Here is a 56,483-nt window from a genome sequence, read left to right as displayed (position 1 = left end):
AATCGCAGCTCCTTAGGCAGTATCCTTGCATTACCCCCATATCTATACCCTTTACATATATTCCAACATCATTATAGCTTTTTTACCTATGATGGGACAATAATTTAAGGGTTAAATTGCTTTTATCGGCTAACCAATAAAAGCGGGTAATTTACCATTTGGAAATGATGAGTTATAATTGCCTCAAATAGACTGATAAGGGGCTGGCAGAGAGCATGATGAAGGATATAAAGCAGACCATCGGCAATTTAATTGATAAACAAAGTGTTTCTTTCATAGGTTCGGTTGATGACGAAGGCTTTCCAAACTTAAAGGCCATGTTGCCGCCAAGAAAACGAGATGATATCAAAACTTTCTATTTCACAACCAACACTTCATCAAAGCGTGTGGCTCAATACCGTGAGAATCCCAAAGCATGTATATACTTTTGTGATAAAAGATTTTTTCGTGGTGTCATGCTTAAGGGTGTGATGGAAGTATTGGAAGATGCGGCCAGCAAGGAAATGATATGGCAAGAGGGTGACACTATGTACTATCCGCAAGGTGTTACCGACCCAGACTATTGCGTGTTAAAATTTACGGCAAATACAGGACGGTACTATACTAATTTTAGTTCGGAAGATTTTATTATTGAATGAACCACTCGGGATACACGGTTTACAGTTTATTTATTATTATGTTTTGGGGTAATATGTCATTTTAAAACAGCTATAATTGGAGCGTGAGACTATGGAAAATTTCGAGTACAAAACACTGTTTACTGATGCTAAAGGAATATTAGGGGGTAAAGTTGACAAAAATACATTCCAAAATGAACTGAACCAATTAGGTTCACAAGGATGGGAACTAGTAAGCACAGTGGCTGCCGCTCAAAGCTATGGCAGTACAAGGTGGATTATCTCGACATTTAAACGCAGGATAAAATAAGTAAACCTATTTTGTTTGGCAGCTATCCTGTGAATTATAAGGATAGCGTTTCTTTTTGAGGTGATAGCATGAATATTTCTCAAGCGGTAATTCGCCGTATAGAAGAGCTGTGCGGGGAGAGGAATTTGAGCATTAATGCTCTCAGCAACATTTCAGGCATTACGCAATCGACTGTCAATGATATTATGAGCGGTAAAACATATAACGCCGGCATAGGCACTATAAAAAAGTTGTGTGACGGGCTCGGAATCAGTGTTCGGTCTTTTTTTGACAGTGAGTTGTTTGTCAATTTGGAGCAGGAAATTAAGTAGTTTATCTAGGAGCCGCCAGGGGTTCTTCTTTGTTGTTGCCGTAAAACACTTTTTCCAACCTCTATATGTGTTGATCCGTTCAATCCAAACTTTTCTGGTCTGAGGATAACCTTTTAAATTAAACCGCTTGGAATGAACTATTCCAAGCGGTTTAGAGAAGCTTTGCTTAAAGACCCTGCCAGCAAAGAAAATGTTTCCGATATCGCCAGGCGCTTTTCCGGCGGAATACTAGCGAAGGCTTCTAATTCCATAGCTCTGAGTTCATCAAGTATGCTGCGTGCATAGTGAGCTCCTTGTTCTGTAAATTTGACAATCTTGTTTCTGCGGTCGCTGGGATTGGGTTCCCTCACAATATATCCCTTTTTCTCAAGTCCGGAAAGGACGATGGAAACCGTTTGTTTCGGCAAAAAAAGTTTACTTCCGATTTCATTCTGGGTACAAAAAGGTGCGCCGGCATCAATGACATGAAGTATAAACACCGTCGTTTCATTGGTATTATGTTTCTGTGCCCAAACACGATAGATATCGTTAATCTGGAACCAAAAATCATAATAAGTATCAATCTGTTCCAGAATATTATCATCCATATCCATAATCTCCTTCATGCATGATGCTAAGCCGATTAATGAGCCGTACCACTTAAGTTCAAACCCACCACTCCCGCGATAATAAGGACTATGGATACGACTTTCAGGGTATTGATGGTTTCTTTAAACACTACAATTCCTATCGCTGATATAATAACAATCCCAACTCCGGACCATATGGCATAGGCCACGCTAACGGGTATTTTCTTTAATGCCAAGGCCAAGGAACCAAAACATAAAGCATAGGCCAGGAACATTCCTGCGGTGGGCAGCATTTTAGTCAGTCCATCGGACATTTTCATCAGTGTTGTCCCAAAAATTTCAAGTAAAATAGCCAGGGCTAAATAAACCCATTGCATAGAAATCCTCCTCATACAAAAATAGTCCAACTATGGACTATATTATCATATGATTTGATTGAAGATTTGTCAATGCGCGCCCCCCTTTCTATCCCCTTTTTCAAAATCGTTTACGCCATGAAATGAAGTCGACTAAAAGCTCACTGAAGAAGGAATTAAAAAGCAAGAAGTAGAAACTTAAACTTAAAAATAAGACAGAGGGTGATCGCCAATGAATAAAGCACTTTTTGACCCCGTTGCAGCCCATTATGATTCCTGGTATGATACCGAGCTTGGCTCCGTCTCCGATCAAGTCGAACGTCACCTGGCCCAGTCCATGTTCAAAGCCCCGGGTCCCAAGGTTCTGGAGATCGGTTGCGGCACCGGACAATATACAAGCTGGCTCCTCCAAGAAGGCTACGAGGTCACTGCTATAGATATTTCCGGAGAAATGATGGATCTGGCCCAAAAGAAAATCGCCGCTCTTCAGGAAACCACTCCCCAAACCAAACCTGTGCACTGGTGGCACGCGGATATTACCGAAATTCTGGATCAGCTGGAGACCTATGATGGGATTTTTTCCATGACCGCCTTTGAATTCGTCCCGGAACCGGAAAAGGTCCTGCAAAAACTGTTCAATCATTTAAAGCCCGGGGGTTGTCTGCTGATCGGACTTATCGCCGGTGAGAGCGCCTGGAGCGACTACTATGAGGAGGCAGTCCGCAGGAAGCCGGATTCCGTCTTTGCCCGTGCCGCCCTTTATACCAAAGAAGAGATATCTTCCTGGCAGATCGGGGCACCTGCCGAAATCGGGGAATGTCTTTTCTTCCCGCCGAATATTCAAACAGCAGCCGAGGCTCTTCTTCTGGAGAAGAAAAGGGAGGGCAATCCCGGGTTTGTCGTAGCCAAATGGACCAAGGGCTAATCCAATAAAAAAACTCAAAAGGACCTATGGAAAACCTTTTCTCATCAAGGTTTTCCATAGGTCCTTTTCTTATCGGTAAGTCATCTTAAAGATAGTGGGAAACTTTCCTTAAAATCTAAAAGAGTTCTTCACTGGAGGTATACTCTAAGCCTTGAGCCTCCGCAACCGTCTTAATCGTCAACTTTCCTTTGTATAAATTAAGTCCTTTTCTTAGTGCTTCATCTTCAAGCATCGCTTTTTCAGCACCCAAATTAGCAATTCTCAATACATAGGGCAAGGTTGCATTCGTTAAAGCCATGGTCGATGTCCGAGGCACTGCTCCAGGCATATTGCCTACTGAATAGTGGATCACATCATGCTTAATGAAATAGGGATCATCAAGGGAGGTAACACGATCCATACTCTCAATGGCTCCACCTTGGTCAATGGCCACATCCACCAGTACCGCACCAGGTTTCATGGTTTTTACCATCTCTTCAGTAACCACCTTAGGGGTCTTGGCACCGGGAATTAGTACGGCACCAATAACTAAGTCGGCTCTCCTAACCGCTTTGGCAATATTATAATTATTGGACATCAAGGTAACGACCCGACCGCCAAAAATATCATCCAGATAGGCCAGTCTGGCGCCGCTGACATCCAGCACGATAACCTGAGCACCTAATCCGACTGCGATCTTCACAGCATTAATGCCCACATTACCACCGCCGATGATAACGACCTTAGCCGGCTCCACCCCTGAGACGCCACCCAAAAGCATCCCTCTTCCACCATTGGTTTTTTCCAGCAAATGGGCACCTACTTGAATGGCCATGCGACCGGCTACTTCACTCATAGGTGCCAGCAGCGGCAATGATCTATTAGGAAGCTCTACTGTTTCATAAGCTATACCGACTACCTTAGCCTCCAAAAGGGCTTGTGTCAACTCATGATTCGGAGCCAAATGAAGATAGGTGAAGAGGATTTGATTTTCCCTTAAAAAAGAATACTCCGATTTTAAGGGTTCTTTAACTTTAACGATCATCTCTGCCCGTTCATAGACTTCTTGGGCAGTATCAAGAATAAGTGCACCGGCCTCTCTATATTCCTCATCCGTAAAACCACTGCCTAAGCCGGCCGATTTTTCCAGATAACAAGTGTGACCGGCCTTAACAAGAGCGTCAATACCGGCAGGTGGCATGCCTACGCGATTCTCATAGATTTTAATTTCTTTTGGTATTCCAACAATCATTTTACTCACCTTTTATCCAATTTCTTTTCTATAAAATATTTCACAATAATCTAATCATATATAATAGAAAAGAAATTGTAAATAAAAATATATTCAGACAGGTACACTTTGCTATCTTCAGAGCTGCACCATCATATAGACCCTTATTTAATCCGGTAGTATAATCATACTATTGAGATCCCCTACAAAATAACCACAGAAGGAACGCACATGATGGAAAAAGCAAAACTTATGGAAATAATAAAGAGCAATCCCAACGCCATAGCCTACATCACCGATCCCCCCGATGAGATAAAGTTATTGGCTGTGCAAAAAAACGGCCTGACCTTAAAATATATCGAAAATCCCACCCGGGAGATGCAGGAATTGGCCCTGGCCAATAACAGCCGGGCCATCCAATTTATCGATGATCCAACGGAAGAGATGATGATCAAAGCCATCAAGGATAGCTGGGTTAATTTAGAGCACATTAAAAACCCCGGGGAAACGATCATTAAATTGGCCATCGATCAAGCCGGCTGGGCCATTAAATATGTTAAGAATCCCAGTGAAGAACTGCAGCTCTTAGCCGTGCGCAAACATGTCGACTCGATCAGATTCATCAAAGCCCCCTGCCCCAGCGCCCAGAAAGAAGCTGTCCGAATCAACCATGATGCCTTAAGGTATATCGATTCTCCCACCCCTCAGGCTGAGCTGCTGGCGATCAAAAATCACGAAAGCGCCATCACCTTTGTTAAAGATTTGACCAAAGAGAAGATTCTGGAATTCCTGAAAGTCAATATTCTTGTGATTAAATATGTGCTGAAAGATATCTCCAAAGCCGAACTGGAGCAAGTTCTAAAGGAGACCTTAGCCCAGGAAGACGTCGAGGAAAAGTACGTGCGGGATTTTCTCAATTCCCATACTATCCATAAAAGCAGCAGTCAGATGCCCCTGGACAAGATCATGTTTATTTATCAATATGGCAGTAAAAAAGCAAAAAAAGTAGCTGTAGATGAAAAACTGAAGGTATAGGAGATGGAGCCATTATGAATTATACAGACACTCTCAAAAGTGTTGACTTAGTCCTGGCCACGGGAGAGGTCCCCTTGATCATCGGGGAAAGCGGCATCGGCAAAACAGCCTTAGCTAAGGAACTGGCACAGAAAAACCAGTGGAGCCTGGTGGTTATCAACGGGAATCTTCTGAAAGAAGGTGAAATCGGCGGCCTGCCAACCATCGAAACTTACCGAGCAGGAAATGAGCAAGACAGTCCCCTGGAAAAGAAAAGTACGATCTATGCCGTTCATCATAAACTCCGGGAAATCGATGAAGAAATAGCTCAGGGCAAAACCGTTCTTTTGTTTATCGACGAGATCAACCGCTGTGAACATACGGTCCAGCAGGAACTGATGAATCTGATCCTCAACCGGGAGATCAACGGCTATAATTTACCTGAAGGAGTCAACATCCTGGCCGCTATGAATCCTTCCAGCAAATACGGCTCAGATTTTGATTACCAGGTGGTGGATATGGATGCCGCCCAGGAAAATCGCTTTGTCTGGCTGACTATGGAGCCTGAGCATAATCAGTGGATCGATTGGGCCATCGGGGCCGGAATTGAGCCCAAGGTAATTGAATTTATCTCCACCTTCCCTGAATATCTGCACAAGATCAACGAAGATGATCTCAGGGCCACCCCCCGCAGCTATGAACGGATTTCCAGCAGTTATAAGATTTATAAAGAGAATAAAGACTCCATTCCCCGCTCCGTCTTCCTCAATGTGGTCAAAGGGAATGTGGGACGGGTAATTGCCGAAGAATTTGTGAGCTTTGCCGAATCTGATTATTCCCCTCTGATCTCTTATGACGACGTTTTTTCGGGAACTTCCCTGCCAGAATCCCTCCGGGACAAGGTCAAAGGGGAAAGCCATACCCGGCTTTATCTCTCCGCCAGGAATATTCTCAAAACCCTGGAATCTCATCTTATCAAGGCTCCTGATGATGCTCAGTCCTCTATGGATAGGCTGGTTGCTTTTTTGAAACTCTACCCAGTGGATTTAAAGATCGGCATCATGAAGGATATTAAAAACAGCTACCCGGAAATCTATCTGCAGGCCATTGAGAATGAAGACTTTGTCGATTCCTATTTCGAATCCTATGGTTCAATCAGGTGATTTCTTATGACAAGTAATTTTGAGAACCAGGTTCAAACGCTTTATGAAAAGGCAACCCTCATTATGGAGGAGTTTTATCATTCCCAACGCCAGGGACAGCAGACCGGGGTCCCTATCCCCCAGGAGTTCAAGGAAGAATTCTTCGGCCTGGTGGATAAAGTCAATCTCAGCCTGCTGGAAGACAAGGATAATTTCTATGGCTATTTTTTAATGCAGATGTCCCGGGAAATCCGCTTTGATCTTGCCAGCCCAACCGGGGTGAATTTTAAAGGGGCTAAGTATGTTCTTCATTTTAACCCCATGCTTTTCCTGAATCTCAATCTCAGGCAGATGGAAAGCACCATCAAACATGAAATACTCCATATCCTGTCCGGGCATTTATGGCGGGCCAAAGAATTAAAAAGCCGCTACAACGCTTTAGCCATCAATATGGCCATGAATATCGTGGTCAACGCCTATCTGGAGGATCTTCCCCCCTATTCCGTGACCTTGGAATGGGTCAATCTGCATTATTCTTTAAAACTCCTGCCCTTTAAACCTTTCGAATATTATGTAGAAGAAATTCAAGCCCTCCTGGACTTATTTGAAGCCGATGAGCCTGATGAGAACAAAGATGCTGATGAAATAAAAACAGAGGTTGATCCAGAAAAGGCCCATGACCTTTGGGAAGAATCCAGCGATACGGATGATAAGACCCTCCAGGAGTTTACGGAGAAGTTTATTGCCCATGCTCAAAAAGGGAGCGTTCCCGGTTATTTGGAGAGCATGATCTCCTCCCTGAGCAACAGCCAAGGGGAACTCCCCTGGAATTTTTATCTTAAACGGCTGATGGGAACAGTTCCCAGCAATCATAAAAAGACCGTCACCCGCAGAAACAGGAGACAGCCTGAACGCTTGGATTTAAGAGGCCAACTAAGAAGTCATAAAGCTAAAATCCTCGTCGCCCTTGATATCAGCGGCAGCATCAGTGATCAGGAATTTAATCAAGCGATCAAAGAAGTTCTGGCCATCGTTAAAAATTATAATCATGACATCACCATTGTCGAATGCGACAATGACATCAGACGGGTGTATAAGGTCAAAACCTTAAAAGATGTTAAAGACCGGCTCAATATCCGCGGAGGCACCCGCTTCACCCCGGTTTTTGAATATGCTAATGAGCATAAGATCAACCTGCTGATCTATTTTACCGACGGCCAAGGAGAAGAAAAGCTCTACACCACCCCCCGGGGATATAAGACCCTCTGGGTCCTATCCGGGAGAGGAAAAGAGCTTTCCTTAGAAAAACCTTATGGGGCTGTGAAGAAGCTGAAGCAGGTGGAAGTAAAAGATAATACACTGAAGATGAGTGATGTAAAAACAGAAGGGTTTTCCATGCAGGATCAGGAGCGGTTGGATTGAACCGCTCTTATTTCTTGCTGATAAACTTCTTTATCTCCGCTCTAGTAACGCCACTTCACCCGGGGCAACAAGTACGAATTGGAAATGCAAAGGGCTTTGCAGGATTCCCTTTTGCCAATAATGTAAGCATTATCTTTACAATGTTGAGATGACGGAGAATTATAAGAGCAACAGAAAGCGAATTAATCTGTGATCGTAAATTTTAATGTGGCCAACGTTTGGCCCGTACTGTCCATAATGATTGTGAGGCTGCCTGGACCAGGATTACAGGATTGCGAGCACCCCACACTCTCTTGCTCACCTGCAACCAAATAGTACCGTTTTTCTTCAGATGTCGTGCCATCTGGCCAATTCCAGATAAGGGTTAAGTTTTCCTCACCCGTCCAGCCGTGGTAACGGCCCGCAAGATACAAGGTTTCCCCGGATTTAAAAGATGTTTTAGGATTAACAGGTTTCACTGTCGTACTATCAGACAGCACATCAATCTCTTCGCAAAGCCAGCCTTCAAAGCGTGGAGTGCCCTCCGCATAGGGATTCCCCGATTTTTTCACAGTTTCAGGCGGCTTGGCGGGACTATCAGCAGTCCCCAAATTATTTGCTTCTACCCGCGTTTCTATTTTTGATTGGGCCCCTTCTTCAATATTATTTGCCGGTTCTTTGTTCTTGCTCACCGAGACTATAGGAGAATTACGGGAAATATAAAAGCCCAGGCTCTCGTTTGTTACAGAATAAAAATAATTCATTCGCCCGCCAACTGCGGGACGGTTCTCTTCACGGCTGATATTATCGATTTTAATAGTATCAAGGATGTCGGATGCTCGCACATTATCCAATGAATTCACCGCTATGGTAAGTGTGTAACCAAACCGGCTCAGGCTGTCGGATGTGACACTATTCAAAAGAGCAATAAATTCAACCCGTTCCAGCCTGCCTGCATCAGAAGCAAAGAGGTACATCCTTACTCCCGGTCCCAGTGAATAATAGATTCCTTCACAGATGTCGGGCGACAACCCTTCCAAATCTTCAGCCCCGACAGAAACAGGGCGAGTATCCGACAAAAGCGGCATCGCTTTCTTCCTAGCATATTCATCAAGCTTCGCGACAAAGTCAGCTATCGTCCAATCGATCTTTTGTGATGTTATTTCACCGTTTGCAAAATCAAGGGCTTGTATATCTATGGGTTCTTCGCCAGTCGCACAAACGTTGAAAGAGGTAAAAGCGTCATTGTTTTCATGAAAATATTCAAAAGTTCCATTCGCAGCAAGAGATTGTCCTTTGCCGGACGAAACGCCAATAGCCAGCTGATTGCTAAGCTCCTCCCATCTATCCGGTTCAAAGAAAAAAGGCAAAGAAGATAAAATGTAGCTTTGTAATTCTTCAGCTGGAGCTGATATCTCATCGTGATTCGCATAAAAAGTAAACTGATGTAATCTGCCATCCTTTGGATCTGAAATGAAGTATAAATACATTCCACGACTTGGAATATATAAATCACATTGATAAGATGTACCGGTAAAAGCATGTGTCAATTCGCTGTGTACCCCCATCTCCAGCGTAGGATAGCCATTTTTATTCAGGCGCGTATCTAACCAGGAAATTACTTCGCGTCCGGTAATAACAGTGGGGCCGCTAACCGTTTCATCAGGATTTGCAGAAATGCCGTTACGGCTATCCAGAGAAGAAGATGAGGAGCATCCGCAAAAGAAAATGGCTACTGCAATAAGTAAAAAAAGAACTTTTTGCATCATATCACGCCTTTCCAAAATTACGTATTTCATGCTTTTTGGCCAGAGGAGATACGAATGTTTAGGAACTGTAGTTATTCAAACTCTCATATATCTCCACTAGCTGCATAGGTCATGTATAGTAATTATAAAGGAAATTTCTAGCAATAAAAATATATTTTTAAGATCAAAACCCTTCGAGATCTATTTTACCGATGGCCAAGGCGAAGAAAAGCTCCAGACCATCCCCCGGGAGTATAAGACCCTCTGGGTCCTATCAAGGAGAGGAAAAGAGCTTTCCTTAGCCAAACCTTATGGGATAGTGAAGAAGCTGAAGCAGGTGGAAGTAAAAGATGAGACGCTGAAGATGAGTGATGTAAAAACGGAAGGGTTTTCCATGCAGGATCAGGAAAGAATCTAAAATTGATTTATAGACAACACCCTAACCCCCATCTATCACCTCAATCTGACAAATCTTCATGGCATATAGGGCGTTTTGATGCCCTTCCGGAGTCGCACCTGCACAACAGGATGAATCAACCACAATCGGAATCTCCGGCATTTTTGCCTTCAAAATCATTGCATTGGAAATAATACAGATATCCGTACAAAGGCCGATCAGCTCGATAGACTGTATTTCCTTCATCCCTGTAATCAATTCAGCAAGCTCTATTGAACCGAAAGAAGGCTTTTCAATCACCTGACATCCGCTCACATACACCTTTTGGGAAATCTCCCAGCCGGGCGTCCCTTTTATACAATGCTCTACGGGCAGCTTTTGTCCTTCTTGTGTCTGAAGGTAGGCCTCAGTATGGGTATCTTGTGTATAAATGACCTTGTCACCAGCAGCGAGATAACTGTCAATCTTCCTTTTTACAGTATCAACAATTTTTACAGCTTCCTTCGTACCAAGTGCTCCGTCAATAAAATCATTCTGCATATCAATGACTATTAGAACCTTCATTCTTAACTCCTCCCTACTCATTACTTTTTCGCAAAAGGCAGTCTCTTGATACAGCCTCCCCCAATTATAACGTGTTTCAGGATGGCTTGTGTAATAATGATAAGATTTATCTATCCACTATTCTCTTAATAAGAAAAATAGCCAAAACAATGATTGCCGCCAGAGTTAAAGGAATCTCTAGAACAGCTGTTGTAAAATATACTTTGCATAAGATTAACAGACCAATGACAACAAAGGAAACTAACCAAAGCTTCAAAAATGAGATTACCCTCTTTCCCTTCATCGTCTTAAAGGCGGTCTTAGAAACATAATAGTAAATTGCAATTGCTGCCAAAACAATGATTGCTGCATTAATACTATCTCCTACCGTCAATATAAACCTAAAACTTTTAGGCTCCGCCAATAAATCAGTAATTAGATTTTCCACTAGAGCTATGACCCCTAAGACCCACAAGGCACTAAGAATAATGGCTACAAAGTCCATTATTCTTTCTTTTGGGGTTTTCCTCGGCATGGCAGCGATGATTTCATCACATACCTCCTTATAATTACCTCCCATTATCTTTTGAATAGTATCCCCCCGCTGCTGACCATCTAATATCATATTGATAATATCTTCTCTTACAACTTCCTGATTATATTCGGTCATATTAGAACTTCTAATGTAAACAATCATATTTGTATAAACTTCTTGGTTTTCCTTAAAAATCTCTTTTTCCCGTAGGTTATTTTTCTTCAATGATTCCTTCGTGGCCTTCTTCAACTTCCTCCACCTCCATAAATAGTTGATTTATAGCAGACTCAAGCTCTTGCCAATTTTCCTTAAACTGGGCCAGAGCAGCAACCCCTTTTTCCGTCAAATGATAGTATTTCCGTGGCGGCCCACTCTTGGAATCCCGTAGGGTTGCTTCGATCATCTCGCTTTTCTGTAAACGTAAAATAATCGGATAGATAGTTCCTTCTGATATGGTTCCAAATCCATATTTCTCTAATTGCTCCGAAATCTCATAAGCATAGGTTTCCTTTTTGCGTATGACTTCCAGGATACATCCTTCTAACATTCCCTTAAGCATTTGTGAAGGAATCATAATTAGTCCTCCTCAGGTATCTTGCAATACATATTACTGCTATATTGTATCGCAAGTTACTTGTTCTGTCAATCGGCTTGATACAAAAGGGTTCCAGTTTTTTAGCTGTCAAACTCAGCTCTATGATAAATTCGGCTGAAACAAAACCGACACCGCTGTTAAGGCGATGCCGGTTACAACTGGGCATGCTTATTCTCTTTGGAGAGGTCTAAGTCCTCCTTCAATGCATTGTAAATCTTCATGATCTGCACGGCTGCCTTCAACACCTTTTCTCCCGCCTCTCAGAGTTTTCCACAGCCACAGTATTTATCAAATTATACGCTCTTGCCTATAATTGAACATATGTGATTATAGTTGCAATATGTCCTTTTTCGACTCCATCTCTCCAGCCAGCTCAAAGCCCTTCTTGGCCATCAAAACAGCGATAATCTCATTGATTATGGCGGCAGCCGCTATCGTGCCCTGAATGATCTTTGCTTCTTGCGGAGCAGGCACGGTCAGCGTAGAAACGACGATACCCGTAAAGACAAGCGAAACTCCGGAATGGGGCAGTAAAGTAAGGCCCAAATATTTCTTGACGGTCTCCGGCGCCTTGGTCACTGTCGCACCCCAATAAGCCCCAAAGTATTTGCCCAGTGTCCTTGTTAAGATATAGACAGCCGTAAAAACTCCTGCTCCTGAAATCAGATGATAGTCAAGGGGGGTGCCGAGATTGAGCATAACAGCAATCATGGAAACACCCAAAATTGGATAAAATAATACCATAAGCTCTTTCAGCTTCTCTTCTGAAACACTGTTGGCAAATACAGTCGAAAAAGCTATGCCGATCAGCATAAAGTTAAGCATCATTCCCGGAAAAATCAAGTTGACAAAAATAAACCCCATGCCTGCTGCTGCCAAAATGAACCCAATAAGGGTTGCAAGGCTTAGCCTGGGGTTTTTCTGTTTTTTCAGCACCTGCCCTGCCGGTAATCCCACCGCGGCGCCGATGATGAGCGGCAGAAACGGGGTCAGAACAACAAAGTACAACGGCATTTTTTCGCTCGTTACATTGGCGGACACCACAGACACCGCCGAAAAAAAGATCACCACAGCCATAATGTTATCCAGTGCCGCCATCGGCATCAGGGTTTTGGTTACAGGCCCCTTGGTGTTAAATTCACGGATGATGGACAGGGCGGGAGCCGGTGCGGTAGCAAGCGCAATGCTGCCAAACAAAAAGGCTAGATAGAGTGGAATATCGGTCAAATAAAAAATAGCCCCAAAGGAAAGTGTGACCAGCACGAAAGTACCCATCGATTCGGTAAGGGTGGTAACAATAATCTGCTTACCGGATTTTTTAATGGTTTTCCACACAAGCTCGGTACCTATCATCAGACCTATCCCACATTCCAAAATACGCATAAGCGTTTTATACCAGCCAGCATCAAGCAACGGCTGATGGATGAGTCCTAAGGCATAGGGACCTAAAACCATTCCGGCTATCAGCCAGCCCAATATGGACGGTAATTTGATTTTTGCAACCAGCCTTCCCGCAAATACAGCCAGGACAACTGCTGCCCAAAGGCGCAGGATCATCAAAATAGTGGTCATCATTTCATACCCTCTCTATGATTCCGTAAAATAATATGTCCACAAATTTTCTGCAGTTTTCCTCGTGAAGTTTGGGCAGAGCTTTTATATCCGGACATTCCTCAAGCGCCCTTTGATATTCCAAATTAAAATAATTTTGGAACCGGCAAAGGTTTTCTACGGCTTCCTCCAGACTGATGCCATTTCTTAGCGTGGTCCGGCTTAAAATTCTGGTGAATATTCGCACATTCAATTCGTCAAAGTCCTTTTTGATCTCAGCAATCGCTGTTTTTAAATGACCTGGAGGATTGGTAATCACATCACAGAAGATCTTAAAATAGCAGGGGTTTTGGCTGAAAAATCTAAGCCTTGCATCAAAGTAGCTCTGTAGCCCCTTTTCAAGTTCTCCGCCGTCCTCACACCCTATTTTCCTCAGAAAAACGATCAAAGCCGCAAAGCACTCCTCCACACAGCCAAGATACAGCTCATCCTTGCTCTTAAAGTAGTGATAGATGATGCCTTTGGAAAGGTTATGTCTTTTGCAGATATCATTCAGCGCTGCCTGTTCGTAACCTTTCTCACCGAACTCAGCTAACGCGCCTTGCATAATTTTTTGTCTTGTCCTCAGGTTTTTTTCTTCTCTTTTCACGAAAAGCCTCCAAAAATATAGACCGCTCGGTCAATTATTATCATAACAAAATTTGACCGAGCAGTCTATATTTTTAAAACAATTAACTTCGTATGGCTGAAAAAGACTCGCTTTTTTCGCATTTGGCAAAATGTGTTATACAGACGGTACAGGCTGCTTGGGACGGTTAGCCTCTTCCTTTTCAGGAAAGGGGTGGTATGATGACGGTTTACGAAGCATTGACATTTGCAATTGCATTTGCCACGCTTATGGTATTAGTCACGACCAAAAAGAAATAACCGCCCCTGCTCAAAAGCGGCGGTTATTTCTTATATAACCAACAAATTGGGCTAACCGTTTTCCGGTTAGACAGCCTGTAGGGCTGGCGTGTCGCAAGCACGTCAGTCCTTTTCTTATATTATACCTATCGTCACAGGAATATGCAAACTAGGGAAGGCAATTTTTCATAACGCTTTTGCCCCTATTCGACGAAGGTGATCTTATCCTCCATAGATACTAAGCCGGTTTCACTATTCCTTTTCCTCACGAATGTCTTCCTTCATGATCCGATGGAGTTTATCCAAGAGGGCGATCAAGGTCTCCATATCCTGCTCCCCCATCTTCTCCAAATAAATCTCCAACTTCCCCTGCATCTCATGAAAGGCTTCGGCTAAGGCTTCTTCCCCAAGCTCAGTCAGACGAACATATACCATGCGGCGGTCACTCTTAGTAGTAATCCGCTCCACATAATTCTTGTCTTCCAGGGCGTTAATCATTTGCGAAACCGCCGGTTTGCTGATCTCAAAATGCTCACTTAAGGTTGAAATGGTTATTCCTCCCTTGCCTGAGTGATGCTTAATCAGCTTCAGCATCATAATTTCCCGGTGAGGAATTTCCCCACTTCCCCGGAAATTCAGGCTCAGCCTGCGGAATTTTTTGATAGTCTCAAACAGTCTCACTGTCTTACTTTCCTGCATGAACTTTCCCGCCCTTTCCTTTTGTTTTTCTTTTATTTCTATATTTAATTTAAATTACCCTTTTTTATCCCGGAATAGAACATCGGACCGTTGCCAAACGAACACTAATTCGCTGCAACGGTCCTTTTGCTTAAGATGAGCTCACCGCTCCGCAAAGACCCTACATTAGTTCCACATCACAGATCATTCCCGCCTTAAGCAGGCTATCCGGATTCTCAAGCAGAATTTCGATTTGGAACATGCCGGTTTTAGCATCTGAGGCAGGAGCGATATTGACCACTTTACCCTGGGCGGCGGCATTGATAGCCTGCACTTTAACCTCAGCTGCACTGCCGACTTTAATCTGAGAAATATTCGTTTCGGTCACATTGATAGACACTTTTACCTCTTGAGTATCGATCAAGGTCATGGCAGCTGCTTGGGGCGAAGCCATCATCCCCACCTCAATGGTTTTGGCCGCTACTTCTCCAGCCATAGGCGCTCTGACGATACAGTCGTCCAATTTCTTTTGGGCAATGTCCAATCCGGCCTGAGCGCTGGCCATTTGAGCGGCGGCTGCATCGACAGCTCCTTTAGCTGAGTTCTGAGCCGTTTGCAGTTGGGCATGGGTGATCTCCACTTTGTCCTGGGCATTGTTCAGTTCTACCTCTGATACCGCTCCGCCATCATAGAGTGCCTTGATGCGGGTATAGTTATCCATCGCTTCATTATAGGCAATCTGGGCTGGGGTAATTGCGGCTTGGCTGTCATAGGAAGCTTTATTATGATTATAGGAAGTAACTGCCGCGTTATAGCTGGCGGTGGCCTGCTTTACCTGCAACTCCAGATCCGTGCTGTCCAGTTGGAATAACACATCTCCCTTTTCGACACGCTGGCCGATGCTTACATTAATCTTGCTGACTTTACCGCTAACATTGGGGATGACCCCCATTTGATCTGCGGCTTCAATGACACTGCTGTAATGGATGGCTTGCTGAGAGTCAGAGGTTTCGCCCCCTTGATCTCCTACAGGAGTGTTCACAGGTTCTTCTTTAATGTGAATTTTCACCGTGGCATTCATCCCAAAGGTCAAAGGAAGATTGTCCTTGTTCTCAATAACCACTTTGACAGGGATCAACTGAGTTACCTTGGAATAGGTACCGCTGGTACTGAAGCTTGAGGTGCCGGAGAAATAAGTTTGGGTAGCCCTGTCTATCTCCTGAACCATCCCAGGAAAGGTTACACCCGGATAGGCGTCCAGCTTTACGTCCACCCGTTGACCCACCTTAATCTTGACGATATCTGTTTCTTCGATATTAACCCCAATGTAGAGATTATCTGTATCCGTAATGACCGCCAACTGTGAAGCAGGAGTTACGGCTTGCCCTTGAATGGTGTTGTTTTTAATAACCGTGCCCTGAATCGGTGAAGTGATATAGGGTAAAACCGCCTGGCGTCCGAGAACTTGATTCTTCTCTACCTGATCACCCTCTTTTACCTTCCACTCCAGCAACTCCCCTGAAGCGTTGGGGGTGATGGTGTACATTTTCGCTGTGACTTTGGCATTATCCGTGGTGAAATAACGGCTGTTCTCATTAAAATAGTAAAACCCTGCACAACCGGCAACCAGGACGATAACCGTTAAGATGGCCAGAACTATCCCTTTCCTGCTTTTTTTGCCCTTGACCTTCTCTTTAAGCTGTTGCTGTTCTTCGCTCTTTAATTGCACTCCCATGATATGCTCCTCCTTTTTTCAATCCAGGGGAATCTTAAACTGCTTCGGCCTCTTCAAACTGGCTCTGATAGAGATCGGCATAGAATCCATTCTGGGCTAACAATTCCTCGTGATTTCCTTGTTCCACGATATCGCCGTCTTTTAATACTAAAATCATGTCCGCATCCCGGATCGTGGAGAGCCTGTGGGCAATCACGAAGCTGGTCCGGTTGCGCATTAAGTTTTCCATAGCTTTTTGAATCAAGATTTCCGTTCGGGTGTCCACAGAGCTGGTGGCCTCGTCTAAGATCAAAATCTTCGGGTCGGCCAGGATGGCCCGGGCAATGGTGAACAACTGCTTCTGTCCCTGAGAGATATTGCTGGATTCTTCATTGAGAACCATATCATAGCCCCCCGGCAAAGCGCGGATAAACTCATCGCAATGGGCCGCCTTGGCTGCTTCCATGACTTCTTCATCCGTTGCTGCAAAGGTACCGTAACGAATATTTTCCTTAATCGAAGCATTATAGAGCCAGGTATCCTGGAGCACCATGCCAAACAAGGAGCGCAGATCATGGCGGCTGAAGTCATAAATGTCATGATCACTGATCAGGATTCTGCCACCGTCGATTTCATAGAAGCGCATTAAAAGTTTCATGATCGTGGTCTTGCCAGCCCCGGTGGGGCCGACAATGGCGACTCTCTGACCGGCTTTGATGTCCGCGGAGAAGTCATGAATAATTTGTTTATCCTTGCTGTAGCCAAAACTCACATGCTCAAAACGGACATGGCCGCTGAACTGATCCAAGGTGACCGGATGAGCTGTTTCCGGAGTTTCTTCCCCTTCCGCCAAAAATTCAAAAACCCGTTCCGCCGCTGCCGCTGTGGACTGCAGGGTATTGGAGATGGAAGAGAGCTGGGCTATGGGCTGGGTAAAGGAGCGCATATATTGAATGAAAGCTTGAATGTCCCCGATGTCCACGACCCGTTTCACCGCCAGGTAGCCACCGAGAATACTGACCACCACGTAACCCAGGTTGCCTACGAAACTCATCACCGGCATCATAATGCTGGTGACAAATTGGGATTTCCAGGCTGAATGATAGAGTTGATCGTTGACCCGTTCAAAAAAGGCCACGGACTCCGCTTCCCCATTGAAGGCCTGCACAATAGTGTGGCCGCCGTACATTTCCTCAATATGGCCGTTAAGCTCGCCCAGGGAGTGTTGCTGTTCCCTGAAGAAGCGCTGAGAGCGTTTAATCACCACGCCCACAATCCCCAGGGATAAGGGGATAACCAGCAATGCGGCCACGGTCATCATCCAGCTGATGGACAGCATCATGATCAAAATACCGACGATGCTGGCCGCTGAAGTGATGATTTGATTTAAACTCTGATTGAGAGTCTGGTTGATCAGATCCACATCATTGGTGATCCTGGACAGGACCTCCCCATGGTTTCTCGTATCATAATAATTCAAAGGAACTCGGCTCATTTTCTCCGAAATCTCTTTGCGCAGCCGGTAAGTGACATCCATGGCCACCCCGGACATCAGGTACCCTTGCACGTAGGAGCAGATGGAGGAGATTACATAAAGCACCACCAAGACCCCGATAATTTTACCGATATAATTGAAATCCGTCAGAAGCCCCGTCTGGTTATACCAGGCGAATAACCCTTCCGCCAGTTTCGTGGTGACTTTACCCAGTAATTTTGGTCCGACAATCGTGAATACAGTGGAGAAGAGGGCAAAGAAAACCACGATGGAAATCGTTGTCTTATGGGGAGTTAAATATCCCGTCAAGGTGCGGAGTGTTTTATTAAAATCCCTGGCTTTCTCACCCCCGCCAGGCCCGCCGGGCCCTCCGGGCGGACCGCCAAAAAATCCTCTGCCTCCCCCCGGACCCTGACGACCAGGCCCGGAACCTGTTTGTTTTTCTGCAGCACTCATCTCGCCAGTTCCTCCTCACTTAATTGCGAATAGGCGATTTCCTGATAGACTTCGCATGTTTGCAAGAGTTCATTGTGAGTCCCTTTACCCACAATACGGCCATTGTCCAAGACAATAATTTGTTCGGCATTCATAATCGTACTGACCCGCTGGGCTACCAAAAGGATCGTGCTGGTCCCGGTTTCCCGCTGCAAAGCCGCCCGCAGGTTCCGATCGGTCTTCAGATCAAGGGCGGAAAAGCTGTCATCAAAAAGGTAGATGGGTGCATTTTTTACCAAAGCTCTGGCAATGGACAGACGCTGCCTTTGGCCTCCGGAAACATTGGTGCCGCCCTGGGCGATGACCGAGTCATAACCTTCTTCCTTGGCCGCGATAAATTCAGTGGCCTGGGCAATCTCGGCTGCCTTGGCCAAGGTCTCCTGGGTGGCCTTTTTATCCCCATAGGATAGGTTGGAGCGGATGGAACCTGAGAAAAGCATACTCTTTTGGGGAATATAACCGATCTTTTCCCGCAGAGATCGCCGGGTGACAGTGCGGATATCCTGGCCGTCCACCAGGATTTCACCGGCAGTTACATCATAGAAGCGCATGAGCAGATTCAGCAGGGTGGATTTACCGCTGCCTGTAGAGCCGATAATGGCTGTGGTCTGACCTGCTGGGGCAAGAAAATTAATATTATGCAGAACCGCATCTTCCCCTCCGGGATAAGCAAAGTTCACATTCCGGAATTCAATCGTCGGCTGAAACTCTTCCCGGAAAGAGACCGGTTCCTCAGGGTCGGCAATGCTTTCCTCTTTCTCCAGAACCTCGGCAATCCGATCTGCTGCCACCGCTGCCCGGGGGAACATAATAAACATCATGGACATCATTAAAAAGGCCATAATGATCTGCATGGCATATTGCATATAGGCCATCATGTCGCCGATACCCATTTGAAAAGCTGAGACATGTTTGGCCCCTACCCAAACGATGATCACCGTGACCAGATTCATAATCAGCATCATGACCGGCATCATCAGGGCCATAGCCCGGTTGACGAAAAGGTTCGTCTCCAGCAGATCCCGGTTGGCTTTGTCAAAGCGGGCACCCTCGAACTTTTGGGTGTTGAAGGCCCGGATCACCAGCATGCCTTCGATGTTTTCCCGAGCCACCAAATTCAAGCGGTCGATCAGGGATTGAATGAGTTTAAACTTAGGGATGACCACGATAAATAGGATGACCACAATCCCGATGAGACAGAGAACGGCAATCCCGATAATCCAGGACATGGAGGGACTGCTGGAAATGGCTTTGATGACCCCGCCCACTCCCAGAATCGGAGCATAAAACACCAGACGGATCATCATGACTAACACGGTTTGCAATTGGGTGATATCATTGGTCGTCCGTGTAATTAAGGAAGCCGTGGAGAAGTGATCGAACTCAGCATGAGTGAACTGCTCGACTTTCTTAAAAACGCCCGAACGCAAATCCCGGGCGACCCCTGCCGCCGTCAGCGAGGCAAAATAGCCCACCGTCACGGAAGCGGCCGTTCCTAAAAGAGTGATCAGAAGCATGGTCGTCCCCGTTTTCAGGATATAATTCGTATTTCCTGTCATGACTCCGGTATTGACGATATCCGACATATAATCCGGTAAAGCCAAATCGCAGTTGGCTTGTAAAAACAGTAAGGCAATGGCACCAAGAATAAATCCGTAATAGGATTTTAAATACTTAACTAATTTAATCATGTAGCCTCCTCCACCCCATGGTTAGATCTTTTGTCTTAGTCCTTATCATTGACGATGTCATAGAGCTTCTCTAACAGTCGAAGCAATTCTTCCGTATCTTTTTCTCCCATGCGGTTAAAGATCTCGGTCATGGACTGCAGGAATTTCTGGTATCTTTGTGCCATATACTGCTCGCCCTCAACAGTCAGACGAACATAGACAAGTCTCCGGTCATTCTTCGTAAACAGCCGCTCAATATAGCCTTCATCCTCCAGATGATTAACCATCTGTGATACCGCCGATTTACTGATTTCTAAATGATCACTCAGAGATGACATGGTTGCCCCTTGATCTTCAATGCTGTTCATTTTGATCACCTTGAGTAGATTGAGCTCACTGCGCGGAATCTCACCGGTCTTTTTTTTATTGATCCTATTTCTACGAAATTTCTCCATAATTTCATTGATTTTCTCAGCATTGCTACTATGCATTTCTCTACCTCTCTTTTGTTATTCGGTAAGTATATTAAAGATTAACTAGCTTAACAATTGACATAGTAAAGTTTAATTCTCTTATATTCTTTTGTCAACAGATTAAGATATGTAAATTTTAGGTTACATGAATGATGCTTGAGTGACTTCTTCCTATATAAATATCTCCTGCTTACTCACCGAGAAGCAGGAGATATTTTTGTTCAGGCTTTATTGATTTCCCAAAAGCACCTTTTAGGTGAAACGATTTTCTCTTCTTTTTTGAGGGTATTCATAATCTTTTCAACCTCTTTTTTGTCGATTCCGGTGGCCTCCGCCACATCTCCGGTGCGGGCGGGCTGACCGGCTTTGGCGAAAAAGTTCAGAACGGCTTCATAATTATCCATTGTAAATCCTCCTGTTTTTTCAGTCTTTTGAGATTGTTGCGCTTGATCTGACTACTACTATATTGACCAATCCGCTCATTTCATAATCTTCTTCAACAAACTCAGGTGATTCTTAAAAGGCGGATACCGCAGCGGAACATCCAGGAGATTGCTTTTCTTCAGGATACTTTTGCTGTGGGAGAAGGTCCGGATACTGGCCTCCCCATGGTAGCCGCCCATCCCGCTCTCCCCCACGCCCCCGAAAGCCATATGGGAAGTCGCCAAATGAACCACCGTATCATTAATGCAACCGCCCCCGAAAGAGATACGGCTGAGAACCTCCTCCTCGTGAGCCGCCGAGGTGGTAAAGAGATAGAGGGCGAGAGGCTTCGGCCTGGCATTGACCAGCCCGATGACCTCGGATACCTCTTCAAATTCCAGCACCGGCAGAATAGGGCCGAAAATCTCCTCCTGCATCACGGGTGAGTCCCAGGCGACTGCGTCCAGGACAGTGGGTTCAATCTGGCGGGTTTCCCTGTTAAAGCGGCCGCCGGCTGCCACGATCCCGCTGTTCATAAGACCAAGGAGACGGTCGAAATGTTTCTCGTTGATGATTTTGGGATAATCTCTGTTGTGATGGGGCTCTTCTCCATAGAACTGCCGGATACTTTTGCGGATTTCTTCGATCAAAGCTTCCTTTTTGCTTTTATGGACCAGGACATAGTCCGGGGCCACGCAGGTTTGCCCGGCATTCAGATATTTTCCCCAGGCGATGCGTCGGCCCGCCAGGGCCAGATGAGCCGTTTCATCCACAATGCACGGGCTCTTGCCCCCCAGCTCCAGGGTAACCGGGGTCAGATGCCGGGCCGCCGCCCCCATCACGAGTTTACCGATGGCTACACTGCCGGTAAAAAAGATATAGTCGAATCTTTCCTCCAGCAGCGCCTGGTTCACCTCACGCCCCCCTTCCACTACCGCCACATAGCGTTCGTCAAAACACTCGCCAATGATCTTTTGGATCACAGCGGAAGTATGGGGGGAATAAGCCGACGGTTTCACCAGAGCGCAGTTCCCTGCCGCTATAGCCCCGATCAAGGGGGCCATGGTCAGTTGAAAGGGATAATTCCAGGGAGACATGATCAGGACAACGCCGTAAGGTTCCTGGTAAACCGTGCTGGTGGAGAGGAAATGGGCCAGCGGCGTTCTGACTCTACGGGGCCTGGTGAAGCGGTCCAGATTTTTCAGCATAAACCGCAATTCCTCCAGAACGATGCCGATTTCAGTGGCATACCCTTCGAAGGAAGATTTGTTTAAATCCTTTTGCAGCGCCGTCATGATGGCAGTCTCACTCTCCTGCACGGCTTTTTGTAAAACCAAGAGCTGTTTTTTCCGGAAGTCGCGTTTCAACGTCTCCCCACCGGCGAAATAGAGACGCTGTTTCTCCAAAATCTGTGCAGTATCTTTCATTCCGTTGCTCCCTCCTCCTTACGGATCATTTGGACAATCTTGATAAATTCCATTTTACTCAAAATTTTAGGCACAGGGTAAAAAGGATTAGCTTCCCGATAGGCTCTTGCGGCGATGGCGTCCAAATCCTGTTCAGCGATTCCCTCTATATGATCGGGAATCTGCATTACCCTGTTCAGCTCTTGAATGGCCGCGATGAATTTAGCGGCCTTGTCCGCTGTACTATCTCCTGCTGCCGCGAGACCGGCCCAATCAGCCAGCTCCGCCAGGGAGCTCTGAGCAGCCGGACCATAATATTCCAGAACATAAGGCATCAGCACGGCATTGGCCAGACCATGGGGGATGGAGTACAACGCACCCAAGGCGTGGGCAATGGCATGAATATTGCCCACATAGGCCCGGGTAAAAGCCAGCCCGGCTTCATGAGAAGCCTGGAGCATGCGGCCCCGGGCCTCCAGGTCGGTGCCGTCGGCGTAGGCTTTGTAGAGATTTTCGAATATCAGGGCGGTTGCCCTTTTGCTGTATTCTTTCGTTTTCCGGGTGTTGCTCCGGCCGATATAAGCTTCAACGGCATGGCAGAGGGCATCCATCCCTGTAGTGGCTGTGAGGGATGGCGGCAGTTTAAGGGTCAGCACCGGATCCAGTACGGCCACATGGGGAATCAGGGCCAGGTCGTTGACCGGATACTTTTCCTTGGTTGCGCTGTCCGTGATCACCGCAGTAAGGGTGGTCTCACTGCCCGTCCCCGCAGTAGTCGGCACGGCAAAGAGGGGCGGTATTGCCTTTCTGATCTTCAGGGTTCCCCGCAGCTGGGACATTGTTTTATGGGGTCTGGCCAGACGGGCCCCCACCCCTTTGGCACAATCCAAGGGCGATCCCCCGCCGAAAGCCACAATCCCTTGGCATCCTTCCGATGTGTATAACCCCAGGGCCTCCTCAATATTATCCACCGTGGGATTGGGGACAGTCCGGTCATAGATAAAAAAAACAATCCCCGCATCCCTTAAACCGCTTAAAAATCCCTCCATCAGCCCCAATGCGGAAAGACCTTTGTCGGTTACAACCAGGACCCGTTCGACTCCCTTCTTCTTGATAAGAGCAGGCAGCTTTTGTAGGCTGTTCTCTCCCTGCAGAAGTTCCGGCCGGCGCCAGGGGAGAGCATAGGCGGCCATGCGAAATAGGGTCTGATAGAGGCGGCAATAGAATTCATACATGCTTTTCGCTCCTTTTGATTGGGCGTTTTTGCAATTATTCTCCAGGCTTTTATCATATTCCTGCTTATTCCAATTCCCTAGGGGGCTGAGTTTCCTGGTAAATTAAGGGAGGATTACATAGAAAAAACGCCCCCAGGGGGGCGTTTCAGGGAATGAGCGGCATAATTATGCCCATCATCCCGAATTAGAGCGAATTTTTTACATTTGGTTTTTGTCATGCATCCCTTTGCCAAAGCTCCTGTCTCCAGGGGCAAAGGTTCCGTTCTTCATTGCCTCGGCTTGCTCATCCAGGCGGGCCTGAGCCTTGGCAAGCCATTCTGTGATCTGCTCATCCGTAAATTTTCCGGAACTTTTCATGGTTTCTTCCTGAGCCTGCAAACGGGTCTGGGCTTGTTCCAGCCACTCCGCGATCTGCTCTTCGGTCAGCGGCTCACCGGCTTTAAACATTCCGACACCGCGGTGCTTCTCCAGACCCAGTCCCAGTACTTTACCATTGTCCAGAGCCTCTTCACTGCGCTGTTGCTTCTGGCTGATAGATTCTTTCAGATGATCTGCCTGCTCCTGGGTCAGGAGACCGGCTTCCACTTCTTTGTCCACAATCTGCTGTTGAATCCCGTACATCTGCTGAGTCAGACTCTTGATTTCCGCCAGCTTGGCGGAGTCGACCCCGTCCGCTCCGAGCACAGTCGTTGCCCCGACCGTCAGGAGTGCTGCACTCAATACTCCTACAATAAATTTTTTATTCATTGAATTCCCTCCTTTTTCGTCTTAACCCTCTATGTACACCTTGGTCAAGACTACTCCTTCAGCATAACCCTCTTAGCTGAGAGAATCCTTAAAGCAACCTGAAAGTCTCTTTAAGGCTTGCTGAAACTTTGCTGAAAAAGCAAAGGAACTCTTCCCCGTTCGGGGGTTCTCAGTATTAATCAAAATATTTCTTATACTTCAAGAACTCATCCTCTGCCAATACATCCAGCTTACCTCCAGTCTGCTGCCGTATTACCTCACGGCAAAGCCCCATGCGGTGCAGCATCGGCGCGATGATGGAGTTGGTTTGATGCAGGTAGGCCGAAATATCTTCTACGCTTATAGGCAGTTTATACCCTTGGGGGCTGCTGGCCAGAACGACCCGCGCGTCCCTGAGGGGAGCGACGATCTTCCGATACAGGAAATCTTTGCTGATGCGGGTATCTGCATAGTTGGACAGGATAGACAAGATTTGCTTCGAAGTGATGAATTTATAGGGATTGCCATACTGAGCTTCAAAGATCAAATACTTGAGAAAACTGACCTGCAGCCTCTTCTCGATCTCTTCATCTCTTTCGTGTTCCCGGATATAGGCTCTGGCCTTGCGGAAAGCCAGGTCGGCAATATCCTGATTAAACTTCCGATTATCGGCGGCAGGATTCAAATTCACAGCATTGTCACCGGGAATCTTTTCAATGCTGAGGATTTTCCAATAGAGGATATTGAGATAATCCGAAGTATTTTCTCCCTGGAGCTGCCTGCTGATCGTTACGCTGATCCATTCCGCTAACTGAGACGGTCCGCGGTCAGGGCCGGCCACGAAGTCAAAATCATACTGGTCAAAGAGATTCTGTACCGGCCACTCCCTTCCGACATAGTCCTTAAACCCGGCCAGAAATTCGGAAATCCCTGTCTGATCTTCTGCAATCTGCAATGTCGGATAGGCATGATACAGGCTCTTATAGAGTCGATCATAGAGATGTTTGACAAACGATCCTTTAAAGTTGGTCAGAGGAACATCCTGAAAGAAACGAACTTTATCAGCGATTAAAAGAATCAGAGTAAAATCCAGCTGGATGATCTCATTTAAAGTCCTGACCCGCACTTGGTCCTCATCAGTGAGGCCTATCTTTCCCAGGGATTCTTCCAACTGGGAAAGATTTGAGTCTTCCACGATGACTGCACACACAATGTAGAACTTAGAAGTACCTTCTTGACCGAAATCGAATTCAAAATTGCCCCACTCTTTTATGAAAGCAGTGCGCCCAGGTTGATTGTTCAGTTCTGCCCTATTCAAATCATCCAATGAGATTTGTTTCATGTGTACCTCCCCCGCTTTTTACTTCATTATCTATCCCGGCCAATCTTCTTGATTTTTACAATGATTCTCCAGTCTTTTATTATATTCCTGCTTATTCCAATTTCATTCCGGATTGCCCTTCAGCCCCATTCCAGCCAGGTACACAAGGGTTGGGAGAGAATTTAGATTTTCCGTAAAAATTTCCGAGTAAAAGCAATTATCCATGCGATACACATCATGAATCCTGCCAGAAAGGAAGACCAATTTACCCCTTGCTGTACTATTTCCCCAATCCAATAACCAGGCAAAAAAGCCCCTAGGTATTGATAGGGCATAGGGACAAACCAAGCCATCAATAATCCCAGAACATTGAGAGTGGCCAGTTTGGATATCGCCAATCCCTCGACCCGGTTGCCGGCTAAGGATACGACCATCATAGCCAGCGCAGCTCCTGTTAATGTACTGATCAACCCGGCGGCAATGATCTGTAAAAAGGTGAGATTGGCTATGCCGAAAAGCATGGTCACTATCATCATACAAAGAAAAGACCACACCATAGGCAAACCTATCCTCGCCACAAGATAAGAATATCCCTCTAGAGGAGTTATTTGATAATAAGCCCCGGTTCCTTCATCCCTTTCTTCAAGCAGTAGAAAGGCACTAACCATAGATAACAGCATCGAAGTTAAGGTCATCATCATTCCATCGGCTAAAGAATACCATGGCTTTATAGAAAAGGCCCAATGCTGATATAGCCAGGCATCTGCATTGGGAAGGCCCATCTTGACCATCAAGCCAAATAAGAAGGGAGCGGCCAGCAGGACTAAAAGCATGCCATCATAAGTTATTTGCCGCAAGCCGATTTGAAATAACTTAAAGGTTTGTTTCATTTCTTTCCGCCCCCTTCCGATTGCAGTGCTGATGGGACACGAAGCAAGGCAATAAAAGTGGAAATTCCCAGCCAAATCATCAGTCCAAATAAGAGCACTATACTTCCAGGTTCAACTTGACCCTTAATCGAAAGATCAATCAACTGCCAGAGGATCGTACCCGGTAGAATTTCCAAAGCCGGATGGCTGATATGAAAAGCTACTAACATTGGCGGGAGTATCAATACCATTCCCACAGGAATCCCCCTGACCATATAGCTGTTTACCGAGTTTGAATAGGTGGCCATCGTCAGGCCCAACAGAGTAAAAATACAGGAGCCCGCGAAGATGCTGACAAGCAGCAAAGGATAGTCTGCGGAACCAGGGTTGCTGAAACGAACAATAAAAAAAGCGGACAAGGTAGAGATCATCGCCAAAGATAACGCTTTGGCCAAAAGATATTCAATAGGCTTTAATGGCGAAGCGCCATAAAACCTGTGTATCCCTTCATCTTTTTCCAACAACCAAATGCCCCCGACAAAGAAGAAGCCCAGGGTTGCAGGATCGGTCAGCAGAATGAGAGAGGCGCCAATTGACTTGTGTTGATCGGGCAAAAAATACAGAATGGCACTATACACTACAGTAATAAATGCATACAGGAAGTAAAAACCGTATTTTGCCTGATAGCGTATATCATTAGCTGTCGCCATTAAAAGCCTCATTGCAATTGCCTCCCGGTCAAAGATATAAAAACCTCCTCCAAGGTCCGCTCTTTTGAGTGGATGCTTAGAAGTGAGCCGCTTTGCAATGCCTTAACAAACTCATCATCTTTGCTCAGTTGGGTTAGGGTGCTCCGCCTGTCTACCGTACGGCCATCCCTTCTATAGGAATAACATACCTCCGTAGTGCCGCGACTAACCTGAAAAGCCTGTGGCGTATTCAGTGCTTTAATTTTACCGTCCACAATAAACGCTACGCGATCGCACAACTCCCCTGCATCATGCATGTTATGGGTCGTAAGAATCATTGTTTTTCCCGCTTTTTTCTGCTCCAGCATCATATCTTTTAAGATTCTGGCATTTGAAGGATCAAGTCCGCTGGTGGGTTCATCCAAAAAAAGCAGCTGGGGATTGTGCAGCAGGCATCGCACAAAACCCAGGCGCATCTTCATCCCTTTCGAATAGCTGGATACTCTTTTATTGGCGTCATGTTGCAGCCCCACCTGCTCCAATAACTTCATCGGATCCAGTGTTTTTTTATGGTAAAGGGAAGCAAAATACTGCAGATTTTCCAGTGCTGTAAATTTACCGTAGAAATTGGGGAATTCAAAATCCACGCCAATCGTTTCATAAAATGAACTTTTACGGTGTTTCATTTCCGTGCCTAAGACATGAACCCTGCCTTTATAGTCTCTCAATACTCCTGTCAGGATTTTTTGCAATGTGCTTTTCCCGGCACCTGACGGCCCGAGAAAGCCAAAAATTTCTCCCTTCTTCACCTCGAAGCCGACATCCTGAATAACATCCCGTTGTGCGCCTGGATACTTATAGAACGCACTTTCAACTTTAATCATGGATTGTCCCTCACAATCTGTTCAATCAGGCTATCCAGCATCAAGTTTATGACACCATCATGGTCAGATCCTTCTTGCTGTAGATAGGCAATGGCCACATATAAGGCCTGAAGCGCCTTAGCGACAACAGGAAGTTCATAAGCAAACAGGACCCCGTATTCCTGTAATTTGGCTAGTGCTTTGCTGTCCTCAAACACATGGGCGGCCAGCACATCCTGGGGCAGCTTACGCTGCAAATAACTAATGACAGAAGAATCCGTTTTAACCAGTATCGGATAGTCTTTTACCCCATTGAGCATCTGGCAAAAGGACTGCTTCGTCAGCTCTTTCGGCTTCAGATCATTATGGTTCTCCAAAAAGTCATCCAGTTCTTGCCATAGCTTCATCTGGCATTGTTCAATAATATCCATATATAAATGTTCCTTATTGGTGTAGAAAGCATAAAAGGAACCTTTGGCAATCCCAGCCGCCTGGACCAAATCATCGACAGTTACTTTCTTCACCCCATAAGAAACAAACAACCTTTCTCCTTCCGCCAAAAGTTTCCCTTTGATAATTTCTTTTTCTGCATCGGAAAATCTAGGCATCTTTTCACCTCATACAATCTATATGACCAAAAATCAATTTTAGTCATATAGATTGTATGTCAATACTATTTAGAAGTCAATATATTTTATAAGGCTTCCGGCCCACTTCTTCTCACACACGAAAAAACGCCCCCTGATGAAGTGACCCCATAAAGTTAGACAGGTTTATTATTAGGCAACCTGTTGGGCATGAGTTCGGTATTGTACCGGACTCATGCCTTTTAATTTTGACTTAATTCGTTTGTTGTTGTAGTAATCTATATAGTTAGCAAGTTCTTGCTTAAAGTGTTCAACACTTTTAAACTCTTTTAAATAAAGAAGTTCCGATTTCATAATACCAAAGAAATTTTCAATAATAGCGTTATCGTAGCAGTTGCCTTTACGAGACATACTCTGTGTAATACCACGTTCTTGAAGGGCATGGCTATATTGCTTCATTTGATAGTGCCACCCTTGATCAGAGTGAATCAAGAGCCCGTTCCTATCCGTTAACCGTTCAAATGCTTGATCTAGCATCGTAGAAACGAGGGTATAGACTGGCCTCGAACCGATTGTATAAGTAATAACTTCACCATTAAATAGATCCAGCATCGGGGACAAATATAATTTATCTCCAAATAATTTAAACTCCGTTATATCCGTAACCCATTTCTCATTTGGCCTTTCAGCATTAAAGTTGCGTTCTAAAATATTAGGTGCAATCTTACCCACTGTCCCTTTGTACGAGCGATATTTCTTCATACGAACAAGGCATTTTAAGCCTAATTCATTCATGATACGTTGAATTTTTTTATGATTGACCTTTTGTCCTTGGTTCTCTAATTCATCTTTAATTCGACGGTACCCATAACGGCCTTCATGATCGTCATAAATTGTTTGAATCAATACTTTCAGTTCTGCATCTGGATTAGAACGATCCAGATTTTTGACCCAATAATAATATGTGCTACGCGCAATATCCGCAAGCTGGAGAAGTGCTTTCACCGAAAATTCTTGCCTTAATTCATAGACTACTTGAACTTTGTCTTGTTTGGTGATTTTTTCTTGTTTTGAACTAAGGCATTCAACTTTTTTAGATAGGCGTTCTCCATACGTAAACGTTCATTTTCCAGCTGTAATGCCTTTATTGATCCTTCGGCCGGAGTCTCATTTTTTTCTATATTATTATTTCTTTTTTTCATGGGTGGACGCCCCTTTTTCTTTAGTTCAAGGGCGTCTAATCCCTGCGTTTCTAGTTGTCGCTTCCATTTTAATATCGTGGAAGGTGCAGGGATGTTAAAGATTGCAGCCGTTTGTTTGATAGACGTCCCTTGTTTGTTCATATAGTTAAGTACGTCTAGTTTATATTCTAAAGTATACGATGTATAGTTCTTTTCAAAAGCTTTTTCTCCATGAAATTGATACTGTTTAATCCATGTCTGAAGATTGGAATTATGCACCCCGATAGATGCTGAGATTTCTCGTTGACTTTCTTTACCATATAAATAGCGTTTTACAGCTTTTAATTTCTCTTCAACTGTAAATTTGGCCATAAAGAAAAGCACCTCCAACTGTTAGTGGATGTCTAACAATTGGGGTGCAGTTCACTGAGGGGCGTTTTAAGGAATAAGCGTCATGATTATGCTCCTCATCCTGAGTGAGAGCGAATTTTTTCGACATTGCGATTCATAAGTTTACGCCCGACATTTTGATAAACCCACTTTCTCAGCGGTGATAACTGCTGCTGATGGATGGCAAAGAATTCATCCGGGGAATCAAATACCCCAAAATCCTGGTTAATCCCTTCTTTTTGAATGTAAGTGTCATTGGCATTCCACTCGATTTGCGGGTTTTGTAAGTTGTCGGTAGCGGCACCATACCCGCAAAAACCGCCTTCATTCTCAGAGAACTTTTTCTGTAGCTTTTTCAAATAGTCCTTATCCAGAATGAATCCCTCTAAGTTATACCACTGCCCCTCGTATTGGATTTCAACCCAGCTATGGATAATGCTTTGGGGAGCAAGTTTGTAAATCAGACCTGTCATGGCCCCTTTCTGCAATTGCTTATCAATCGAAAAGCCATGAATCCTGCAAGGTATTCCAACTGCTCTCAGAAGGGCCATAAAGAGCGTTCCTTTTGTATTGCACTGGCCATAGCCATCCCTCAGAACCTCGGATGCCGCAATAGTGTCATCCCTATTATAGCCAAAGGCGATTTCGTCCCGGACAAAATTGTAGATATTCAGGATCTTATGAAAGCGCTCTTCATTTGCCCATTGTTTTTCTTCAATCAATTTCTGAATAGAACTATGACGGAAATCCAGCATATCTGTTTCTTGCAAGTATTGAGTCATTGTGCAATCCTCCTTAACCGTTTGATTACACATTACCGCACTACTCGTCAGAAAACTTTCAAAAACTCGCTATCTTTTATGATGTTCGTCGCAGACATTCCCGTCATCATTTTATTGGTATAGGCCAGATGGGACGGACTGTCGAATCCGGCTTTAAGGGCCGCTGCCGTTATAGTTTCACTGTCAAAGATCGACTCGTAGGCTCGCTGCAATTTATGCAGAACGAGATAACTTTTTAAAGGAATCCCCGTTTCATCTTTGAACAGATGGGCCAAACGACTTTCGGAAAGATGAGTTTCCTTAGAAAAATACTTCAGCTGATGATACTCGTCTTCATCCACACAGCGATCCAAGAGATTCAAAACGTTCATGATCCGATCATCGAAACTTATGCTATCATGAGAGGCAAAATAAGAGATCATATTCTGCACAAAGGACAATAGGGAACCAGGGTCCTTCTGGGCAAGGGCTTTGCCAAAAGCCTGCTGCATAAGGGCCGTATCTGCCTGGGGCAAGACATAAAAAGGCTGTTCCTTTAACAGGTGCCTTATCGCCCGGCCCAGTTCTGTTGTCGGATCAATCAGCATCGTAAAATGGACCTCACCCTCTGTGTTGAAGGCATGCTCTGTATCCATATTGACCAGCAGGGCCTTGCAAGGGATAAGCTCTCCCTTGACTTTAATATCCAGTTCTTGTTTGCTGGAGAGAAACATTTGCAGCAGCCAATGTTTATGGGAATCCGCTTCTACTCGATCTGAAATGGCCGCAAAGTTTCTACCGTGCTTGATAATGTAATTCATGCTATCACCAACTTGTTTCTATTATACTACTCCCCTCATACTTAATGATAGGCATTTGCTCACAGGGCAAGGCACTGTGAAATAAAACCCTCTAAATTCACAGGATCTTCAAATCATCTTCCCAAGCTTTTCATAACTTTAGGCTAAGCTAATAGGTGTTAAGACAATCCAAAGTATTGGATACACACTTATTGGAGGGATAGATAGATGAAAAAGAAAATCGCCTTAGGACTCCTCACCATAGCCCTTTTGATCGGCGGAGCCACAACAGCTTTTGCTCAAACAGACTTATCTAAAGCCGGTGAACTTAAAGACCTTTACAGCCAAATGTTTAGTTTACAAAAACAAATCGTGGAAAAACAAGCAGAAGCCGGTGCGATCACTAAAGAAGAAGCTGAATCCGCCAAAAAATTCATCGACCAAGACCAAACTTATCGCAATCAGGCCATTGATAACGGGGATCTGGGAGGCTTTTATGGCCAACATTGCGGAGGCTACGGTTCTAATATGATGAATCAAGGCCTTAGCTCTACTAACTACAACCTTTAATACATCACCCTCTAAAAATGGCTGCAGCCTAACCAAGGCAGCAGCCATTTTTTTAATCTGTTCAGTTGTTCCTGCAGTATTTTTAATGTTGATGCCCTGATACTGAATGTTCAAATCCAGGTTGTGTCACCAGAATATAGCCTGAGAGCAGAATCAAGAGAATGCCTATAACCGGGCGCAGCTGTCGGGTCCACCTGTTCATTTTAAATAGTCCTCTTACCCCGGGGAGAAAGGCCATGGCTAACAGGAGACTATGCCCCAGTCCAAAAGCTCCTAAGCCTAAGGCAGAGTAAATAATCTGGCCGCTGGCCATCGCCGTGCCGCTGATCATAAGGATAACCGGTGTGGTACAGGGGGAAGGAGCTAAGGCGAAAAAACTTCCCAGCATCCAGGGACTCAAGCCTTTTGGGAAAATAGGTCGGGAGGGGCCTCTTCTCTGGGTAACATAAAACCCCGAGACCTTGACCGGAAACCTGAAGCCCAGCATGATCGCCCCTGCGACAAGATATAAAGCACCTAAGAATATCGTCCAGTACATACCTGGCAAACGGAAAAGTATCCCCACTCGTGCAGCCAGGGCACCGATCAGCATAAGGGTTAAGGCAAACCCTAATATAAATTGTACAACCCGGCTATACCCTTCTTGACGTGACCCGCCTAATACCAAGGGAACCATTGCCCCCATGCAGGGATTAATGGATAAAACAATTCCTCCCACAAACATCGAAGCCATGAACCACCAAGATCCGTTTTCCATACCAAGCATTAAAGAGTGAACCAACGAATCCATTCTTCCCCCCCCTCTCTCGACCTTCTAAGGTATTTTTATGTCCAAGAGAGGGGTTAAAGAACTGAATTTACTTGGAGAGATTCTTAAGCCTTGGGAATAACCATATTCAAGTATTCTTAGCTTCTTCCTTTAAGTTCTAAGCATGGCACTTGTTTCTCAAAAACAAAACAGCTCCAAGACTTATGATCATCATCCCCACACTGGTCCATTGGCCCGAGGTCCAATTAAGCCAATGATAGGGGCTGTCCCCGCGGAGGAACTCCAGCGCAAACCGGCCAATCGAATAAAGAATAATGTAGGCCAGGAAAATAATGCCTTGAGGCCATTTCCGCCAACGAGTAAGGATGAGAAGTATGACAAAAACAATAACATCCCATTGTCCTTCCCATACTTCTGCCGGCCAAAGAGGCTGACTCCCATACGCTGCGTAGGCGGGTGTCCCTTCAGGATAAACGATTCCAAAATTCGATCCGGTAGGCGTTCCATAGGCATCTCCATTGAGAAAACAGGCTATCCGCCCGATGGCCTGACCCAGGATTAATCCTGGTGCCGCACTATCTGCTAAACGCCAAAAGTTAATCTTCTTAACCTTTGCATAAATGACTGCGGCAAAGAAAGCACCTGCCAGGGCTCCTTGAATCGCCAATCCCCCATGCCAAATCATAGGAATCTCTGCTAAGTTTTGCGAATAATAATCCCATTCATAAAAAAAGACCTGCCAGGAGCGGGCCCCGATTATGGCACCGATGATCCCATAAATAAGCACATCGAATAAATAGTCCCTGTAGTCCTTATCTGATGTAAGAAGATAAGCAACTGCCAAACCGAATAGGATTGCGAAAACGACAATAACTCCATAGGAGCGGAGCGAAAAATTCCCCATCGTAAATAAAATCGGCGCCATATTCAACCTCCCCTATTCCCTTGTATCATTTTCTAATCCCTGTATGGTGACGATAATTTTATTGGGTAAACAAACAATGGCCTGAGTTGAACTATCAATCCAGCCTGTTTTAGAGCAAATCCCTTCGGGGCAAATCTCCTTAGGCATCTCAAGCATTCTTACTTTACCGTTTTTCACTTCAAGATAACCGGTTTGATCCCTAAACTTAAATTCATGGGTTTGAGTTTCCTCTTTGACCACAAGGGGAATCCTTTCCTTGACCTCATTTTCAATGACAATGACAATATTGGCATTGGCTTTATCGGATTTTGCCAGGGTCATCGTTCCCACCAAAATACTGCTTACAATCAGTATGCCGATCATGAACAGCTTCTCAAATTTCTTCATCTTTAATCCCTTCACACTTATACCTATTGAAGTACATCCTGTAAATCCAATTCAATTGTTTCACTGAATTTCTCCTGACACTCTGAGCACATATGGTCCTCATCGCTGTCCGTGCCCCTGGGAGGTGAGAACCATTTGCCGCAGCCCAGACAGCTATATTCACCATCTATGTAGTGAACCATAGCCTCTAATTTGTCATAGGCATAATTCAAATCCAATCTGATCTCTTTCATTTCAGTATTAAAGACCATTTCGTCTTCATAGAACTCTTTGCATTCCCCATAAGTAATGGAGTATAATTCATCTCTTAATTCTTTAGTTTTGACTACCAATTCTCTGATTTTGTCCATGCTTTTCTCCTTTAAAAATGTTGTTCACAAACTATGTGCATTATAACAAGCAAATTTGATGACTCAGTGAATGAGCTATGAATAACTTATGAAGAGGATTAGTCCCTATTGGCTCATAACTTACCAAAAAGAAGAAGTAAGTGAGTGTACTCAACTTACTTCAATCAAGATATATTATTCAGTTACTAATAGGAACACCTTTGCCTATATCTGAATTTACTCTCCGCATTCGCCATGATGCTGATGTTCATGGCAAACGGAACCGGTGGATTTAAGGGTTCCCTTAAGGTACTCATTTGCAGCATCTTTGGCATTACCGGCTGCTCCAGTGATGACGTCAATACCCTTCTCATTAAAGATTTCAATGGCACCGCCACCCATACCACCTGAGATAATCACATTGACACCCATCTCATTGAGGAAGTTGGGAAGAAAACCAGGCTTATGCCCAGGGTTGGGTATGCACGCTCTCTTAACAATCTGACTCTTTTCAGCTTCAAAAATATTGAAGTTTACGCAGTGGCCAAAGTGCTCCGCCACTCTTTCCTCTTCACTAGCTACCGCAATTTTAAGCATTTTTCTTTCCCTCCATTTTTTCTAAGACTTCCGCTGCCGGATCAAACCAATTTCCCTCAAACAGCTCTATGGTCCCCTGATCGCAGGCAGCGGCTATTTTCGGTTCAATAGGTAATTTGGCCAGAACTTTTAAATTATGCTCGGCAGCGATCTCTTCAATATGGCTGTCTCCAAATATCTGATACTCCTTGCCGTTGTCAGGACATTTAAAATAGGACATATTTTCAACCAGACCAAGGACGGGAATAGTCATCACCTCTGCCATCTTAACTGCTTTGGTCACAATCATGGATACAAGCTCCTGAGGAGAGGTTACGACGATAATCCCATCCACCGGTATGGATTGAAACACAGTGAGAGGAACATCACCGGTTCCAGGCGGCATGTCGATGAACATAAAGTCTACATCCTTCCAGATAACATCCGTCCAGAACTGCTTCACTACCCCGGCGATAACCGGCCCTCTCCAGATGACAGGATCCGTATCCTTTTCCAAAAGCAAATTGATCGACATGATATCTATGCCTGTCCTGCTTTTAGCAGGGAGCAGGCCGGATTCACCGCCCCTGGCTTTTTCCTTGATGCCAAAGGCTTTCGGGATCGAAGGCCCTGTAATGTCTGCATCAAGAATAGCCGCCTGATAGCCCCTTCTCCTCATAGTAACCGCAAGGAGGGAGGTAACCAGGGATTTGCCGACCCCTCCTTTGCCGCTGACAATACCGATGACCTTTTTGACGCTGCTCTTCTCATGGAGCTTTGCGGAGAAGTCAGGTTTGCCTTCTTTTCGTTCTGCACAGTCCTCGGCACAACTGCTACAGCTTTCAGTGCATTGTTCGCTCATAATTTTGTCTCCTTTATCGTTAGATTGGTATTTCTTCAAACGGCAAATTTATAACCTTGCCATGAATCTCTTTTACTGCTGATCCTGATACACAGTAACTATCTACGATGCTTTGTCCCCTATTAATCGCTTTTACCGCATCGGAATCAAAAGGTATTTTCCCCACAAAGGGCAGTCCCTCCCTTTGGCAATGCTCCTCATGCACTTTCTTTCGTTTCCGTATCATAAATAAGAAAATAGGGAGCCCGTCCAAAGGATACACATACATTGGTTTCCAGGTTCTTTTCATCTACAGGTATCGCTATCTTCATCAAGAATCCTCCTTTCAATTGTCTCCTTGTTCCTCTTCACCTGAGCAACCCATTCTGCGTCTGCGCTTATGGCAGCCCTGGCCGCAACCATTTCCCAAACCGTCGCAAAGCCGGTATTCCCCTCCTTCAATTAACAGCACTTTACCGTTCACCAAGGATTCAGCCAGCTTCTTTCTCGCTTCAATATAAATACCTTGAACCGTAGTGCGGGCGATATTCATCTTTTTCGCACACTCTTCCTGGGTAAACCCCTCCAGGTCAATAAGTCTTATGGTCTCATATTCATCAACAGTCATTCTCACATGATTCTTGTCCTCCGCATTGAAGTCAAGAGGACCGAATCGATTACTTTCAGGCAGACAGCATACTTTTCTCCATTTCATGGGCCTTGGCATTCAGTTCAACTCCCTTTGGTTTAATGACATATGTCAATTACATTTTTATTATATCTCGTTAATGACATATGTCAATAATATTTGAGGAAACTTTTTCTGGAATCAATAAAAAACGCCGCTCCATCTTCCGGTGGGCGGCGTTTATCCTCCTAATTTAATTATACCATCAAAATTTTTGAAATAATATTCTTATAATTTTCCTTTAATGTGTGTAATATAGGTGAGTAATAATCGTCAGCATTGACTGGGGGGTTGGACTTTGGAGCATAATCAGGCGGAACTGGGTTTTGAATACCGGCGTCTGGAACAAACCCTATCCATTGCCAAAAAACACTTATCTTCTGCCCGATTAAGGAGCGAAGATAATAAAGCGGCCATTCTTTCTGCTAAGCAAGAGATGTGGGAAGATACCTCTCATTCTATATCCGGCCTTTGGTCCATGGATAATTTTCATGAGCTTGTGGAGTTAAGCCAATACGCCAATCCCGTATCGGAAAAAGTCTCAGAATATGAGCGGGATGCCAACAATATCCTGGCCTTAGAGAGATTGATTAATTCACCCTACTTTGCGCGGATTGATTTCAAGTTCGATGACGAGGACTCATTTGAGACTATTTATATCGGACGGTCTTCCCTCCAAGATGATGAGACCCATGAAATCTATGTTTATGACTGGAGATCTCCCCTATCCAGTGTATTTTACCGTTTTGGCACAGGGAAAGTGTTCTATGAATCTCCCGGCGGAAGAATAACCGGAGAGGTCAATTTAAAACGTCAATATGAAATCAATAAGGGAAAACTGGACTATTTCTTCGACGCGGATATTCAGATCATTGATGAATTCTTGCGCAAGCTTCTTTCCCAAAATGCTTCTTCCAAAATGAAAACCATCGTCGAGACCATCCAGAGAGACCAGGATATGATTATCCGCGATATGGAAATGGATTTGCTGATGGTTCAGGGAGCTGCAGGAAGTGGAAAAACCTCTGTTGCACTCCATCGCGTAGCCTATCTGATGTATCAGGGTCTCGCGGCTAAGTTATCCAGTAACGATATCGTCATTATCTCTCCCCATATCCTCTTTGAAAAGTACATCGCCAATGTCTTGCCCGAACTGGGAGAGAGTAATGTCCATTCTCTGGTATTTGATGAAATACTTCGCAAGGTTTTACAGTGTGAAGCTATCCAAACCAGGAATCAATTTTTGGAAGCTCTGCTCTCTCCCGGCGGCATCCAAGACGGAACGCTCTTGAAAAAAAGCATGGCATTTAAAGGTTCAAGCCAGTTTATAGAGATATTAAAACGTTTTATTGATGACTTGCCTCATCGCAGGATTCAGTTCAGTGATATTTTTTATGACGGGAAGACCATGGCCAGCCGGCAATTATTGAAAGCTAAACTGCTCAAAGACTATAAACAAGCTCCCTTGAGCTCTTCCTTAAAGCAATTGGAGAAATCCATTTTAAAATCAGTCCACCAACAGCGAAAAAATCGTCTTGAAAAGCTAAAAACCTTTATCAGCGAACAAACTGGACAGGATTTTGCTGTAGAAGAAGCAGCCCGCAGGTTATCCATTCTTGAAAGCACCGCTTTGCTTCATCAAATACGGAAATTTACCGAGTTCGACTGTACCGAACTTTACCAAAAGCTCTTCAGTGATAAAAACTACTTTTATCGTTTGGCAAGAGGTATCCAACTGCCCAATTGCATAGAGGAGATTATCGATTTCACCTGTGACAATCTTAAAAAGGACTATTTACCCTATGATGATGCCTTGGCCTTAGCCTTTCTCCACTTAAAAACAAAGGGCTATACCGATTATAAAGATATAAAACAGGTGGTCATCGACGAAGCTCAGGATTACTATCCCCTTCATTTTGAAATACTCCATGCTCTCTTCCCCAAATCCCGCTATACTATTTTAGGAGATATAAAACAAACCGTAGGAAAACAGGAAGATTTATCCCTCTATGACCAGGCAAGCAAACTATTCAGCAAGCAAAATTCAGCCCTTGTGACTTTGGATAAAAGCTTTCGTTGCACCAAGGAAATATTGACGTACAGCACTAAATTTCTCGACCCAGGCTTTAAACTCAATAGTTTCAGCAGAGAAGGAGATGAGCCGGCAGTCTTTACAGCCCCCAATCAAGCGGCTCTTGATCAGCTGATGATCCATGAGATTAACACTTGCCGGGAAAAGGGTTATCAATCCATCGGGTTAATCTGTAAAACTGAACAAGACGCCGGTTCCCTGTATCAGCGGCTGAAGGATCAGATCCCTATTCAGGTGATAAAAGATGATGTTCAGATGGAGTTAAACGGAGTATTCACTATCCCTGTCTATTTATCGAAAGGCCTTGAGTTTGACGCCGTACTCATCTGTGATGCCGATCAAGAACATTATTACAGCGAAGACGACAAAAATCTTCTCTATATTGCCTGTACGCGAGCCCTTCATCGGCTCAACCTGTTCTACACCAGGGATATCAGTCCCTTACTCTAATGCCATTGCCAATACTCATATCATTTTTTTCTTTTCTTTACACCCGCCGCAATCCAGTTCGGAGCGTAAGCAGAGGTACAGCCTTTCGCCACTTTCAAATCCCGGTATACGCCCAAGGTTTCACCAAGAGCAATACACCGCTCCGTAAACTGAGGATAGCCTATCCCTATTTCACACAGAGCATGGTTCATCGCCCATTGTTTTCCTGGGGTCGCCGTTTGCAATTGGGCTTCAATCCTTGTAAGAAGCTCTTCCAGTGCATCATTCGTTAATTTACCACTGGATACTTTATAAACAATCAGGTCCCAGCCTGCCCGTCCTAAATTATCCTTACCCGAAGCTGACCATTCTTCCGCAAGACTATCTGCATCCTTGTGATTGCGGACCACTGCGCCGATAAATTTATCGATCATATCAGCATAAGTTAATTGAGAAACCATGCTCTGTATTTCATCCGACGTCAGTTTCTTTGCGTCAAACAGCATACAGGCAAGCCATTGTGCATCCGTGTTTCCACTCTGCCAAAGTTCCAATGCCAACTCATGGTTTGTCCCTAATTGGTTGGCCAGTTTCCGCAGTTCTCCCAGTAAAACGCCGTAAGTATTTTCACCGGCACCGTTCTTAATAACCATCTGTTTTCGTTTTTCATTACCTAAATCACGAAGCATTGCCAGTATCTCATTTTTGATCATTTTTATCACGCTCCTGAATTTACCTTTTACTGCGTGAGCTTAAACTATTCCATAGAATGTTAACCTAGGACTGGTAATCTAATGCATACTCCTTGTCCTTTTATTTCACCTGTCTTAAATTACGGATTTAATACTATGTTAATGATTAATAATAAACTATTAATATTTTACTGCTATAATTTAACTAGTCAAACTTTTCACAATACCACATCTAGAACACTGCATAAGAGAAAGGAGGTCATCTATAGTTCGGCTTGCACTTCATTTCACTATTTTATAGTTTAAGGAGGCTCAAGAGTATGGATTTCATTGACCAAATTACGAATGCCAAGGTAAGTCGACGCTCCTTCATTTTAGCCAGCGCAGCAGCCACAGCAGGCTTATCCCTTACTGGCTGTGGAAGCAGCCTAACCCAGGCCACAGCCGATCAAGCTGCAAGCCCGGAAGGAAAATGGATCACAGCAGCCTGCTGGCATAATTGCGGTGGCCGATGTCTTAACAAAGCCTATGTGGTAGACGGTGTGGTCATCCGGCAAAAAACCGACGATACCCACCCGGACAGTCCGGACTACCCCCAACAACGGGCTTGTGTGCGGGGGCGCTCCCAACGTCAGCAAGTCTTTGGTGCCGATCGCTTAAAGTATCCGATGCGAAGAAAAAATTGGGAACCGGGCGGCGGCAAGAAAGAGCTCCGCGGCCGGGATGAATGGGTCAGAATCACTTGGGAAGAAGCCTTGGACTCCATCGCCGGTGAAATTAAACGCATCAAAACCGAACAAGGCAATCGTGCTTTCTTCGCCGATGGCGGCCCTGCTGCCAAAGTTTTGGCCCTCTATGGCGGCTATGTAGCCAATTGGGGGACAACATCACTGGGTTCATGGACTTATACCCCGGAACCCGTCGGTTTTAGCGGCTCCAGCAATGATAGCATCAATGACAGACTGGATATGCGCAATTGCGACACTGTAATTATGTTCAACATGAATCCCGCCTGGAGCTCCGCCGGAAATCCAGTGTATCATTTCCTTCAAGTTAAAAAAGCCGGAGCTGATTTTATAGCCATTGATCCCTTTTATAATGATTCCTACGCTCTGCTGGAAGCCGATTGGATTCCCACCAGGCCGGCTACGGATACAGCTCTAATGCTTGGGGTGGCCCATACTTTAATCGTCGAAGATGACCCCATCAAAAACCCCTTAATTGACTGGGATTTCCTCAAAAAATATACCATAGGCTTTGAGGCCGACACCATGCCCGAAGGCACCGATCCTAAAGACAACTTCAAAGACTATGTTCTTGGAACCTATGACGGTGTTCCCAAAAATGCTGAGTGGGCTTCCGAGATCAGTGGAGTAGCCCCGGACAGAATCCGTTATCTGGCCCGGGCCATGAATAAAAATAAAAAAGTAGCCCTCCTCTATGCCTGGTCCGCCGGAAGAACGCAAAATGCCGATAACTTACCGCAAATGGCTATGATTCTCGGGGCAATGACAGGTCATATGGGAAAATCAGGACATATGTGTGGGGTGAGCTGCCACAGCGGTGCTGCTAATGGTGGTGATGCCTTAGTATCTGCTGGTAAAAATGGTTTACCTACTGTAAACAATCCCGTCAAAGACAGTATCAACCATACCGAAATGTGGCGGGCCATCGTGGATGGCAAATACAATTTCACAGGCAATAAAAAGTTCCTGAAGGGTGAAATGAGAGATATCGACATCCGCCTCATCTATCATGATAATAATGCCCGGCTCCAATCTGCGGATGGCATGACCAAGGGCATCGAAGCCCATCGCAAGGTGGATTTGGTCGTAAGTCACGGTCAATTTCTAACCACAAACGCCAAGTATTCCGATTTTGTTCTCCCTGTAACCACTGAATGGGAAAAAATCGGCGGTTTCTTGACCGGTAATCGTGAAATATTGATCATGTATTCCCAAATCACCGAATCGCTGTACGAATGTCAAAGTGATGAATGGATTGCCAGAGAGCTGGGCAAACGCCTGGATGTAGATGTCTCCAAAGCCTTTCCCATCGATGCCAAGCAGCAGTTCTTCAATCAAATCGCCGGCAGTACCGTTATCCTGCCCGACGGTAAAACAGCAGCCCCTCTTGTCACCATTACGGAAGGGGATATTGCCCAGTGGGGTGTCCAAGGCAAACCACAGCAAGGCCAGATCCCTCTCAAAGAATTCCAGGAAAGAGGACTCTACCAGATCGAGAGAAAACCGGGCGACAACTACAGCTACATCGCCTTTAAGGATTTCTGCGAGGCCCCCGCGGCTAATCCCCGTCCTTCCGCCAGCGGTAAATTCGAGATCTACTCTCAAGTTTTAGCCGATACCATCAATGATATGGGTTATAGTCAAATCAAGCCCATCCCCACCCACATTCCCCCTGTGGAAGGCTATGAAGCAACCTTTAAAGATTGGAAAAGTAAAATCAAGGGGGACTATCCTTACCAGGTGATCAATCCCCACTACCTCCGCCGTTCTCACACGGTCTTCGATAATGTGCAGTGGCTCAGAGAAACCTGGCCCAATCCGGTCTACATCAGTACCCAGGATGCCAAAGAAAAAGGACTCGCCGATGGAGATACGGTCTTATTGACCAGTCAACACGGCAAAACCCTGCGTACCGCCTGCATTACCGATCGCTTTATGCCTGGAGTCATTGGTCTGCCCCATGGTTCCTGGGTCGATATGGATGAAAAAACCGGTATCGATACCGGAGGAGCAGACAACATTCTTTGCGGCCCCGTCTCCACCGGCCAAGGGGTCTCCGGCTGGAACAGCTGTATCTGCAACATGGAGAAGTACACCGGCGCCTCCCTGATCCCCGATGTGGAAAAGCCTCAACGGATTATTTTTTGAGAAAGGAGCGTGAAGGATGATGAGTCAATATGGATTTTATTTTGATATGACCTCTTGTATAGGATGCCGCACCTGCCAGGTTTCCTGCAAAGATAAAAATGATTTGAAAGTGGGAACGATCTTCCGCCGGGTAAAAGCTTTCGAAACAGGTTCCTATCCGCAGCCAGGGATTTTCCACTATTCCAGTACCTGCAATCATTGCGAAAGCCCCAAATGTGTCGAGGGCTGTCCCACCCAAGCCTTACATAAGTTAGAAAATGGCATTGTGGATCACGATAAAACCAAGTGCATTGGCTGTCGCTACTGTACCTGGAGCTGCCCTTACGGGGTCCCCCAATTCATTGAAGAGCTGGGGCAAATCAGCAAATGCAATATGTGCAAGGATTTAATCGAAAAGGGAGAAAACCCCGTCTGTGTGGATGCCTGCCCCATGCGTGCCTTAGAATGGGGAGAATTAGAGGACCTTAAAGCAAAACATGGGGATAGCGTCAGCGAATTACCTCTCTTGCCTGTTTCTTCGGTTACCAAGCCTGCTCTCCTGATTAAAGCGAAAAACATCGCTAAGCAAAAAGGTTTCAGAGAAAAGGAGATTTAACTATGGGAGAAATCAGTTTATTGATCTTTTCCTTTTGCATGCAAGCTGCGATTGGGATAGTATTCTTTATCACGATCAGTAAGCAGCTTTACAAAGAAAAGACGTTCAAAACAGCTTCCTATGCTGCCGCAGGGTTAAGCGTTATCGGCATTCTTGCCTCCTTGCTGCACCTGGGCAGGCCCATGGCTTTCTTAAACTCACTCTCTCATCTTGGCACTTCCTGGTTAAGTAATGAAGCCCTTTTATGCGGCTTCTTCGCAGGCATCGCCGTCCTCTATGCCCTGGTGCAGCACTTTAAGCCTGGCAACGCCAGCCTGGATCTGCTCATGCGCTGGGCGGGCAGTCTTGTCGGTCTGATTGCCGTCTTTTCCATGGGTAAACTCTATTCCTCCACTACGGTTCCGGTCTGGCAAGGGGCCAATACCTTCATTGATTTCTATACCACTACCCTAGCCATAGGTGCCCTCCTCTTTATCGCCACCAGTCTCAAGGAATTGCACAATGTGGATAAGAAAATCTACGGAGCCATTGTCTTAGCCGCTGTGATCTTTCAAGCTGTCTCTGCCATTCCTCACGCTTTAAGCTTAGGCAAGACGGGCATGGCCGCCCAAGCCAGTGCAGCGATCTTAAGCGGCATGACTATGGTCATCGCCCTCAAATGGCTGCTTATCCTGGGTGGAACCGCACTTCTCCTCTGGCCTGCCAAACAAGAAACCGTCAGCAGCTTCAAATCCGGCAATGCTTATCTGGCCTGTGCGCTCTTGGTTTTTGGCGAACTGATCGGACGGTATGTCTTTTACGCAGCGATTGTGACAACGACTATCGGCATAACCTGATTGTTATGATAATCTTTCACTATTTTGTAGATTTAAGGGAGGCTTAACAGTATGGATTTCATTGACAGAATCACCGGAGCTAAATTAAGTCGGCGCTCCTTCATCTTAGCGAGTGCCGCCGCCACAGCCGGCTTATCTCTTACCGGCTGCGGAAGCAGCTTAACCCAGGCCACAGCCGATCAAGCCGCCGGCAAAGAAGGACAATGGATCACCGCCGCCTGCTGGCATAACTGCGGCGGGCGATGTCTTAACAAGGCCTATGTTGTTGATGGTGTGGTTATCCGGCAAAAAACCGACGACACCCACCCGGACAGCCCGGACTATCCTCAACAACGGGCCTGTGTGCGGGGACGGGCTCAACGACAGCAGGTTTTTGGCGCTGACCGTCTGAAGTATCCGATGAAGAGGAAGAACTGGGAACCGGGCGGGGGCAAGAAAGAGCTCCGGGGCCAGGACGAATGGGTGCGGGTATCCTGGGATGAAGCCCTGGATGCCATTGCCGGAGAAATAAAAAGAATCAAAACGGAAAAAGATAACCGATCACTTTTTGCTGATGGCGGCCCCGTCTCCAAGGTTTTGGCCTTATACGGAGGCTATGTGTCCCATTGGGGAACCACATCCCGGGGTAACTGGACTTATACTCCCGATGTTATCGGCTACAGCCCGGAGTCCAATTCAGGGATCAATGACAGGTTGGATATGCGCAACTGTGAAACAGTGATCATGTTTGGCCTCAATCCGGCCTGGAGTTCAGCCGGCAATCCCGCCTATAATTTCCTTCAGGTGAAAAAGGCCGGGGCCGAGTTTATTGCGGTTGATCCTTATTATAACGATACCTATGGCTTACTGGAGGCGGATTGGATTCCCTGCCGGCCCGTTACGGATACAGCACTGCTCCTGGGAGTTGCCTATACTTTACTGGAAGAAGACGATCCGATCCACAATCCTTTAATTGACTGGGAATTCCTGAAAAAGAATACCCTCGGTTTTGATGCTGAGAGTATGCCGGAAGGCACCAATCCCCAGGACAACTTTAAAGATTATGTTCTCGGCACCTATGACGGTGTCCCCAAAAATGCGGAATGGGCTGCCGAAATCAGCGGCGTCGCCCCGGACAGAATCCGCTATCTGGCCCGGGCTATGAACAAGAATAAAAAGGTGGCCATTTTAACCGGCTGGGCCTCTGCCAGAACCCAAAATACGGATAATCTGCCCCAGCTCTTTATGACGATCGGAGCCATGACCGGACATATGGGGAAATCCGGCCATATGTGCGGAATCAGCTGTCACAGCCGCTCCAGTAACGGGGGTGATATGCTGGTAAAACCCGGCTCCAACAAATTGCCTTCCATTAAAAATCCAGTTGACGACAGCTTTAATGATACGGAAATGTGGCGGGCGATTGTTGACGGCAAATATAACTGGACAGGTGATCAGAAGTATTATAAAGGGGAAACACGAGATATCGATATCCGCCTGATTTATCACGACAGCGGTGCGGCCTTGCAATCCAGAGACGGCATGACCAAAGGGATTGAAGCTCACCGCAAAGTGGATTTTGTCGTCAGCCATGGTCAATTTCTGACCACCAATGCCAAGTATTCCGATTTTGTCCTCCCCGTCACCACGGAATGGGAAAAAATCGGCGGCTTTTTGACCGGTAATCGTGAAATGGTGATCATGTATTCCCAAATCACTGAACCCATGTATGAATGCCAAAGTGACGAATGGATTGCCAGAGAACTGGCCAAACGCTTAGGGATCGATCCGGCCCAGGCTTTTCCCATTGATGCCAAACAACAGTTTTTCAATCAAATTGCCGGTGCAACCACCACCCATGAAGACGGGAAAAGCAAAATCCCCATGGTCACCCTCATGGAGGCCGACATTGCCGAATGGGGTGTTCAAGGTAAGCCTCAAGAAGGGCGGATTGGTTTAAAAGAGTTCCAAGAAAAGGGTATTTTCCAAATTGAAAGAAAACCGGGAGATAACTATGGCTTTATTGCCTTTAAAGAATTCAGAGATGACCCGGTAGGCAAACCCCGTCCCAACTCGGCCAGCGGCAAGATGGAAATCTACTCTCAAGTGCTGGGAGATACCATCAATAACCTGGGTTATAGTAAAATCAAGCCCATCCCCACCCATATTCCCCCTGTGGAAGGGTATGAAGCAACCTTTAAAGATTGGCAAACTAAAGCCAAAGGCGACTATCCTTACCAGGTGATTAATCCCCACTACCTCCGCCGTTCTCACACCGTCTTCGATAATGTGCAGTGGCTCAGAGAAACCTGGCCCAATCCAGTCTACATCAGTACCCAGGATGCCAAAGAAAAAGGGCTCGCCGATGGGGATACGGTCCTCTTGACCAGCCAGCACGGCAAAACCCTGCGCACCGCCTGCATTACCGATCGCTTTATGCCCGGCGTCATTGGCCTGCCCCATGGTTCCTGGGTCGATATGGATGAAAAAACCGGTATCGATACCGGAGGAGCGGACAATATTCTCTGCGGCCCTGTCTCCACCGGTCAAGGGGTCTCCGGCTGGAACAGCTGTATCTGCAACATGGAGAAGTACACCGGCGCCTCCCTGATCCCCGATGTGGAAAAGCCTCAACGGATTATTTTTTGAGAAAGGAGCGTGAAGGATGATGAGTCAATACGGATTTTATTTTGATATGACCTCTTGCATCGGCTGCCGCACCTGTCAGGTTTCCTGCAAAGATAAAAACGATCTGAAAGTGGGAACGATCTTCCGTCAGGTCAAAGCGTTTGAAACAGGTTCCTATCCGCAGCCAGGGATTTTTCACTATTCCAGTACCTGCAATCACTGCGAAAACCCCAAATGTGTCGAGGGCTGTCCCACCCAAGCCCTGCACAAGCTGGAAAACGGCATTGTGGATCACGATAAAGCCAAGTGCATTGGCTGCCGCTACTGTACCTGGAACTGTCCTTACGGGGTCCCCCAATTCATCCCCGAACTGGGACAAATCAGCAAATGCAACATGTGCAAGGATCTCATCGAAACAGGTGAAAACCCTGTCTGCGTGGATGCCTGCCCCATGCGCGCCTTAGGATGGGGAGAATTAGAGGATCTCAGAGCCAAACATGGGGATAGCGTCAAGGAATTACCCTTCCTGCCTGCTTCTGCGGTCACCAAGCCAGCTCTTCTGATTCAAGCCAAAACCATCGCCAAGCAAAACGATTTCAGAGAAAAGGAGATTTAACTATGGGAGAAACCAGTTTATTGATCTTTTCCTTTTGCATGCAAGCCGCGATTGGGATCATGTTCTTTATCACGATCAGCAAGCAGCTTTACAAAGAAAAGACGTTCAAAACGGCTTCCTATGCTGCCGCCGGGTTGAGCATCGTCGGCATTCTTGCCTCCCTGCTGCACCTGGGCAGACCCATGGCTTTCTTGAATTCCCTCTCTCATCTTGGCACCTCCTGGTTAAGCAATGAAGCCCTTTTATGCGGCTTCTTCGCAGGCATCGCCGTCCTCTATGCCCTGGTGCAGCACTTTAAGCCTGGCAATGCCAGCCTGGATCTGCTCCTGCGCTGGGGAGGCAGTCTTGTCGGTCTGGTCGCAGTATTTTCCATGGGTAAACTCTATTCCTCCACCACGGTTCCCGTTTGGCAAGGAGCCAATACCTTCATTGATTTCTATACCACGACCCTTGCCATCGGTGCTCTCCTCTTTATCGCCACCAGTCTAAAGGAATTGCACAATGTGGATAAGAAAATCTATGGAGCCATTGTCTTAGCCGCTGTGATCTTCCAAGCAGCTTTTGCCGTTCCTCACGCTTTAAGCTTAGGTAAGGCGGGCATGGCTGCCCAAACCAGCGCAGCCATCTTAAGCGGCATGACTATGGTCATCGCCCTCAAATGGCTGTTAATCCTGGGTGGAGCGGTGCTCCTCTTTTGGCCGGCCAAGCAAGAGTCCGGCAGCAGCTTTAAAGCCGGAAATGTTTATCTGGCCTGTGCCTGCCTGGTTTTTGGCGAACTGATCGGGCGGTATGTCTTTTACGCAGCGATTGTGACAACGACTATCGGCATAACCTGATCATTAGGTCAAAATCTAAGGGGGATGGGGTGGTTGCCCCTTCCCCCTTAGAGCCTCCAGGCACCTATTATTCTCACCTCACCGACCAGCCCAAACTTTCCTGTTGGATGTTAATTGGAAATCCACCTGTTCAAAATTAATAGGAAGTCTATTCTCCTTCTCAAGATTCCTGCGGTCTGCATGATCTACCGGCCTTTGGGTTCATAATACTGTAATGAGTATAAAAACGAAGGAGTGAATAAGTTTGCTTTACTTAATCATCACGCTCCGAATTATATCCGTTATGGCATTGTTCCTGTTTTTGATTTTGAAAACCGGTAGACGCAAGATCGCCGAGCTTCCTATCTATGACTTTATATCGGTCATCGTGATTGCCAGCGTTATCGGCGCTGACATTGCGGAGCCCAATATTCCTCATCTCCCCGTCTTGTTTGCAGTGGTACTCATCGTGGCCCTGCAATATCTGGTAAGCTCTCTCTTGATCAACAACAAAAAAATTGCGCGTAAAATCACCTTCGGTCCCACAGTCATTATCCAGAATGGCCAGTTTGTCAAGTCCAACATGAAAAGGCTGAAATACCCCATAGAAAATGTACTGATGGCATTGAGGGAAAAGGATATATTCGACTTAAATGAGGTTGAATACGCTATTGTAGAGGGCAGCGGCAGTATCAGTGTTCTTAAAAAGCCTCAGTTTCTGCCCTTGACTCCTTCAGACATGAAGCTGAAGACTAATGCCAAAGGCCTATCTCTTCCCCTGATTATTGATGGACAGGTCCAGGACAGCAATCTTCAACAACTTAAGCGTGACCGATCCTGGCTCGCTTCACAATTGGATCAGGCCGGTATCCATGATTTCAGTGAGGTGTTTTACGCGGATTGCACTATGGAAGGCCGATTCTTCGTATCAAAAATATTGCAGGCAAAAGACTTCAATGATGACTTCACTTTGTAGTATCGCGTAAACCGCGTGGAGATGCCCTACTTCACCCTGTACCACAAAAAATCCCCAAGGCTACAGGAATGACCTCAGAGGAATTTGCCGAAAAACTCCTTCGGGAAGAAAAAGTAACCGTGGTCCCCATACAGTCTTTGGTCCCTCAGGCGAAGGACACATCCGCTGTTTCTACGCTTATTCCACGGAGCAGATTCAAGAAGCCTTAACTCGGATGGAACGTTTCGTGAGCAAACGAATAAAATAAGCAATACTCTAAGTTCATACCTAACCAAACAAGCCATGATTTGGTCTTACCTGATCGTGGCTTTTCGCGCTTTAATGCTCTATTTATCTATATTGTATTTTTTAATTGTCTAAGATTCCCTGGCCAGTCATAATTGAGCAAAAACGCCTCCACCTGCTTGTTTAATTTGATCGGTGGGCATCCTGTTTCTTCACAAAACCCCTTAATAATATGATTGGCGAGTAGTAAAATGTCTCTGCCTCGCTCACGAAGGGGGGTAAAGCTAATTCCAAAATTCCAAGCCGATAATATAAATCAGCACAGAATTTCTTTTCCTGGACCAATTGGTGCAGATCACAATTCGTCGCGGCAATCAAGCGAAAATCCACTTGGACATCCTTGTTGCTCCCTAGACGCATTACTTTCTTATCCTCTAAAACACGCAAAAAAGTGGGCTGTATTTCCAGCGGCATATCACCGATTTCATCCAGAAACAAGGTCCCATTCATCGCCAACTCGATCTTCACCTGGCGGCCTTTGCTTTCTGCACCGGTGAAAGCAGTTCTTGTTGGTGTTGTAAAAATAGATCTTTAAAATGACTAATTTCTCTTAGCTCTTGCATATTTAATTTATAATTTGTAACTCAGAGAACCATGGCAAACCAAAAAGCAGCAAAATATGGTTTCATACTTAGCAGCCTATAAAGGAAACTTGCTTCAGATGGAGTTTTGATCTTCATCTGAAATTTAGTTAACTTATCTCAATATTGTACTCCTTGATCTTTCGGTAAACAGTCGTTTTGCTTAAGCCCACTAATTTTGCGGCAGTACGCACATTATTTCCGGTTAAAGTCAAGGCCTTTCTAATCATTTCTTCCTCTGTTTCTTGGATTGAGGTCATTTGTGGGAATTTATCCGATGGTTCATTAGGGTTCTGCACCTTGATATTTCTATAGAGGCTGGCAGGCAGGTCTTGCATTTTAATCACCTGGTCCTCGCAGATATTTGCTGCGTATACCATAGCATTTTTCAACTGCCGAATATTTCCCGGCCAAGGGTAATTAAGAATAAACGCCTCTACTTCTCTACTCAGCATAAAGGGCGGACGTCCCGCTTTCCTGCAGTTATCTTCAAGAAAGTAGTTAGCCATCAATACAATATCCTGTCCCCGTTCCCGAAGAGGCGGAAGTGCCAGCTGAAGAATTTCCAGCCGGTAATATAAGTCTGCCCGGAATTTCTTCTCTTGAACTAATTTAAAAAGATCACAGTTAGTCGCAGCAACCAAGCGGAAATCGACATGAACGTCTTTGTTGCTGCCCAGGCGCATGACCTTTTTATCCTCTAGGACACGTAAAAAAGTGGGCTGTATTTCTAATGGCATATCACCGATTTCATCTAAGAATAAGGTTCCTTCGTGAGCAAGTTCAATTTTACCTACACGTCCTTTGTTTTCGGCACCGGTGAAAGCTCCGCCAACATATCCGAATAATTCACTGGCGATGAGGTTGCTGGGAAGGGCTGCACAGTTAATTGCCACAAAGGAGCCTCTTCTGCCGCTGGCCTGATGAACGGCTTGCGCAAACATTTCCTTACCTGTGCCGCTCTCTCCGGTAATTAAAATTCCGTTATCAGTTCGGGCAAAGCGGGCAGCCGTCCGCACTGTAGTTTGGATCTGCGGGCTTTCGCCTTTAATGCCGGCAAAGCTGCGATCCAGAGTACGATCTTCTTCGAAACGGCTATGATGTAGTGTATTTCCACTACCTACTGAATGGCTGCGCTTTAAAAGCTCCAATTGACTTTCAACCGTATAACGAAGAGTATTCGTCCAAAGTAAAATCCTATGAAGAGTATCATCGTCGAGGGTAGCATCGTTGATATGATTTATCGTAGTGATAGCTCCAAGTTTATTCCCTTGAGCATCACAAACCGGTGAAGTGGTTGCCAACTGATGCTCCAAGGCTTTACAATAATGCCGAGATCCCGCTAACAGCACTGTTTTTCCGTATTCCAAGCAAAGAGATGTGGAAGAGGTTCCGACAGTTTCTTCTCTCCATATTGAACCACTATGAGGATTTAACCTCAGGAGCCGTGGCTGGTCCGTCAAGTCAAGCAATGTTCCGTTTTCGTCGAAGATCGTCAGTGTGGTCGGTATGTTTAGCAAAGGTAGAAGTGCGTTGAAATAAATTTTTGTCAAGTCAATAAACTTTCTCTTATCGCGCAATAATGCATTCAATTCCATTGATCTGCACATATAAGTAAGCTTCTCCATGTACGGATCTATTTCCATCTTTTTACATCGTTGCCAGGAATTGGCTACCTCTGGCTCTAGTAAACCAGCTAAAGTCGTGTTCTGATCTTTTTTGACAAATGAGTCTTTAAAAAGGCTAATAGCTTTTAAGCTATCCATGTCTACCCTAGGTGTGGTGAGAACGCCTTGATCATCATTTAATGAAAGCACCATCTTTCTCAAACACCTCCAATAAGCTTTCAGTGCACTCCCAACTTTAATTATTGGGTTATAAAATATTGTACACCTAATATCAAAAGGTTACCACCCTGTTAATTTCACGAATAAAAAGTTTTATGCTTAACGGGCCACCAAAGATTAGCGACCCGTTTATTTATTTTATATCTATTCTTTATTTGCTGACTCGTTGCTTTCCTTTTTGGTTAGATCCGCCTTACACTTTAAGCAAGTTTTAGCTGTGGCAGGGTTTACCGCACCACATTCAGGACATTTAACCGGTTTTCCGGCTGTAGGTGGACGAAAACACATAATAAATTACCCCCTAAAATGAATATATGATCAGTTTAATTGGTTTATTTTGCACCAACATTTTTGTTTGTGGAGCCTTTCGTAACGGCTACGCGCACGGCCCCTGACACTATACCAATACTAGTTAAAATCATTAAAAGGCCAAGTATTATCGCGATTGGCATAGGATTACCGCCGAGAAATGCCATAAATGAACCGCCAATCGCATTACCGGCACCGATACACATAAGTGCTAACCCGGCACCGCCCCAGCTACCGAGTGCATCCATCATGCCATAGGGCGTGAGCAGCGCACCTAAGGCTATACCTAAAACAAGAATTCGCGGTGGATCGAGTTTCGTAAACATCATGAAGATCTGAAACAAGGCACAGAGGATTCCGCCCAGTAGAAAAGCATTAATGTACATCATAATGACCGACCTCCTATACAGTGTAAAAGGCGATTGCGCCAATTAACATAGACAAGATCGTTCCCAGGCCTAACACAAACAAAACCAGATTAAGCGCTGACTTAGTCGCAGCACTCGAGGATCCGGTCTCCATTTTGGTACCTGTGAAAACACCGGCAACTGCTGCAACCAGTCCGCAAAGGGGAAGAATTGCTCCGAAATAACCAACTTTTTCTATCTTTTGATATATTCCGCCAATAAACAATGCCCCGCCAGTCAGGCCAATGAGCAACAGCGTCATAGGAACTACAAGTGGTGATTGCGCTCCTAAAACCCCAGCAGAAAAGTTCATATAGCCCTGGGTCAGCACAGCTAAAAGTCCGCCTACGATGAAGGAAGAGAATATTTGTTTGAACATCATCATCTTGCTCCTTTAAAGAACAACCAAATGAAGGCCGACGGTTGCCCCGGCAATCCGCCGGCCTTTCTTTCGTTCTAAATTAAACTCTATTTCAATGCGAAGAGAACCTGTTTAGGATGATCAACCAAACGTTTTGCTAGCTCTTCTAGCGATCCGTAGCTCAAGCATTTCGCTTGACAATGCTGAACACAGGAGGGTTGTTTACCTTTTTCCACCCTCGATGCACAAAGGTTGCATTGATCGGTAGGCATGGGAACATAACTGAACTGCCATTTATCTTGAGCATACTCCCAGGGGCCAAGCTCCGCGAGTTTGATACCGTATTGACCTACAGGAAGTCCATGTTCCATTTGGCAGGCCACTTCACAAGAATGACAGCCTGTACACCAGTCGTAGTCAATCAAAATACCATTATTTGCAGCCATCCTTATTCACCATCCTTTACTTTGTACAGTTTGCAAAGCATTGTTTTAAAGTTAGAACCGAAGCCGCTTCGGCCAGGAATCCAGGGAACGAGATTGTTGACATTAAGTTCGTATACATCGTACAGGTTCTCAGGACTTGCTTCCGGGCGCCACCACGCGTGGTCGCAAGAAACCATACGAGGATCCATAACAGGTGTAGCTTTAACCTTTCTTTTCGCACGCCCCCGTTGATTTTCAACCCAAACCCAATCACCGTCTTTGATCCCCATCTTTTTACAGGTTTCTGGATTCACTTCAATCTCAGGATCTGGTCTCAAGGCACGATTACGCTCGATTTGGCGATGCTCAGAATGGAACATACTCCAAATCCGGGCACCTGTAGTAAGGACTAATGGATATTCTTCCAGCAGCTCCGGCGTTGCACCTGGTCCAGGAGATGGTTCTTCAAAGTAAGGGAGAGGATCCAGTCCGGCCATTTCGTAGAAAGTAGAGTAGAGTTCTATTTTTCCCGTAGCGGTGTTGAACCCAAGCTCTCCATCCTGCCTGAGAAGCCCTTTTTCATAGCGTTTGTAATTAAAGGGCATATAAGCAGGTGCTTTTTCTGCAAGTTCCTGGAAGGTGAAGCCTGTAGGCTTTAGAATATGGGTGAACATATCTTGTACATCTTCCCAAGGCCAAGCTTCTGGGTTAAAGCGCTTACCCAGTTCGAGGTTAATTTGCATGTCAGATTTGCATTCTCCGATTTGAGTAACTTTATTGATGACTTCACCCCGTTGGGCACCATCGCCAACGCGAAGTCCGTCGCGCTCTGGGAAGGTTGCAGCTGGCAAAACGACGTCAGCAACAGCCATAATGGAAGGAGTCATAAAGATATCAACAAAGACTACGAAATCCAGTTTTTTAACTGCCTCTTCCCATTTCTTGGGTTCAGCGGCAATACAAGCCACTGGATTCGTGGTTTGATACCAGGCTCCATGAATTTTGTAAGGCACACCTGTTTCCAGAGCTTTCTGAACAGCATCTGGTTGAGCAATTTGAAAGCCATACTGCAATAACGGATAATCCTTCAGACCGATACGTTTTTCTGCTTGCTCCGGGCTTAAAAGTTCACGCCCGAAACCACCGGAGTAAGGCAATAGTTCTGGCGGAACAATAACACCACCTGGGATGTCCGCATTACCAGTAATATAGAATAATGCTGCGATGGCTTGGCTTGCCGGCAGTGACTCTTTGGTCATATCCACAGCAAGTCCCCATTGCATGGTTGCCGGTTTGCTTTTGGCCAGAATGCGAGCAGCATTGCGGATCTTTTCGGCTGGCACCCAAGTGATCTCAGCAACTTTATCGACAGGATAGTCTTGCACACGTTCTTTCAATTGATCAAAGCCGTAGGTCCACTCTTCCACAAAGTCTTTGTCATAAAGTTCTTCATTAATAATGACATTCAACATACCCAAGGCAAGAGCAGCATCGGTACCAGGGCGAACCCGTAAATGTTCCTCGGCACGTGCAGCAAGCCAAGTAACTTTCGGGTCAATGCAAACGATTTTCATGCCCCGTTTCATCAAGTCGATGACCCAGTGCCCATAGAATCCATCAGAGTTCGAGGTGAGGGGATAGTTGCCCCAAATAAACATCGTTTCCGGCACTTTATACTCTGGGTTATCATAACGATCAATGAATTGCTGAGAAGCATCGGCTACCCAGTAGTTCCCTGTGGTGGCCACCATACCTGCTACACGAGGCAGATAACATGCTGCGCCTGAAAGTGGGTAACAATAATTTGGAGAATCAAAGGACCAGGCCAAACGAGAAATCCATTGAGCAATATCACGACCGGTTCCTTGGGTGAAGATAACCGATTCTGCACCATGCTCTTCCTTGATCTTATTGAATTTTTCTACGATAAGATCGTACGCTTCTTCCCAACTGATGCGCTCCCATTTATTCTGACCACGGTCTTTAGGATCCCGCTTCATGGGATAAAGCAAACGGTCTTTATGGTTTGTCACTTCATTCACGTTTAGACATCGAACACAAAGTCTTCCGTCATTGTAGGGATTTTCAGGATCTCCCTCTACTTTGACTAATTTGCCGCTTTTATCTGTGTAAAGTAAAACGCCGCAACCAAGATGGCAACCGGGTCCGGACCATGCACTACCTCTTGTTACCGTTAGTTCACCTTCTTGGTATTTGAACGGTTTAGTGTGCTCAGCATATGACCAGTGTTTTTCTTCCATCTGATAAACCTACCTTTCTCCCCGCTTTCATTTTGAATCTGAATGTTTCTAGTTGATACAAACCCCAGGCCTGGGTTATGCACTTTATATATGCAAATCCTGTGCCATCAAAATCGAGCACTAAAACCCCCATTATTAAGGGTTTTTCTTTTATAAAAAAGAAAAACAGAGTCCCAGATATTTCCCAATGTCCCGTTTTGCAAAAATCGGTACATTCAAAACGAGGAGCACACTTACGGGAATGAGTATACATTCCTTGCCATTCGATTGGCATAAATTTTGCATATTTATATCAACGAGTTCTTTGTTGTACTTTTTTCAAAAGAATATTAGGAACTAAAATTAGGTGTGGGGGTGTTTAGGGTGACCGATGAATTTCAAACTATTAATCAGAAACTTAAACAAGGGGACATTGTGACTACCAATGAAGAAATCCTTAAGGATGACACAAAAAAATATGACCA

Annotated in this window: 59 protein-coding genes and 3 pseudogenes (1 of these 62 only partly in view); 19 read left to right on the top strand and 43 right to left on the bottom strand. The window is 45.4% G+C overall.

Features of this window, described 5'->3' with window-relative positions:
- Positions 1-215 precede the first annotated feature (215 nt).
- From DESPCE1_RS0107970 to DESPCE1_RS0107960, 3 genes are all read left to right on the top strand, one after another.
- The gene (locus DESPCE1_RS0107970; RefSeq protein ID WP_014793526.1) at positions 216-638 is read left to right on the top strand and encodes a pyridoxamine 5'-phosphate oxidase family protein; all 423 of its coding nucleotides are present in this window, start codon (positions 216-218) and stop codon (positions 636-638) included.
- 91 nt (positions 639-729) lie between these two features.
- Complete coding sequence (locus DESPCE1_RS0107965; RefSeq protein ID WP_014793525.1) at positions 730-927, top strand: DUF4177 domain-containing protein; 198 nt, start codon at positions 730-732, stop codon at positions 925-927.
- A gap of 68 nt (positions 928-995) precedes the next feature.
- On the top strand, positions 996-1,238 hold the full coding sequence (locus tag DESPCE1_RS0107960) for a helix-turn-helix domain-containing protein (protein ID WP_019850106.1): 243 nt from the start codon (positions 996-998) through the stop codon (positions 1,236-1,238).
- A gap of 137 nt (positions 1,239-1,375) precedes the next feature.
- On the opposite strand, the gene DESPCE1_RS0107955 is transcribed toward DESPCE1_RS0107960, so the two are convergent.
- Positions 1,376-1,825: a MarR family winged helix-turn-helix transcriptional regulator gene (locus tag DESPCE1_RS0107955; protein WP_019850105.1), complete on the bottom strand. Its 450-nt coding sequence runs from the start codon at positions 1,823-1,825 to the stop codon at positions 1,376-1,378.
- Between the two features lie 35 nt (positions 1,826-1,860).
- Complete coding sequence (locus tag DESPCE1_RS0107950; protein WP_019850104.1) at positions 1,861-2,184, bottom strand: multidrug efflux SMR transporter; 324 nt, start codon at positions 2,182-2,184, stop codon at positions 1,861-1,863.
- 211 nt (positions 2,185-2,395) lie between these two features.
- Between DESPCE1_RS0107950 and DESPCE1_RS0107945 the strand changes: the two genes are divergently transcribed.
- On the top strand, positions 2,396-3,088 hold the full coding sequence (locus tag DESPCE1_RS0107945; protein WP_019850103.1) for a bifunctional 2-polyprenyl-6-hydroxyphenol methylase/3-demethylubiquinol 3-O-methyltransferase UbiG: 693 nt from the start codon (positions 2,396-2,398) through the stop codon (positions 3,086-3,088).
- A gap of 115 nt (positions 3,089-3,203) precedes the next feature.
- Here DESPCE1_RS0107945 and ald read toward each other — a convergent pair whose 3' ends face one another.
- Positions 3,204-4,319 carry an alanine dehydrogenase gene (gene ald, locus DESPCE1_RS0107940; RefSeq protein ID WP_019850102.1) on the bottom strand — a complete coding sequence of 372 codons (1,116 nt, stop codon included), beginning with the start codon at positions 4,317-4,319 and terminating at the stop codon, positions 3,204-3,206.
- Between the two features lie 213 nt (positions 4,320-4,532).
- Here ald and DESPCE1_RS0107935 point away from each other — a divergent pair, with 213 nt between their 5' ends.
- The 3 genes from DESPCE1_RS0107935 to DESPCE1_RS0107925 are packed head-to-tail and all read left to right on the top strand — an operon-like array spanning position 4,533 to position 7,876.
- On the top strand, positions 4,533-5,333 hold the full coding sequence (locus tag DESPCE1_RS0107935; protein WP_028305501.1) for a hypothetical protein: 801 nt from the start codon (positions 4,533-4,535) through the stop codon (positions 5,331-5,333).
- A 14-nt stretch (positions 5,334-5,347) separates the two neighbouring features.
- On the top strand, positions 5,348-6,475 hold the full coding sequence (locus DESPCE1_RS0107930) for an ATP-binding protein (protein WP_019850100.1): 1,128 nt from the start codon (positions 5,348-5,350) through the stop codon (positions 6,473-6,475).
- A 6-nt stretch (positions 6,476-6,481) separates the two neighbouring features.
- Positions 6,482-7,876: a VWA-like domain-containing protein gene (locus tag DESPCE1_RS0107925; RefSeq protein WP_019850099.1), complete on the top strand. Its 1,395-nt coding sequence runs from the start codon at positions 6,482-6,484 to the stop codon at positions 7,874-7,876.
- 182 nt (positions 7,877-8,058) lie between these two features.
- Here the strand turns inward: DESPCE1_RS0107925 and DESPCE1_RS0107920 are convergent, their stop codons facing one another.
- On the bottom strand, positions 8,059-9,624 hold the full coding sequence (locus DESPCE1_RS0107920) for a hypothetical protein (RefSeq protein ID WP_019850098.1): 1,566 nt from the start codon (positions 9,622-9,624) through the stop codon (positions 8,059-8,061).
- A 178-nt stretch (positions 9,625-9,802) separates the two neighbouring features.
- On the opposite strand from DESPCE1_RS0107920, the pseudogene DESPCE1_RS23695 reads away from it, so the two are divergent.
- Positions 9,803-10,021 (top strand): annotated as a pseudogene (locus DESPCE1_RS23695) (hypothetical protein); the annotation flags it as partial.
- A 21-nt stretch (positions 10,022-10,042) separates the two neighbouring features.
- Here the strand turns inward: DESPCE1_RS23695 and DESPCE1_RS0107910 are convergent.
- The 22 genes from DESPCE1_RS0107910 to DESPCE1_RS0107795 all read right to left on the bottom strand — a co-directional run bounded on the left by DESPCE1_RS0107910 (position 10,043) and on the right by DESPCE1_RS0107795 (position 31,927).
- Entirely contained in the window at positions 10,043-10,564 is a 522-nt protein-coding gene (locus tag DESPCE1_RS0107910) for a cysteine hydrolase family protein (protein ID WP_019850096.1), read from the bottom strand.
- Between the two features lie 106 nt (positions 10,565-10,670).
- Complete coding sequence (locus DESPCE1_RS0107905) at positions 10,671-11,327, bottom strand: hypothetical protein (protein WP_019850095.1); 657 nt, start codon at positions 11,325-11,327, stop codon at positions 10,671-10,673.
- Entirely contained in the window at positions 11,290-11,652 is a 363-nt protein-coding gene (locus DESPCE1_RS0107900) for a PadR family transcriptional regulator (RefSeq protein ID WP_019850094.1), read from the bottom strand. The genes DESPCE1_RS0107905 and DESPCE1_RS0107900 overlap by 38 nt, the downstream gene beginning before the upstream one ends.
- Before the next feature lie 348 nt (positions 11,653-12,000).
- Positions 12,001-13,248, bottom strand: a complete 1,248-nt coding sequence (locus DESPCE1_RS0107890; RefSeq protein WP_019850092.1) for a cation:proton antiporter — start codon at positions 13,246-13,248, stop codon at positions 12,001-12,003.
- Position 13,249: 1 nt separating this feature from the next.
- Entirely contained in the window at positions 13,250-13,873 is a 624-nt protein-coding gene (locus DESPCE1_RS0107885) for a TetR/AcrR family transcriptional regulator (RefSeq protein WP_014793513.1), read from the bottom strand.
- Between the two features lie 509 nt (positions 13,874-14,382).
- Positions 14,383-14,829, bottom strand: a complete 447-nt coding sequence (locus DESPCE1_RS0107880) for a MarR family winged helix-turn-helix transcriptional regulator (protein ID WP_019850091.1) — start codon at positions 14,827-14,829, stop codon at positions 14,383-14,385.
- 160 nt (positions 14,830-14,989) lie between these two features.
- A complete protein-coding gene (locus DESPCE1_RS0107875) occupies positions 14,990-16,543 on the bottom strand; it encodes an efflux RND transporter periplasmic adaptor subunit (RefSeq protein WP_019850090.1) in 1,554 nt (517 codons plus the stop codon).
- A 34-nt stretch (positions 16,544-16,577) separates the two neighbouring features.
- The gene (locus DESPCE1_RS0107870; RefSeq protein WP_019850089.1) at positions 16,578-18,473 is read right to left on the bottom strand and encodes an ABC transporter ATP-binding protein; all 1,896 of its coding nucleotides are present in this window, start codon (positions 18,471-18,473) and stop codon (positions 16,578-16,580) included.
- Positions 18,470-20,203, bottom strand: coding sequence for an ABC transporter ATP-binding protein (locus tag DESPCE1_RS0107865; protein WP_019850088.1), 1,734 nt, complete (start codon positions 20,201-20,203; stop codon positions 18,470-18,472). The genes DESPCE1_RS0107870 and DESPCE1_RS0107865 overlap by 4 nt, the downstream gene beginning before the upstream one ends.
- 35 nt (positions 20,204-20,238) lie before the next feature.
- Positions 20,239-20,673, bottom strand: a complete 435-nt coding sequence (locus tag DESPCE1_RS0107860) for a MarR family winged helix-turn-helix transcriptional regulator (protein WP_019850087.1) — start codon at positions 20,671-20,673, stop codon at positions 20,239-20,241.
- A 203-nt stretch (positions 20,674-20,876) separates the two neighbouring features.
- The gene (locus DESPCE1_RS0107855; protein WP_019850086.1) at positions 20,877-21,059 is read right to left on the bottom strand and encodes a FaeA/PapI family transcriptional regulator; all 183 of its coding nucleotides are present in this window, start codon (positions 21,057-21,059) and stop codon (positions 20,877-20,879) included.
- Positions 21,060-21,134: 75 nt separating this feature from the next.
- On the bottom strand, positions 21,135-22,505 hold the full coding sequence (locus DESPCE1_RS0107850) for an aldehyde dehydrogenase (RefSeq protein WP_019850085.1): 1,371 nt from the start codon (positions 22,503-22,505) through the stop codon (positions 21,135-21,137).
- Complete coding sequence (locus tag DESPCE1_RS0107845; protein ID WP_019850084.1) at positions 22,502-23,719, bottom strand: iron-containing alcohol dehydrogenase; 1,218 nt, start codon at positions 23,717-23,719, stop codon at positions 22,502-22,504. Before DESPCE1_RS0107845 ends, DESPCE1_RS0107850 begins: the two co-directional genes overlap by 4 nt.
- Positions 23,720-23,917: 198 nt before the next feature.
- The gene (locus tag DESPCE1_RS0107840; RefSeq protein WP_019850083.1) at positions 23,918-24,466 is read right to left on the bottom strand and encodes a DUF2680 domain-containing protein; all 549 of its coding nucleotides are present in this window, start codon (positions 24,464-24,466) and stop codon (positions 23,918-23,920) included.
- A 175-nt stretch (positions 24,467-24,641) separates the two neighbouring features.
- Positions 24,642-25,787 (bottom strand): hypothetical protein, encoded by a 1,146-nt coding sequence (locus tag DESPCE1_RS0107835; protein ID WP_019850082.1) that lies wholly within the window; start codon positions 25,785-25,787, stop codon positions 24,642-24,644.
- Positions 25,788-25,948: 161 nt separating this feature from the next.
- Positions 25,949-26,656 carry a hypothetical protein gene (locus DESPCE1_RS0107830; RefSeq protein WP_019850081.1) on the bottom strand — a complete coding sequence of 236 codons (708 nt, stop codon included), beginning with the start codon at positions 26,654-26,656 and terminating at the stop codon, positions 25,949-25,951.
- On the bottom strand, positions 26,653-27,357 hold the full coding sequence (locus DESPCE1_RS0107825) for a hypothetical protein (RefSeq protein WP_019850080.1): 705 nt from the start codon (positions 27,355-27,357) through the stop codon (positions 26,653-26,655). The genes DESPCE1_RS0107830 and DESPCE1_RS0107825 overlap by 4 nt, the downstream gene beginning before the upstream one ends.
- Positions 27,354-28,208 (bottom strand): ABC transporter ATP-binding protein, encoded by an 855-nt coding sequence (locus DESPCE1_RS0107820; RefSeq protein WP_014793500.1) that lies wholly within the window; start codon positions 28,206-28,208, stop codon positions 27,354-27,356. The genes DESPCE1_RS0107825 and DESPCE1_RS0107820 overlap by 4 nt, the downstream gene beginning before the upstream one ends.
- On the bottom strand, positions 28,205-28,795 hold the full coding sequence (locus DESPCE1_RS0107815; RefSeq protein ID WP_019850079.1) for a TetR/AcrR family transcriptional regulator: 591 nt from the start codon (positions 28,793-28,795) through the stop codon (positions 28,205-28,207). The genes DESPCE1_RS0107820 and DESPCE1_RS0107815 overlap by 4 nt, the downstream gene beginning before the upstream one ends.
- A gap of 171 nt (positions 28,796-28,966) precedes the next feature.
- Positions 28,967-30,327 (bottom strand): IS3 family transposase gene (locus tag DESPCE1_RS22440; protein WP_085938402.1). Its coding sequence is split into 2 segments (ribosomal slippage): positions 28,967-29,871 and positions 29,871-30,327, totalling 1,362 coding nucleotides; the frame shifts between segments, so codons are not numbered across the junction.
- Between the two features lie 95 nt (positions 30,328-30,422).
- Complete coding sequence (locus tag DESPCE1_RS0107800; RefSeq protein WP_019850078.1) at positions 30,423-31,127, bottom strand: transglutaminase family protein; 705 nt, start codon at positions 31,125-31,127, stop codon at positions 30,423-30,425.
- A gap of 47 nt (positions 31,128-31,174) precedes the next feature.
- Entirely contained in the window at positions 31,175-31,927 is a 753-nt protein-coding gene (locus tag DESPCE1_RS0107795) for a helix-turn-helix domain-containing protein (RefSeq protein WP_019850077.1), read from the bottom strand.
- A gap of 207 nt (positions 31,928-32,134) precedes the next feature.
- Here DESPCE1_RS0107795 and DESPCE1_RS0107790 point away from each other — a divergent pair, with 207 nt between their 5' ends.
- Complete coding sequence (locus tag DESPCE1_RS0107790; protein WP_014793496.1) at positions 32,135-32,476, top strand: DUF2680 domain-containing protein; 342 nt, start codon at positions 32,135-32,137, stop codon at positions 32,474-32,476.
- An 82-nt stretch (positions 32,477-32,558) separates the two neighbouring features.
- On the opposite strand, the gene DESPCE1_RS0107785 is transcribed toward DESPCE1_RS0107790, so the two are convergent.
- The 9 genes and pseudogenes from DESPCE1_RS0107785 to DESPCE1_RS0107745 form a co-directional block, all read right to left on the bottom strand.
- The gene (locus tag DESPCE1_RS0107785; RefSeq protein WP_014793495.1) at positions 32,559-33,266 is read right to left on the bottom strand and encodes a cytochrome c biogenesis CcdA family protein; all 708 of its coding nucleotides are present in this window, start codon (positions 33,264-33,266) and stop codon (positions 32,559-32,561) included.
- Positions 33,267-33,402: 136 nt separating this feature from the next.
- Positions 33,403-34,170, bottom strand: coding sequence for a prolipoprotein diacylglyceryl transferase (lgt, locus tag DESPCE1_RS0107780; protein ID WP_014793494.1), 768 nt, complete (start codon positions 34,168-34,170; stop codon positions 33,403-33,405).
- A 12-nt stretch (positions 34,171-34,182) separates the two neighbouring features.
- A complete protein-coding gene (locus DESPCE1_RS0107775; RefSeq protein WP_014793493.1) occupies positions 34,183-34,557 on the bottom strand; it encodes a NusG domain II-containing protein in 375 nt (124 codons plus the stop codon).
- A gap of 23 nt (positions 34,558-34,580) precedes the next feature.
- Positions 34,581-34,907: a hypothetical protein gene (locus DESPCE1_RS0107770; protein WP_014793492.1), complete on the bottom strand. Its 327-nt coding sequence runs from the start codon at positions 34,905-34,907 to the stop codon at positions 34,581-34,583.
- 216 nt (positions 34,908-35,123) lie between these two features.
- Complete coding sequence (locus DESPCE1_RS0107765; protein ID WP_014793491.1) at positions 35,124-35,483, bottom strand: NifB/NifX family molybdenum-iron cluster-binding protein; 360 nt, start codon at positions 35,481-35,483, stop codon at positions 35,124-35,126.
- Entirely contained in the window at positions 35,476-36,324 is an 849-nt protein-coding gene (locus tag DESPCE1_RS0107760) for an Mrp/NBP35 family ATP-binding protein (RefSeq protein WP_019850076.1), read from the bottom strand. The genes DESPCE1_RS0107765 and DESPCE1_RS0107760 overlap by 8 nt, the downstream gene beginning before the upstream one ends.
- Positions 36,325-36,343: 19 nt before the next feature.
- Positions 36,344-36,490 carry a hypothetical protein gene (locus DESPCE1_RS22975; protein WP_019850075.1) on the bottom strand — a complete coding sequence of 49 codons (147 nt, stop codon included), beginning with the start codon at positions 36,488-36,490 and terminating at the stop codon, positions 36,344-36,346.
- 37 nt (positions 36,491-36,527) lie between these two features.
- Positions 36,528-36,635: pseudogene (locus DESPCE1_RS22435) on the bottom strand (dinitrogenase iron-molybdenum cofactor biosynthesis protein); the annotation flags it as partial.
- A 14-nt stretch (positions 36,636-36,649) separates the two neighbouring features.
- Positions 36,650-37,030 (bottom strand): DUF134 domain-containing protein, encoded by a 381-nt coding sequence (locus DESPCE1_RS0107745; RefSeq protein ID WP_014793489.1) that lies wholly within the window; start codon positions 37,028-37,030, stop codon positions 36,650-36,652.
- Positions 37,031-37,289: 259 nt separating this feature from the next.
- Here DESPCE1_RS0107745 and DESPCE1_RS0107740 point away from each other — a divergent pair, with 259 nt between their 5' ends.
- The gene (locus DESPCE1_RS0107740; protein WP_019850073.1) at positions 37,290-39,533 is read left to right on the top strand and encodes a 3'-5' exonuclease; all 2,244 of its coding nucleotides are present in this window, start codon (positions 37,290-37,292) and stop codon (positions 39,531-39,533) included.
- A gap of 20 nt (positions 39,534-39,553) precedes the next feature.
- Here the strand turns inward: DESPCE1_RS0107740 and DESPCE1_RS0107735 are convergent, their stop codons facing one another.
- Positions 39,554-40,225: a DNA alkylation repair protein gene (locus tag DESPCE1_RS0107735; protein WP_014793487.1), complete on the bottom strand. Its 672-nt coding sequence runs from the start codon at positions 40,223-40,225 to the stop codon at positions 39,554-39,556.
- Positions 40,226-40,524: 299 nt separating this feature from the next.
- On the opposite strand from DESPCE1_RS0107735, the gene DESPCE1_RS0107730 reads away from it, so the two are divergent.
- From DESPCE1_RS0107730 to DESPCE1_RS23690, 8 genes and pseudogenes are all read left to right on the top strand, one after another.
- Positions 40,525-43,098 (top strand): molybdopterin-dependent oxidoreductase, encoded by a 2,574-nt coding sequence (locus tag DESPCE1_RS0107730; protein ID WP_014793486.1) that lies wholly within the window; start codon positions 40,525-40,527, stop codon positions 43,096-43,098.
- A gap of 19 nt (positions 43,099-43,117) precedes the next feature.
- Complete coding sequence (locus tag DESPCE1_RS0107725; RefSeq protein ID WP_028305500.1) at positions 43,118-43,693, top strand: DMSO/selenate family reductase complex B subunit; 576 nt, start codon at positions 43,118-43,120, stop codon at positions 43,691-43,693.
- Positions 43,694-43,695: 2 nt separating this feature from the next.
- Positions 43,696-44,529, top strand: coding sequence for a DmsC/YnfH family molybdoenzyme membrane anchor subunit (locus DESPCE1_RS0107720; RefSeq protein WP_014793484.1), 834 nt, complete (start codon positions 43,696-43,698; stop codon positions 44,527-44,529).
- 51 nt (positions 44,530-44,580) lie between these two features.
- The gene (locus DESPCE1_RS0107715) at positions 44,581-47,157 is read left to right on the top strand and encodes a molybdopterin-dependent oxidoreductase (protein WP_019850072.1); all 2,577 of its coding nucleotides are present in this window, start codon (positions 44,581-44,583) and stop codon (positions 47,155-47,157) included.
- Between the two features lie 19 nt (positions 47,158-47,176).
- The gene (locus DESPCE1_RS0107710; protein WP_028305499.1) at positions 47,177-47,752 is read left to right on the top strand and encodes a 4Fe-4S dicluster domain-containing protein; all 576 of its coding nucleotides are present in this window, start codon (positions 47,177-47,179) and stop codon (positions 47,750-47,752) included.
- A gap of 2 nt (positions 47,753-47,754) precedes the next feature.
- Positions 47,755-48,588, top strand: a complete 834-nt coding sequence (locus tag DESPCE1_RS0107705) for a DmsC/YnfH family molybdoenzyme membrane anchor subunit (protein ID WP_019850070.1) — start codon at positions 47,755-47,757, stop codon at positions 48,586-48,588.
- 244 nt (positions 48,589-48,832) lie between these two features.
- Positions 48,833-49,543 carry a DUF421 domain-containing protein gene (locus DESPCE1_RS0107700; protein WP_019850069.1) on the top strand — a complete coding sequence of 237 codons (711 nt, stop codon included), beginning with the start codon at positions 48,833-48,835 and terminating at the stop codon, positions 49,541-49,543.
- A gap of 56 nt (positions 49,544-49,599) precedes the next feature.
- A pseudogene (locus DESPCE1_RS23690) lies at positions 49,600-49,790 on the top strand (pyridoxal phosphate-dependent aminotransferase); the annotation flags it as partial.
- Positions 49,791-49,951: 161 nt separating this feature from the next.
- On the opposite strand, the gene DESPCE1_RS21820 reads toward DESPCE1_RS23690, so the two are convergent.
- From DESPCE1_RS21820 to DESPCE1_RS0107665, 7 genes are all read right to left on the bottom strand, one after another.
- Positions 49,952-50,353, bottom strand: a complete 402-nt coding sequence (locus DESPCE1_RS21820) for a sigma 54-interacting transcriptional regulator (protein WP_084813859.1) — start codon at positions 50,351-50,353, stop codon at positions 49,952-49,954.
- A gap of 166 nt (positions 50,354-50,519) precedes the next feature.
- Positions 50,520-52,229 (bottom strand): sigma-54-dependent Fis family transcriptional regulator, encoded by a 1,710-nt coding sequence (locus DESPCE1_RS22075; RefSeq protein ID WP_019850067.1) that lies wholly within the window; start codon positions 52,227-52,229, stop codon positions 50,520-50,522.
- A 171-nt stretch (positions 52,230-52,400) separates the two neighbouring features.
- The gene (locus DESPCE1_RS23230; RefSeq protein ID WP_019850066.1) at positions 52,401-52,544 is read right to left on the bottom strand and encodes a hypothetical protein; all 144 of its coding nucleotides are present in this window, start codon (positions 52,542-52,544) and stop codon (positions 52,401-52,403) included.
- 44 nt (positions 52,545-52,588) lie between these two features.
- A complete protein-coding gene (locus DESPCE1_RS0107680) occupies positions 52,589-52,954 on the bottom strand; it encodes a SpoVA/SpoVAEb family sporulation membrane protein (protein ID WP_019850065.1) in 366 nt (121 codons plus the stop codon).
- A gap of 13 nt (positions 52,955-52,967) precedes the next feature.
- Positions 52,968-53,357 carry a SpoVA/SpoVAEb family sporulation membrane protein gene (locus DESPCE1_RS0107675; RefSeq protein WP_242835376.1) on the bottom strand — a complete coding sequence of 130 codons (390 nt, stop codon included), beginning with the start codon at positions 53,355-53,357 and terminating at the stop codon, positions 52,968-52,970.
- 83 nt (positions 53,358-53,440) lie between these two features.
- Positions 53,441-53,779 carry a 4Fe-4S dicluster domain-containing protein gene (locus DESPCE1_RS0107670; RefSeq protein WP_019850063.1) on the bottom strand — a complete coding sequence of 113 codons (339 nt, stop codon included), beginning with the start codon at positions 53,777-53,779 and terminating at the stop codon, positions 53,441-53,443.
- A 2-nt stretch (positions 53,780-53,781) separates the two neighbouring features.
- Positions 53,782-56,019, bottom strand: coding sequence for a molybdopterin-dependent oxidoreductase (locus DESPCE1_RS0107665; protein WP_019850062.1), 2,238 nt, complete (start codon positions 56,017-56,019; stop codon positions 53,782-53,784).
- A gap of 363 nt (positions 56,020-56,382) precedes the next feature.
- On the opposite strand from DESPCE1_RS0107665, the gene DESPCE1_RS0107660 reads away from it, so the two are divergent.
- Positions 56,383-56,483: the 5' end (the start) of a hypothetical protein gene (locus DESPCE1_RS0107660; RefSeq protein WP_019850061.1), read on the top strand. 109 nt of this gene lie beyond the right edge of the window; 101 of the gene's 210 nt are visible here — the first part of the coding sequence; it begins with the start codon at positions 56,383-56,385; the stop codon falls past the right edge of the window.

Origin of the sequence: Desulfitobacterium sp. PCE1, assembly GCF_000384015.1 — a bacterium.
Classification (GTDB): domain Bacteria; phylum Bacillota; class Desulfitobacteriia; order Desulfitobacteriales; family Desulfitobacteriaceae; genus Desulfitobacterium; species Desulfitobacterium dehalogenans.
This window is presented reverse-complemented; position numbering and strand designations above follow the sequence as displayed.

Coding starts and splice junctions, on each gene's coding strand:
- DESPCE1_RS0107670 (WP_019850063.1), bottom strand. CDS start 53,779: ATGGCTGCAAATAATGGTATTTTGATTGACTACGACTGGTGTACAGGC.
- DESPCE1_RS0107930 (WP_019850100.1), top strand. CDS start 5,348: ATGAATTATACAGACACTCTCAAAAGTGTTGACTTAGTCCTGGCCACG.
- DESPCE1_RS0107925 (WP_019850099.1), top strand. CDS start 6,482: ATGACAAGTAATTTTGAGAACCAGGTTCAAACGCTTTATGAAAAGGCA.
- DESPCE1_RS0107675 (WP_242835376.1), bottom strand. CDS start 53,357: ATGATGATGTTCAAACAAATATTCTCTTCCTTCATCGTAGGCGGACTT.
- DESPCE1_RS0107910 (WP_019850096.1), bottom strand. CDS start 10,564: ATGAAGGTTCTAATAGTCATTGATATGCAGAATGATTTTATTGACGGA.
- DESPCE1_RS0107770 (WP_014793492.1), bottom strand. CDS start 34,907: ATGGACAAAATCAGAGAATTGGTAGTCAAAACTAAAGAATTAAGAGAT.
- DESPCE1_RS0107890 (WP_019850092.1), bottom strand. CDS start 13,248: ATGATGACCACTATTTTGATGATCCTGCGCCTTTGGGCAGCAGTTGTC.
- DESPCE1_RS0107850 (WP_019850085.1), bottom strand. CDS start 22,505: ATGAAAGATACTGCACAGATTTTGGAGAAACAGCGTCTCTATTTCGCC.
- DESPCE1_RS22075 (WP_019850067.1), bottom strand. CDS start 52,229: ATGGTGCTTTCATTAAATGATGATCAAGGCGTTCTCACCACACCTAGG.
- DESPCE1_RS0107845 (WP_019850084.1), bottom strand. CDS start 23,719: ATGTATGAATTCTATTGCCGCCTCTATCAGACCCTATTTCGCATGGCC.
- lgt (WP_014793494.1), bottom strand. CDS start 34,170: ATGGCGCCGATTTTATTTACGATGGGGAATTTTTCGCTCCGCTCCTAT.
- DESPCE1_RS0107870 (WP_019850089.1), bottom strand. CDS start 18,473: ATGAGTGCTGCAGAAAAACAAACAGGTTCCGGGCCTGGTCGTCAGGGT.
- DESPCE1_RS0107920 (WP_019850098.1), bottom strand. CDS start 9,624: ATGATGCAAAAAGTTCTTTTTTTACTTATTGCAGTAGCCATTTTCTTT.
- DESPCE1_RS0107710 (WP_028305499.1), top strand. CDS start 47,177: ATGAGTCAATACGGATTTTATTTTGATATGACCTCTTGCATCGGCTGC.
- DESPCE1_RS0107840 (WP_019850083.1), bottom strand. CDS start 24,466: ATGAATAAAAAATTTATTGTAGGAGTATTGAGTGCAGCACTCCTGACG.
- DESPCE1_RS0107720 (WP_014793484.1), top strand. CDS start 43,696: ATGGGAGAAATCAGTTTATTGATCTTTTCCTTTTGCATGCAAGCTGCG.
- DESPCE1_RS0107830 (WP_019850081.1), bottom strand. CDS start 26,656: ATGAAACAAACCTTTAAGTTATTTCAAATCGGCTTGCGGCAAATAACT.
- DESPCE1_RS0107960 (WP_019850106.1), top strand. CDS start 996: ATGAATATTTCTCAAGCGGTAATTCGCCGTATAGAAGAGCTGTGCGGG.
- DESPCE1_RS0107860 (WP_019850087.1), bottom strand. CDS start 20,673: ATGCATAGTAGCAATGCTGAGAAAATCAATGAAATTATGGAGAAATTT.
- DESPCE1_RS0107835 (WP_019850082.1), bottom strand. CDS start 25,787: ATGAAACAAATCTCATTGGATGATTTGAATAGGGCAGAACTGAACAAT.
- DESPCE1_RS0107825 (WP_019850080.1), bottom strand. CDS start 27,357: ATGAGGCTTTTAATGGCGACAGCTAATGATATACGCTATCAGGCAAAA.
- DESPCE1_RS0107730 (WP_014793486.1), top strand. CDS start 40,525: ATGGATTTCATTGACCAAATTACGAATGCCAAGGTAAGTCGACGCTCC.
- DESPCE1_RS0107875 (WP_019850090.1), bottom strand. CDS start 16,543: ATGGGAGTGCAATTAAAGAGCGAAGAACAGCAACAGCTTAAAGAGAAG.
- DESPCE1_RS0107855 (WP_019850086.1), bottom strand. CDS start 21,059: ATGGATAATTATGAAGCCGTTCTGAACTTTTTCGCCAAAGCCGGTCAG.
- ald (WP_019850102.1), bottom strand. CDS start 4,319: ATGATTGTTGGAATACCAAAAGAAATTAAAATCTATGAGAATCGCGTA.
- DESPCE1_RS0107725 (WP_028305500.1), top strand. CDS start 43,118: ATGAGTCAATATGGATTTTATTTTGATATGACCTCTTGTATAGGATGC.
- DESPCE1_RS0107820 (WP_014793500.1), bottom strand. CDS start 28,208: ATGATTAAAGTTGAAAGTGCGTTCTATAAGTATCCAGGCGCACAACGG.
- DESPCE1_RS0107945 (WP_019850103.1), top strand. CDS start 2,396: ATGAATAAAGCACTTTTTGACCCCGTTGCAGCCCATTATGATTCCTGG.
- DESPCE1_RS0107955 (WP_019850105.1), bottom strand. CDS start 1,825: ATGGATGATAATATTCTGGAACAGATTGATACTTATTATGATTTTTGG.
- DESPCE1_RS0107815 (WP_019850079.1), bottom strand. CDS start 28,795: ATGCCTAGATTTTCCGATGCAGAAAAAGAAATTATCAAAGGGAAACTT.
- DESPCE1_RS0107790 (WP_014793496.1), top strand. CDS start 32,135: ATGAAAAAGAAAATCGCCTTAGGACTCCTCACCATAGCCCTTTTGATC.
- DESPCE1_RS0107965 (WP_014793525.1), top strand. CDS start 730: ATGGAAAATTTCGAGTACAAAACACTGTTTACTGATGCTAAAGGAATA.
- DESPCE1_RS0107800 (WP_019850078.1), bottom strand. CDS start 31,127: ATGACTCAATACTTGCAAGAAACAGATATGCTGGATTTCCGTCATAGT.
- DESPCE1_RS0107970 (WP_014793526.1), top strand. CDS start 216: ATGATGAAGGATATAAAGCAGACCATCGGCAATTTAATTGATAAACAA.
- DESPCE1_RS0107865 (WP_019850088.1), bottom strand. CDS start 20,203: ATGATTAAATTAGTTAAGTATTTAAAATCCTATTACGGATTTATTCTT.
- DESPCE1_RS0107795 (WP_019850077.1), bottom strand. CDS start 31,927: ATGAATTACATTATCAAGCACGGTAGAAACTTTGCGGCCATTTCAGAT.
- DESPCE1_RS0107765 (WP_014793491.1), bottom strand. CDS start 35,483: ATGCTTAAAATTGCGGTAGCTAGTGAAGAGGAAAGAGTGGCGGAGCAC.
- DESPCE1_RS0107760 (WP_019850076.1), bottom strand. CDS start 36,324: ATGAGCGAACAATGCACTGAAAGCTGTAGCAGTTGTGCCGAGGACTGT.
- DESPCE1_RS23230 (WP_019850066.1), bottom strand. CDS start 52,544: ATGTGTTTTCGTCCACCTACAGCCGGAAAACCGGTTAAATGTCCTGAA.
- DESPCE1_RS0107880 (WP_019850091.1), bottom strand. CDS start 14,829: ATGCAGGAAAGTAAGACAGTGAGACTGTTTGAGACTATCAAAAAATTC.
- DESPCE1_RS0107935 (WP_028305501.1), top strand. CDS start 4,533: ATGGAAAAAGCAAAACTTATGGAAATAATAAAGAGCAATCCCAACGCC.
- DESPCE1_RS0107705 (WP_019850070.1), top strand. CDS start 47,755: ATGGGAGAAACCAGTTTATTGATCTTTTCCTTTTGCATGCAAGCCGCG.
- DESPCE1_RS0107745 (WP_014793489.1), bottom strand. CDS start 37,030: ATGCCAAGGCCCATGAAATGGAGAAAAGTATGCTGTCTGCCTGAAAGT.
- DESPCE1_RS0107665 (WP_019850062.1), bottom strand. CDS start 56,019: ATGGAAGAAAAACACTGGTCATATGCTGAGCACACTAAACCGTTCAAA.
- DESPCE1_RS0107785 (WP_014793495.1), bottom strand. CDS start 33,266: ATGGATTCGTTGGTTCACTCTTTAATGCTTGGTATGGAAAACGGATCT.
- DESPCE1_RS0107950 (WP_019850104.1), bottom strand. CDS start 2,184: ATGCAATGGGTTTATTTAGCCCTGGCTATTTTACTTGAAATTTTTGGG.
- DESPCE1_RS0107775 (WP_014793493.1), bottom strand. CDS start 34,557: ATGAAGAAATTTGAGAAGCTGTTCATGATCGGCATACTGATTGTAAGC.
- DESPCE1_RS0107900 (WP_019850094.1), bottom strand. CDS start 11,652: ATGATTCCTTCACAAATGCTTAAGGGAATGTTAGAAGGATGTATCCTG.
- DESPCE1_RS0107715 (WP_019850072.1), top strand. CDS start 44,581: ATGGATTTCATTGACAGAATCACCGGAGCTAAATTAAGTCGGCGCTCC.
- DESPCE1_RS0107680 (WP_019850065.1), bottom strand. CDS start 52,954: ATGATGTACATTAATGCTTTTCTACTGGGCGGAATCCTCTGTGCCTTG.
- DESPCE1_RS0107735 (WP_014793487.1), bottom strand. CDS start 40,225: ATGATCAAAAATGAGATACTGGCAATGCTTCGTGATTTAGGTAATGAA.